Origin of the sequence: Actinomadura soli (assembly GCF_005889715.1) — a bacterium.
GTDB lineage: Bacteria > Actinomycetota > Actinomycetes > Streptosporangiales > Streptosporangiaceae > Spirillospora > Spirillospora soli.
The window spans coordinates 1-46,995 of record NZ_VCKW01000035.1 but is presented as its reverse complement, the minus strand read 5'-3'; the positions used below and the strand labels follow the sequence as shown (position 1 = coordinate 46,995).

Genomic DNA, 46,995 nt, shown 5'->3' with positions numbered 1-46,995 from the left:
CCCGCACGGTGACCGCGCCCCGGGCCCGGCCGGCGCCCCCCGGAACGGCGCCGAACTCCGGAACGGCGCCGAATCCCGGACCGGCCGGGGCGGCGACTACCGCTTCCTGCTGCCGCTGCACGGCGAGGTGCTCCTGCTCCGGGACGGCTCCGAAGCGCGGCTGCGGCCGGGGACGGGCGGGCTCATCTCGCTGACCGCGCCCGTCCGGCTCGTCCCGCACCGGCCCGCCCGCGCCCTCGTCCTGACGATCCCCGCCCACGAGGTGGACCGGCGGCTGCGCCGCGCCGCCTCGCCCGCCGTGCCGCTCGCCGCAGACCTCGACCTGTCGGCCGGGCTCGGCCGCGTCGTCGCCGACATGGTCAGGGCCGTCGGGGAGGAGCGCGAGACCCTCACCGCGCGGGAGTTCGACGCCGCCTGCGACCGGATCACCGAGCTGCTGTGCATCGTCGTCGCCGACCTCGCCGGCGCGGAGCGCGACCGGCCGCCCGCGCCCGGCCATCTCGCCGAGGTGGAGGAGGTCGTGCGCCGGCACGTCCGCGAGCACGCCACCGACCCGGGCCTGACCGGCGCCGCGATGGCGAAGGTCCTCGGCTGGTCGCTGCGCCAGATCCAGCTCGCGCTGCAGCGCGCCGGGACCACGCCGCGCGAGCTGATCCGCGAGGAGCGGCTCCGGCTCGTCCGGGACCGGCTGCGCGACCCGCTCGACCGGCACACGATCACCGATCTGGCGCACGCGACCGGGTTCTCCTCGGCGAGCGCGCTCAGCCACGCCTTCCGGCAGCGGTTCGGTGTCAGTCCCCGTGAGCTGCGGGAACTGGAGCGCAGGCGGGCGGCGCGGGGCCACTAGATTCGGTTGGCACGCATTTACATTCTGCCGGGACCGATCCCGGGGTTACCATTCGTCGAGATCATGGCAACGGGGCGATGACGGTCAGGAGCACGTTCGTGGACCTCGGGCCCCACCATCTCAGAATGATCGAGGCGATCGCCGCCACCGGCAGCATCAGCAAGGCCGCGGCCCGGCTCGGACTCACCCAGCCGGCGGTCAGCACGATGCTCCGCCGCGTCGAGAGCCATCTGGGCGTGCAGCTGTTCGTCCGGTCGCCGGAGGGCGTCACGCCGACCCCGGTCGGGGCGGAGGTCGCCACCCGCGCCCGCGCGGCCCTGGCCAGCATCGACGACCTGAACGCCGCCCTCGCGCACCGGATCCGCGACCCGTCCGCGATGCCGCTGCTGCGCGTCGGGGTGCAGGCGTGCCCTGCGCTGACCCGGCTGAGCGACCATCTCGGCGCGCTGTCGCCGGTGTCGCGGCTGCAGCTGCGCGTCGACCAGGGCGGGGGGCGCATTCCCGCGCTCCTCGCCTCCGGGGCCCTCGACGTCGGCCTGTTCCAGGAGCCGGTCGACCACGTCCCGCGGCCTCGCGACGCGCGCGACGAGCTCGAACGGCTCGTCATCGTGGACCGCGAGCCCATTCTCGTCGGGGTGTCGTCGTCGAGCCCGCTCGCCGCCCACGACACCGTCGACCTGGCGGACCTCGCCGACCAGGACTGGCTCGACGACCCGCTGGACGACGGCCCGTGGCCCGCCTATGTCCGCGGGGTGTGCGCCGGCGCCGGGTTCCAACCGCGCGTGCGGTTCTGGTCGAGCGACTGGCAGATATCAGCCTCCCTCATCCGGTCGGGACGCGCCATCGGCCTGTACCAGCCGTCCGCGGGCGTGCGCGACGGGATCGTGTTCCGGCGTATCACCGGCGACCCGATCGTGCAGCGCGTCGTGCTGGTATGGCGTCCCGAGGCCGAGAAGGCGGCGGAACGCCTGCGCGTCGTGTTCAGTGACATTTACCTGGACCTTGTCCGGGCTCAACCCGTTTTTCGCGACTGGTGGGACGAGCATCCCGAGGCGCACCCCGGGCTCCCGGTGACCGCGGGACCGGTCGGAGCGGGACCGGTCGCCGCGGGCCGGGAAGCGGGTTCCGGAAAGGGGGGCGGTTCCCGGAACCCGCATGCGGGCGGCTAGTAGCTGCCGAGGCGGCGGCGGCGCAGCGCGACGGCGACGCCGGCGGCCGCGACGACCGTGCCGCCGGCGCCGAGCGCCATCAGCGCGGGCGCCGGGCCCCTGTCCGGCGCCCGGTCACTGACGCCGGTGGTGGGCGAGTAGCCGCCCAGCTTCCCGGACCGCTGGTACTCGGAACCCGGGAGCTTGTCGCCGTACCGGGTGTTGACGAGCCGCTGGTACGACCCGACCGTCACGCCCTCGCCGACGGACGTCTTCGCCGCGTCGTTGAGGCCGGTCACGCGGCCGTTCTTCAGTCGGTACCAGGCGCGGATCTGCGGCTCGGTGAACACCGTGCCGCCGTCGGCCATCGCCGGGTAGGCGGCCTCGTCGCTGCCCGAGATGACGTTCGAGGCGACCCAGCCCGTGCCGGACTTCGTCAGCCACACGGTCGCCTGCTGCCCGGACGCCGACTTCGCGCCGACCGCCATGTAGACGAACGTCGCGACGGGAACGTTCGGCGTGCCCTTCACGAACGCCGGGTTCAGCGAGTAGACGCGCTGGACGTCGCCCTGCAGCTGCGGCGCCTTTGCCGCTGCCGCCGCCTTGGAGACGCCCTGGCTCGTCGTCTGGCCCTTCTGGTGCTGGTCGAGGTTGACGAAGAACGTTCCGAGCCACTGCTTCGTGGCGGGGGCCGCCGCGACCTTGGCGGCCGCTGCCTCGTCGGACGACGGCGGTCCCGCGGCCATCGCCGCGTTGCCGCCCAGCAGAACCGAGCCGCCGATCAGAGTGGCAGCCGTGACCTTTGCAGGAGTGCGCATGTCAGGCTCCAACCTTGGACAGGGCCTCGCCCCAGCGGAACTGGCCGTTGCTCTGGTAGCTGCTGTGGCTCATCTGCCCGTACCTGGGGCTGGACGGCCACGGGTCGCCGTAGGAGAGCGTCTGGCCGTTGTAGCCGTAGATCACCTGGGCGTGGCCGCCACCGGCGGTCCAGTAGATGCCGGTCTCGATCGGACGCTTCGCGTCGATCTCGGTGACCACGGCCTGGTACGACATCGGTCCGGTGACCTGGCCGGGGGAGAGCCCCAGCTTCTGGAAGGCCGTCTGGTCCCACTGCAGGTAACCGGGCTGGTTCGGGCACTGGGTGCCCGACTGCCGGTTCCGTGCGAGGTTGCAGAACTCGTTCTGGCTGACGTTGCCCTTTCCGTGGAACTTGGCGATCGTCAGGCCGCTGGCGGCCCAGCACCACTGGTTCTGCTCCTGGACCAACTGCGTGATCTGCAGTTCTCCAGCCGAGGCGACACTGCCCGACATCGCGAGCGTGGCTGCTGCCACGCCCGCGGCGCCGACCGCGAATCGCCTGCGCGCCCGGGCGGGACGGGTACGCGTTGTCATTGGCTTCCGCCTTTTCTCCCGGCAATGCCGTGCACCTCTCACGCGAGCGAGTGCGCCGTCATCCCCTGGCTGGAGCGGTGCACTGCCGCTGCGGGGATGCTGCGCATCGAGCGGTCCCTACCGGTGCCGGGGGAACTCCGGGCTGGGAACCCCGCGTGAGAGGCAAAGGGAACGCAGTAAAAGTCTCATTCGTGACCGAATCCGGGTAATGCCAACAGGTCATAACGAGCCTCTATAACCCGGCGAAGCAGGACTTTCTGGGGCATACGGCACGGACGGGAGCGTTCCGGAGGCGTCCACTCGTAACGTGGACGCATCGCTCGATCCCGGCTACTCCCTTGCGAGAGGGAGGGTGACGGTGATGTGGAGACCGCCGGATTTGCGGGACGTGGCGGTGACCGTGCCGTTGTGGGCCCGGACGATCGACTGGACGATCGACAGCCCGAGGCCCGCGCCCTTGGCGGTGACGACGCGGTCGTTGTCGAGGCGGCGGAACGGCTCGAACAGGGCCGGGATCTCGTAGGGCGGGACGACGGGCCCGGAGTTCGACACCTCCAGGACGGCGTGGCCGTCGAGCGTCCGGCACGCCACCTTGACCCAGCCGGACTCGGTGTTGTGGCGCAGGCCGTTCTCCAGGAGGTTCTGCACCACGCGTTCGAGGAGCAGGGCGTCGCCGGTCGTCACGGCCTCGGCGGCGTCCGCCTCGACGGTGACGCCGGCGTCCTTGGCCTCCGCGGCGGTCTGGGCCGTCACATGCCCCACGATGTCCGCGAGGTCGACGGGCGCGCGGGTGGTGATCTCGTTCTCGGAGCGGGCGAGCAGGAGCAGGCCGCTGATGAGGCGCTCGTGCCGCGAGTTGATCTGCAGGAGCGTCTCGCCGAGCTGCCGGACGTCCGGGGACGCCGACTCGCGGTGCATCGCGACCTCGACCAGCGCGCGGCCCAGCGTGAGGGGGGTGCGCAGCTCGTGGGACGCGTTCGCGACGAACCGGCGCTGCCCGTCGAAGGACCGGTCGAGCCGTTCGACCATCGTGTCGAAGGTGTCGGCCAGCTCCTTGACCTCGTCGCGCGGGCCTTCGAGGGCGATGCGCTCGTGCAGGACGCGGTCGGCGGCGGGCGAGCCGGCGATGCGGCGGGCGGTCTCGGTGACGCGGTGGAGCGGGGCGAGGACCCGTCCGGCGAGGAGCCAGCCGAAGGCTGCGGCGGCCCCGCCGACGACGCCGAGCGCGATCGAGCCCTGCGTGATCAGCGAGGTGACGGCCGCGTCGTGCAGCTCTTCGCGCTGCTTCCTCGCCTGCCGGTCCGCCTCGCTCATGAGCGCCGCGTCCTCGCTCAGGCTGCGCTGGCCCTGCGGCGGCGTCCGCGCGGGCGTCGGGGCGGCGGGGTCGCCCGGCGAGGGCTGGTTCAGGCGGGCGGTGACGATCTTCGTGCCCGACCGGGACAGGTCCTGGTCGAACAGCGCGTAGGTGACGCCGAGGAGCACCACCCCGGCGACGAGGAACAGGCCGCCGTAGGTGAGGGTCAGGCGGGCGCGCAGCGACAGCCTCATGGGATCCGGTACCCCGCTCCCTTGACGGTCTCGACGACGGGCGGGTCGGCGAGCTTGCGGCGCAGCTTGAGGACGGTGAGCCGCACGGCGCCGGTGAACGGGTCGGCGTGCTCGTCCCACGCCTTCTCCAGGAGCCGCTCGGCGGAGACGACGGCGCCGTCCGCGAGGAGCAGCTCGGTGAGGACGGCGAACTCCTTCTTCGCGAGCGGGACGTAGCGTCCGTCCCGGAACACCTCGCGGCGCGCCGGGTCGAGGGTGATGCCCGCGCGGTGCAGGGTCGGCGGCGCGGCGGGACGGCACCGGCGGGCCAGGGCGTGGACGCGAGCGGCCAGCTCGGGGAACGCGAACGGCTTGGTCAGGTAGTCGTCCGCGCCGAGCCCGAGGCCGTCGACCCGGTCGGTGATCTCCGCGGCGGCGGTCAGCATCAGGACCCGGGCCGTGGTCTCGCCGCTCACGATCTCGCGGCAGACGTCGTCGCCGTGCACGAGCGGGAGGTCGCGGTCGAGAACGACCACGTCGTAGTCGTTGACGGCGACGCGCTCCAGGGCCGACGACCCGTCGTAGGCGAGGTCGACGGCGTGCGCGTCGTCGCGCAGCCATTCGGCGATCGCGTCGGCGAGGAGCCGCTCGTCCTCCACCACCAGCACCCGCATATTGCTCCTTCCCCCGCACCTCTTCCGCTCGCGATGGTGCCCTACCGGCTGTTTCGTTTCTGTTAGTGATCGCGGCGGGACGAGCCGGCCGGACCGGGGAAACGGAGGGGAAACGCGCGGGCGGGTTGCATCGCTCATCGTCGGCCGGAGACCGCTCTGGCCGCAGAGACGAGGAGAACGTCCATGCGACTGCGGATACTTGCGGCACTGCCGCTCGCGCTGACCCTGGCGCTCACCGGGTGCGGCGGCGACGACGGCGACTCGGGCGGGGTGGCGTCGGCGGGCGGCGCGAAGCAGAGCGGCGCGGCCGGGGGCGGCGGCGCGAAGCCGGACCTGGACGCGATGGGCGTGAAGTTCGCCCAGTGCATGCGCGAGAACGGCGTCCAGATGGACGACCCCAAGCCCGGCCAGGGCATCCAGCTCAGGATCAAGGACGTGCCGAAGGAGACCGTGGACAAGGCGATGGAGGCGTGCCGGCAGTACAACCCGCAGGCCAACGCCACCGGGGCGCCGGACCCGCAGCAGCAGGAGCGGGGCCGCAAGTTCGCCGAGTGCATGCGGCGGAACGGCGTCGAGAAGTTCCCGGACCCGAAGCCCGGCCAGCGCGGCATCATGATCGACAAGAAGACGGTCGGGGACGACCCGGACCTGGAGCCGGCGCAGCAGAAGTGCCAGGACATCCTCCAGGGCGGGCGGAAGTGACGGGCGGCGTCGCCGTGGAGCCCGCGCCGCCGAAGGAGGAACGGGAGCGCCGGGTGCGCCGTCGCCGGCCCCGGGCGAGGATCGCGCTCGGCACGGCGGTGCTGGTCGCGGCGGGCGGCGTCGGCGCCGTCGCGGCGTTCGGCGACGGCGGGGGCTCGGGCGGCGGGACGGCGACCGGCCTGCCGCCCGCCACCGCGAAGGTGGCGAAGCAGACGCTCAAGGACGCCCAGACCGAGGACGGGCGGCTCGGCTACGGCCCCGCGCACACGGTGACGAGCCAGGCGAAGGGCACGCTGACCAAGCTCCCCGAGAGCGGCGACGAGATCACCCGGGGCCACGAGCTGTACGAGGTGGACGGCGCCCCGGTCGTGCTGATGTACGGGTCGAAGCCGTCGTACCGGCCGCTGCGGCCCGGCACGGAGGGCCCCGACGTCAAGCGGTTCGAGGCGAACCTCAGCGCGCTCGGCTACGACGGCTTCACCGTGGACGACGAGTACACCGAGGACACCGCGGGCGCTGTCCGGGAATGGCAGGACGACATCGGCGTCGCGGAGACCGGGATCGTGGAGCTCGGACGGGTCGCCTTCGCGGACGGGGCAGTGCGGGTCGACACCGTCCAGGCCAACGCGGGCGAGCCGTCCGCACCGGGCAAGAAGGTCCTCGACTACACCGGCACCGCGAAGGCCGTGACCGTCGAGCTCGACACCGCCGACCAGCGGATGGCGAAGGAGGGCGCCGCCGTCGAGGTGACCCTGCCGGAGAACCAGCGCGTCACCGCGAAGATCGACGAGGTCACGACGGTGATCGAGCCGGGCGAGCAGGGCGAGGACCCGGCGACGAAGGTGGAGGTCACGATCTGGCTGGGCTCCGCCAAGGCGAAGAAGGCCGCCGCCGGGTACGCGCTCGCGTCCGTCGACGTCACGTTCACCGCCGGGGAGCGCGAGGGCGTGCTGACCGTGCCGGTGGCCGCGCTGGTCGCGCTGCGGGAGGGCGGGTTCGGCGTCGAGGTCGTCAGGGGCGGCGCGTCGTCGTACGTGCCGGTCGAGACGGGCCTGTTCGCCGACGGGAAGGTCGAGGTCTCCGGGCCGGGCATCGCCGAGGGCGTCCTCGTGGGGGTGCCGAAATGATCTCTCTGCGGGACGTGACGAAGGAGTACGCGGGCGGCGTCCGCGCGCTGGCCGGGGTGTCGCTGCACATCGGCGCGGGCGAGCTGGTCGCGATCGTCGGGCCGTCCGGGTCGGGGAAGTCGACGATGCTGAACGTGCTCGGCACGCTGGACCGGCCGACGTCGGGCACCGTCCACATCGACGGGCACGACGTCGGACGGCTGCCGGACGCGAAGCTCTCGGCGCTGAGGGCGACCCGCATCGGGTTCGTCTTCCAGCACTTCCACCTGGCCGCCGGGACGTTCGCGCTCGACAACGTCGCGGACGGCCTGCTCTACACCGGGCTCCGCCCGGCGGTGCGGCGCCGGAAGGCCGCGGCGGCGCTGGAGCGGGTCGGCCTCGGCCACCGGCTGGACCACGAGCCGCACGAGCTGTCCGGCGGCGAGCGGCAGCGCGTCGCGATCGCGCGGGCCGTGGCGGGCGAGCCGGCGCTGCTCCTCGCGGACGAGCCGACCGGCGCGCTCGACTCGGCGTCCGGCGAAGGGGTGATGGCGCTGCTCCGCGAGCTGCACGCCGCCGGGACGACCGTCGTGGTCATCACCCATGACCGGGAGATCGCGGCGAGCCTGCCGCGCCAGGTCCGGATGCGCGACGGCCTGGTGGTGGACGACACGGTCGTGGACGACACCGCGCTCACCGGGGCGGCGCTGTGACCGCCCCGGCGACCGCCCCCGCGCGCACCGCGTCGCTGCGACCGGCGCGGATGTGGCCGGGCGACGTCGTCAGGGTCGGCGCGGTCGGGCTGCGGACCCGTCCGATGCGGGCGTTCCTGTCCGCGCTCGGCATCGCGATCGGGATCGCGGCGATGGTCGCGGTCGTCGGCGTGTCCTCGTCGTCGCGCGCCGACCTCGACCGGGCCCTCGCCGCGCTCGGCACGAACCTGCTGACCGTCTCGCCCGGCAGCACCCTGACCGGCGAGAAGGCGCAGCTCCCGCTCGAATCGGAGGCGATGGTCGGGCGGATCGCGCCGATCCGGGACGTGTCGGCCATCGGCCTGCTGGACGACGCGAAGGTCTACCGCACCGGCGAGATGCCCGAGACCGAGACCAAGGGGATCGCCGCCTACGCGGCCCGCACCGACCTGCGCGAGGCGATCGGGGCGGAGCTCCGCAGCGGCGCCTGGCTGAACGCCGCGACCGGCAGCTTCCCGGCGACCGTCCTCGGGTCGGCCGCCGCGGACCGGCTCGGGATCGGCCACGCGGGACCCGACGTGCAGGTCCTCATCGGCGGCCGCTGGTTCACCGTCATCGGCATCCTCGACCGGGCGCCGCTCGCCCCCGAGCTGGACACCGCCGCGCTGGTCGGCTGGCCCGCGGCGCAGGCCGGGCTCGGCTTCGACGGGCACCCGACGACGATCTACACCCGGTCGCAGGACGCGAGCGTCGAGGACGTCCGCGACGTGCTCGGCGCGACCGCGAACCCGGAGGCGCCGAACGAGGTGGAGGTGTCCCGCCCGTCGGACGCCCTCGCCGCGCGGAAGGCGGCGGGGGAGGCGTTCACCGGGCTGCTGCTCGGGCTCGGCGCGGTGGCGCTGCTCGTCGGCGGCGTCGGGGTGGCCAACACCATGGTCATCTCGGTGCTGGAGCGCCGCTCGGAGATCGGGCTGCGCCGCTCGCTCGGCGCGACCCGCGGCCAGGTCCGCACCCAGTTCCTCGCCGAGTCGCTGCTGCTGTCCGCGCTGGGCGGGGTGGGCGGCGCGGTCATCGGGGCGCTGGTGACGAGCATCTACGCGCTCTACCAGGGCTGGCCGGTCGTCATCCCGGCGTGGGCCGTGGCGGGAGGCGTGGCCGCCACGCTGGTCATCGGCGCGATGGCGGGGCTCTACCCGGCGGTCCGGGCGTCCCGCCTCAGCCCCACCGAGGCGCTCGCCACGACGTAGCCGCATGGGCCCGGCGCGCATGGACGCCGCTGGACGGGTGAGAGTCCGTTCCATGGAGGAAGGGAACGGCGAGCCCGTCACGACCGTGGTCACGTGGGACGTCAGGCCCGGACGGGAACGCGACTTCGAGGAATGGGCGGAGGGACTTCACCGGGCCGCGACCCGCTACCCCGGGCATCGGGGCGCGACATGGCTGCGCGCCGAAGGGTCGCGGCACCGGTACTACACCGTGGTCAACTTCGCCGATCAGGAGCGGCTCGACGGGTGGATGGCGTCCGAGGAGCGCGCGGAGTTTATCGACCGGGTCCACGGGATCGCCACCGAGCACTACCGGGACACCACGGGCCTGGAAACGTGGTTCAGCCTGCCCGGCGAGTCGGTTCCGGCGCCGTCCAAGCTGAAGATGATCGCCGTCACGTTCGTCGCCGTGTACCCGCTGAGCCTCCTGCTGCAGGCGTTCGTCACGCCGCTCGCGACGTCGTGGCCGCTGCCGCTGAAGGCGCTGACATTCCCCGTCATCGTGATCCCGCTGCTCACCGTGGTCGTCATGCCGATGCTCAGCAGGCTGTTCCGGCGCTGGCTGTACCCGGTCGGGCGGGCCCACCGTCCGGCGAAGCCCGGCCGCTGACCGGGAGGCGTTCAGCTGAGCAGGTCGCGCAGCTCGCCGACGGCCTCCCGGAGCCGCTCGGCGAACGCGAACATCGCGTCCGCCACCGGGCGCGGGGTGCTGAGGTAGACGTTGAAGCGGTCCGGGAGCAGGGCGTAGGCGATGCCGATGCACTGCTCGCTCGTCGACCCGAAGCCGAAGTACCGGATGTTGGCGGACGCCGCCGAGCTGGTGCTCAGATAGTCGTTCCGCATGACGAGCCAGCCGGGCGAGTCGAACAGCGGCAGCGGCTCCACGCCCCCGAGTTCGGCGCCGCGCCGCTCGTGGATCAGCTGCAGCTCCCACAGGTGCTGCTCGGGGGCCTGCCCGGCCTGGCACTCCTTCGCGCGCCTGACATGGGCGTCGGCGGCGGCGCGGAACGCGTCGCGGCGGATCGTGCGGCCGGCGCCGGGGTCGTCCATGATCTCGGCGAAGTGCAGCACCTCGGGCGTGACGACGCGCATCGCCTCGGTGCGCCCGTTGCGGTACTGGCGGGTCGCGATCGACTCGTAGGTGGCGCCGGCGAAGCCCTTCGCGCGCTTGTGGGCGAGCTGGTAGGCCATCTGGACGAACGCGTCCGGCGACATCTTCAGCCGCTTGATCTCATCCGAGCCGAAGCCGTCGAACGAGACGGTCGTCGTGGCGGTCGCGGCGCCGTACGCGGCGAACGAGGACGCGGCGTCCTGGATGTCGCGCCGCAGCTCCTCGTCCAGGACGAACTCGATGGGCTCGATGAGGGGGAGCCCCTGCGACTTGGCGCCCGACCGCTGGGAGAGCACGGCGGGCGCCGTGCCGAGCAGCGCGTCGACGAAGCTCAGGATCGTGGTGCCGTCCAGGCCGCAGTGCTCGACGTTGACGCCGGCCGTCCCGTCCGCGAAGACGATGAACGACACCGCCTTGTCGAACCAGCGGTTGCCGCTGTCGCCGTGCAGGAGGTGGTCGCAGGCGTCGAGGGTGTTCTTGGGCGTGAAATCCTCCAGGCAGACGCAGAACAGCGCCGTCTCGATGTCGTCGAGCGCCTCCGCGTTGCGGGGGTCGGCGGCGAGGAGCGCCGCGCGGCTCTCCGCCCACTCGGCGCGGGCCTTGGTGGTGAGGTGCCCGGCGGACGGCTCGGGCGCGGTCTCCGCCTTCATGATCGTGCCGAGGCCGGCGGTCAGCTCGTCCAGCGCGTGGGGGCGCCCGCCGGGGCCGAGCACGTCCATCCGGATCACGTTGCCGCGGTAGAACACCACGATGTGGCGGGCATGCGACGGCCCCGGCCACTCGTCGGTGTACGGGGAGCGGACGGTGTCCTGCCGGGCACCCGGGATGCGCGTCGCGGAGAACAGGAACTTGTTCTGCACCATCGACAGCGGGCGCCCGCGCTGCACGGCGGGCGGGACGCGCTCGTCGTCCAGCCGCAGCTTGTAGTCCAGCGCGCCGGCGATGAGCCCGGCGGCGCGCTCCACCTGGCCCTCGTCCGACTCCCTGAACAGGAAGAAGAAGTTCGCGTTCAGCGCGATCCGGTCGCGGCGGCCGAGGTAGCGGTACGGCCAGAACGTGTCGAGCCAGCTGTGCACGCCCTCGGACGCGTCATAGCGCTCCAGCGCCGCCTGGAGCTTGCGGCCCGGCCCGTCCGGGCGGGCGAAGTCGGCCAGCGCCGCCTCGGTCCGCGCCCGCTCGTCCGCGGTCAGCAGCGGCGCGCACCACTCCATGAACCGCCGGCACGTCGCGTCGAGCGTGGGCAGCGGCACGCGCGGCAGATCGGCCTCGTTGCCGAAGGTGCGGGACGAGAGTTCTTCGCTGGCGCTCAATTCATTCCTCGTTGTCGTTCAATGGTCGGCCGGGCGTGAGACGTAGAGCTGGGCGTAGAACCAGCCGCCGGTCTCCAGGCCCGACGGGTCGACGCCGACGTCCGACAGGCGGTCCAGGACGAGCGACTGCTCCTGCGGCGTCGCGAACCGCCGCTGCCTGAACAGCCCGCCGCGCCGGACGGTCTCGTACCCGGCGGCGGCGAGGGTCTCGGCGACCGCGTCGAACGGGAACATCCGCAGCACGAAGTGCGCCATCCACGGGCGCCGCCGCCCGTGCGCGCCGGCGACCCGGGAAATGGTGCGCTCGGTGACGTAGCCGAGGCAGCCGGTGGAGATGACCAGGTCCGTCCCGGCGAGTTGCGCGCGCTGTTCGTCGGTCGGGTCGCCGTTCTCCAGATCGGCGTGGACGGTGCCGTCCAGGAAACCGGCTTCGAGCGCGTAGGAAAGGGCCTCCTCCGAGGCGTCCAGGCCGAGGAACCGCACACGGCTTTCACTTTCAACGAAACGGACCAACTCCCGATCGCGGGCCAGCAGCGTTCCGCGCGTGTGCCGATGGGCGTCGCGGCCGCTGTAGCGAGCGTACAGGTCGCCCATGGTGATGCCGTATTTAACCAGGGCCGCATTGATGCCATAGGAGCAGCCGATATCCAGAACGGTCGGGACCGGGACCTGATGCGCCTCCCGGTATTCGGCGATGAGCCCGCGGAAGTGCGGTTTGGCCAGTTCCGGGATGTTGTAGTCGAGGTCGCGGAGCGTGGAGAAGTAGGCGCGGGGATCGGGCCGCGTGTAGATGTGGCCGAGCGAGATCTTCCCGGTCGTGTCGACGCGCACGGAGGGCCTCCGAGTCGGTTGGGTCGAGCCAGGCTGGTCGGGTCGGTGGGGACGGCCCCGGGCTAGTCGAGGAGCCGGTCGACCCGGACGGCGCGTCCCTCCGCCGCCAGATGCTCGGGCAGCACGCGGCCGAACAGCTGCCGCGTGCGGGCGACGCTGCCGACGACCCCGGGCCGCTCGCTGTAGGCGAAGATCGCCGTGTGCCGCGCCGTGCTCCCCTCGACGGTGCTCACCCGGTGCAATGCGTATCGTCCCTGGAAAAGCTGCAGGTCGCCGGGCCGGAGCGTGAGCCGCTGGACGAGGTCGCCGCCCCGCCCGGTCAGCACCCGGCGGACGTCGCCGAAGTTCTCCGACTCCGCGGACCGGATGTCCGGGCAGTACTCGAAGACGCCGCCGTCCTCGGCCTCCTGCGTCAGCAGGCTGACCGTGAACTCGTTGGTGTCGAAATGCCAGGGATGCTCCATCCCCGGGTTGACGACGTTGAGGCACAGCCCCGACAGCGGGTCGGCGAGCTCGTGCACGCGCGGCAGCCCGAAGCACGCCGCCACGAACCGCTGGAAGAGCCCGCTCGAATACAGCAGGTGGACGATGAAGTCCGCCGGGATGCGGTCGCGGGCGACGAAGGCGTTGCCCCGCTCGACCGTGATACGGCCCGGGTGATCGTCCGGCAATGGCGTGCGGACGTCGATGTTGTAGGCGTTGACGGTTTCGACGTCATAATGCGCGTACGGTGCGATCGCCGCGCATTCCGTGCGCAGCGCGTCCCGCAATGAGGCGCGAATGAAGTCGGGCAGCACGCAGCATCCCGATTTCGCCAGCTCCTCCCGGGCCTGCGAAACGACGGCGTTCCAGCCGCCGCGCCCGGGCGCCGTCAGCGGATAGCGCCCCGTGTCGCTCACCCGGCCGAGAGCCTCCGCTGCGCCCATGAGGATCCTTCCGCGTAGGCGAACCTCAGACGGGTTTTAACACAATACCCTCCGGCAATTCACGGCAGTGCTTTCCGCAATGTTCGGCAGAAGGCGATAAGCCGGGCCCGTGACCTGTGCCTTCGGACGCCGCCCGACCTGCGCGTCCGCCGCCGCCCCTGTGTCCCATCTCACCCGGCCACGGCGAACGCCGGACGGTCAGGGGTGGCGGCGGACCGGACGATCCGCGAACCTTTCCTCACGCAGCGACGTCAGCGTCCTGTGAACCATGAGCGAGAAAGTGCGGGGAGCGCGGGATGGACTGGCGGCTGGCGGATTTCACCGAGGATCGCGAACTGGGACGCGGCGCGCAGGGACGGGTCGTCCTCGCCCACCACACCCAGTCGGGGACACCGGTCGCGATCAAGTACCTCGCCCAGGGCGATCCGGGGGCCGTCGCGGCGCTGCGGTCCGAGGCGCAGATGCTCGGCCGGCTCACGAGCCCGTACGTGGCGCGCCTCTACCGGTTCACCGAGAGCGAGCACGGCGCCGCGATCGTGATGGAGGCGATCAACGGCGCGTCGCTGAAGGAGGTGCTGCGCGAGCACGGGCGGCTCGCGCCGGAGGCGGCGCTGCTCGTGCTGAAGGGCTCGCTCCTCGGGCTCGCCGCCGCGCACGCCGTCGGCGTCGTCCACCGCGACTACAAGCCGGCGAACGTCGTGGTGCGGCCCGACGGGCTCAGCAAGCTGGTCGACTTCGGCGTCGCCGTCCTGGCCGGGCAGGGCTCGTTCGCCGGGACGCCCGTGTACATGGCGCCGGAGCAGTGGCGCGGTGAGGCGTCCTCGCCCTCCACCGACGTGTACGCGGCGACCTGCGTGTTCTTCGAGTGCGTGACGGGACGGCGCCCGTTCGCCGCCGCCGAGCGGGCGGTGCTGATGAACCAGCACCTCACCGGGCCGGTCGACGTGTCGGACGTGCCGGAGCCGCTGCGCCCGCTCGTCCTGCAGGGCATGGCGAAGGACCCGGGGGAGCGGCCGCTGGGCGCGGCGTCGTTCGTGACCATGCTGGAGTCCGCGGCGGCCGCCGCGTACGGGGGCGACTGGGAGCAGCGGGGCGTCCGCGCGCTGGCGGCGGCCGCGGCCGCGCTGGCCGCGCTGTTCCCGCTCGCGGCGCTCACGGTCCCGGGGGCGGGGGCCGCCACCGCCACCACGGCGGGCGCGGCCGGGACGGCGGGCGCGAGCGGCACCGCCGGGACGGGCGGCACCGTGGGGGCGTCGGTGAGCAAGGGCTTCCTCGCCACGACCGCGGGCAAGGGCGCGATGGCCGCCGCCGGCGCCGCGGTCGTCGCCACGACGGCGGGCGGCGTCTACGTCGCGCGGGACAGCACCGAGCCGGCGCCCGCCCCCGTCGCGGTCGTGGCCATGGCCGCCGACACCCGGACGATCACCGGCGGCACGACGCCGATCGAGATCCGGAACGCGCGGTACCCGACCGTCAGCGGCCTGCGCGACCCGGCCCTGGAACGCCGGATCAACGCCGAGCTGCGCGGCCCGATCGACCGCCTCATCGCGCTGGCGCGGGAAAGCTCGACCCAGGTCAACTGCCAGGGGAAACCGGTGAAGCTGGGGGTGGAGACCAGGCTCGGGCTCCGCGGCCCGCGGCTGGTGTCCGTCCGCTACTTCCAGCTCACCGACTGGTGCCAGCAGGCGGACGGGTCGCCCGGCGGCGAGGTCGTCACCGTCGACCTGCGCACGGGCCGCAGGCTCACCAACACCGACGTGTTCCGTCCGGCCGCGCTGACGGACGCGGGCGTGACCCGGATCCGCTCCCTCGTCGCGCAGCACCCGGTCGCCCACGAACGCGATTGGGACGACTGCAGCTCCGACGGGCGGTTCAAGCGCTCGGACTTCCTCCCCGGCGAGGCGCGCATCCCGGGGACGAAGGAGACTCCGCCGAACCTGAGCGCCTTCTTCACGCCCGCCGAGTTCCAGCTCTCCTTCCTCGCCGGCGGCAGCGACGGCTGCGGAAACCTGAACTTCGGGGCCGCGTACGCGACCGTCCGCGAGCTGCTGAAGCCCGAGATCGCGGCGATGCTGCCCGCCGCGCCGTCCCCGTCCCGCACCTGACCTGCCGGTTCGTGACATGGGCGCGGCCACAGCGGGTACTCCAGCGCGAATGGACCCGGGCAGGGAGCGGATGACGCGGGACGGCGACCGATGCTGAGAGAGCTCGTGGCGGCCAGCCACATGATGTCGATGGAGCAGCTGCCGGGCGCGGTGGCCCGGCACGCCGCGGACGCCGGCCTGCACGACGCGCTGATCTACATGGCGGACCTGCAGCAGACGGTGCTGCGCCTGCTGACCGGCAAGGGCGACGACGCCGGGCAGGACCCGGGGCCCGAACCCGCCGAGCTGAAGATCGACGGGACCATCGCGGGCCGGGCGTTCCAGACCGTGGAGCCGGTGACCGGGCAGGTGTTCGACGACGGGACCTGCCACTACTGGCTGCCGATCCTCGACGGGACCGAGCGGATCGGGGTGCTCAGGACCACCATCCGCCAGGACGACGACCGGGCCAAGGACGACGCCGAGTACCTGGCCGGCCTGGTCGCGCTGATGATCGTCAGCAAGGGGCCCTACAGCGACTCGCTCTCCCGGCTGGTGCGCACCAGGGAGATGACGGTGTCGGCGGAGATGCAGTGGCGGCTCCTCCCCCCGATGACCTTCGCCAACGACCAGGTCGTCATCGGGGCCGCGCTGGAACCGGCGTACAAGCTCGGCGGCGACACCTTCGACTACGCGCTCGCCGGAAACACCGTGCACCTCGCGATCTTCGACGCGATGGGGCACGACACCACCGCCGGGCTGACCTCCAGCCTCGCGATCGCCGCCTGCCGCAACAGCCGGCTCCACGGCGCGAACCTCGTCGAGACGGGGCGGGCGATCGAGGAGGTGCTGCTCGACCAGGACGGCGACGGGCGGTTCGTCACCGCCCTGCTGATGGAGCTGGAGCTCCGGTCCGGCGTCGTGTCGTGGGTCTCGCACGGCCACCCCGCACCGGTGGTCATCCGCGCGGGGCGCTGGGTGACCACGCTGGAATGCCGGCCGGGCGCGCCGCTCGGCACCGGCCTCGGCGTGGACCCGGAGCTGTGCAGCGAGCAGCTCCAGCCCGGCGACCGCGTCCTGCTCTACACCGACGGCATCGTGGAGGCCCGCGATCCCGACAAGCGGGAGTTCGGGCTGGAGCGGTTCACCGACTTCATCATCAAGCGTGAGGCCGACGGTCTGCCCGTCCCCGAGACGCTGCGGCGCCTGGTCCGCAGCATCCTCGAACACCACGCCGGGCGCCTGGCCGACGACGCCACCGTCCTGCTCCTGGAATGGCACGGCCCGGAGGAGACGAAGGACCCGATGGCCCCGATGCGGCAGACCTGACGCCGAACGCCGGGCACCCCCGCGATGGGGATGCCCGGCGCTCCTTCGGGCGTGATCAGGTGCCTGTCATCGGCCCGGGGGCGGGGCCCCGCACGTACCGGACGGCCCACCGCACCAGCCCGCGGCCCACCCCGTAAAGGATCAGCGCGACGCCGGCCAGCGGCAGCACGAGCAGGACGATCTGCAGGCCGGAGGTGACGAGTTCGAGCGGCCCGGCGCCGTCCATGGCCTTGGACGCGAGCCGCCGTATCATCCACCAGTCCTTGGCGACCAGGGTGGGGACCTGGCTGATGATGAGGCCGATCTGGAAGATGAGCACCGGCACCACGGTCAGCACCCAGACCGTGACGAAAATCTGCGGCCAGCGCTTGAGGTCGCTCAGCCGCGCGTCGGCGGGGCGGCGCAGCAGCGTCCGGCGCAGGATCGGGCCGATGTACTTGAACAGGTCGGGGATGCCGATCAGGTCCGACATGATGTAGTACCCGTCGAACCGCAGCGTCGGCAGGAGCTGCTGGAACATCTCCAGGTTGACGTACAGGGCGGCGACGAGCAGCGGCTCGAACCCCGTCTGGTGGTAGGCCAGCGCCAGCCCGACGATGAAGATGGCGTTGAAGTAGACGCCGGCGAGGTCGGCGCGGAGCCGCCCGCCGCGGCCGAGCCGGTACGACTCGGTGATGTCGGTGTAGAACGCCGGCCAGACGAGGTAGATGCCGCAGCCCATGACGCCGGGCCGGACGCCGCCGTACCGGCAGGCGGAGGCGTGCCCGACCTCGTGGAACGCGACCGACGCGACCCCGAGGCCCATCACCAGCAGGATGGTGACCGGGTTGAGGATCGTGGCCGAGAGCGCGCCCGCCAGCGACCCGGTGGTGAACATCCAGATCTCGCCGGCCAGGAACGCGGTGAGCATCAGCGCCACCACCACGGGCCGGAACAACCAGGCGAACACGCCGCCGACGAACCAGGTGAAAGACTCGGGGAACACCGCGACCCGCCACCGCAATGCGAGGAACGGGTCGGACTTGACGAGCGTGGGCTGCGTGCCGTCGCTGTAGGTGGTGACGCCGAGCGGGGCGAGCTTGCGGTCGGCCAGGTAGACGATCTGCTCGGCGGTGAGCCGCGCGCCCGCCTCCTCGCTGACCGCGCCGGCCACCCGGTCGAGTGCCTCCGCGACGTCGGTGTCCGCGAGGTCGCGGTGCTCGCGCAGCGCCTTGACGACGATGTACAGCAGCGGCGGCAGCCGGACGAGCTGGCCGTTCGGCAGCCGTACGAGCTGGGACGGCTCCTTGTAGCCGGAGTTCTTGAACTCGCCGAGGAGTTCCGCGCCGTCGACGAGCCTGGGCAGGGCGAGGGCCGCGGGCGCGCCGTCCACGGACGGTGTGGTGGGGCTGCCCATCAGTGCTGCTGGACGACGGTGCCGGGGACGCAGCTCAGGGAGGAGTACGCCGGCTGCGCGAACAGGCCGGTGCCGAGAAGCCCGGTGGTGCCGGGGGAGTAGGTCGCCTGGCAGGCGTACACGACCGTGGTGCTGTCGCCGCCTCCGCTGAGCGGCGCGGCGGTGGACAGCGGGAGCCGTCCGGGGAGGACCTCGGGGACGAGCCGGTCGAGGTCCGCGTAGCTGAATGCGTGAGGGTTCGTGTCGCTCATCGGTTCGCTTTCGCCTTGTGCGGAAAGAGGGGGAAGGGCTGGCGGGAGAACGCCAGCCCTTCCCAAGCGGGCCGAGGCCCGCCGTCATGCCGTGCCAGATCAGTGGCTCGACGCGACCACCGAGCTGCTGGCGCAGGTGAACGAGGAGGTCGGGTTGTTGGAGCTGAGCCCCAGCGCGCCGATGAGCCCGCCCTGCGGGTTGTTGTTGATGGCCTGGCAGTTCGGGACGACAGCGGTGGTGCCGCCGTCGTGGCCGCCGTGGCCGCCCCCGTGGTTGAGGTTGAAGTTCTCGTTCTCGTTGTCGCCGTGGCCACCGACGAGGAGGGTGGACAGCACGGCGCGCTCCGGCAGGACCTCGCCGGTCAGCTTGTCCAGCTCGCTGTAGCTGAAGGACTTCATGTGGTTCCTTTTCTCCCTTGTCACGCCCGGTTCTCAAGGTGGATACCGGATGTCCCTTTCCTCGCCTCAGGTCGAAACGAGGTAGCTCTACGTATAGCAGATGTCACTCACCGTGGCCAAGTAAGGGGGGCGAGGCTCGCCGCGTTGATCCCGTCCGGCGCCATGCCGGGCGCACGGCGGGCCGGAAGCCCCCGTTCCGCGCTGAGAAATGGCCGACAACAGCGTCAGCGTCGGCGTGCCCGCGCGCCGGCCGATGGAGGACATTCTCGAAGAAGTAGAGGATCACGCCGACGACCCCGTCGACCTCCTTGGCCATTGATCTTTCCAAGCCCGGCCATTTCTCATCCGGAGGTGACCCGGGCCTGACCGTGTCTTGACGATTCGGCCCGTCCCGGCGGGTAGGCGAACCGGCATGGAATTCGGATACACGCTGCTCTGCGAGCAGACACCGCCCAGGCAACTCGTCGCCGACCTCGTCGAGGCGGAGGAGGCGGGATTCGGCTACTCGGTCATCTCCGACCACTATTTCCCGTGGCTGGAGGACCAGGGCCACTCGGCCTACGCCTGGTCGGTGCTCGGCGCCCTCGCCCAGGCCACCCACCGCATCCCGCTGATGACGTTCGTGACCTGCCCGATCATGCGCTACCACCCGGCGGTGGTGGCCCAGAAGGCGGCCACGATGGGCGTCCTGTCGGACGGCCGGTTCACGCTCGGCCTCGGCTCGGGCGAGAACCTGAACGAGCACGTCGTCGGGCGCGGCTGGCCCTCGGTGGACGTCCGGCACGAGATGTTCGAGGAGGCCGTCGAGATCATCAGGGCGCTGTTCGGGGGCGACTACGTCAACTACCGGGGCCGGCACTTCACCGTCGACTCGGCGAAGCTGTACGACCTGCCGGACCGTCCCGTCCCGATCGGTATGGCCGCCTACGGCCCCCGCGCCGGCCGCCTCGCGGCCCGCCACGCCGACGCCCTCATCTCCGACCAGCCGGTCGGAGACGTCGTGGACCTGTTCCACAAGCAGGGCGGCGCGGGCAAGCCCGTCTACGGCCAGATCCCGGTCGCCTACGGCGACGACTACGACGAATGCGTGACGCGCGCCCACCGCATCTGGAGGTTCTCGGCCCCCGCCTGGAAGGTGATGGCCGAGCTGCCGGGCCCGGTGAACTTCGAGGCCGCTTCTCAGACCGTCCGTCCCGAGGACGTCGCCAAGTCGGTCCCGTGCGGCAACAACGTGGACGACTACGTCCAGGCCGTCCGCCAGTGGGCCGACGCGGGCTTCACCCACATCTCCTTCTGCCAGTCCGGCCCCGACCACCAGAAGGACTTCCGCACCTGGGCCGAGGCCGACCTCCTCCCCACCCTCCGCGAACTCTTCCCCTAGAGCAGGAGGCGGCAAAAGATTCTTGAGGAAGCCTTAGCGCCCCACGTAGATCAGCGGAACGGGGCGGCAGGAACCTGCGGTCGACCGCCAGTGCTCGGCGGTCTATTCGGGCATTGGCCACCATCGAAGGGTGTGCGGCATGTGAGGGTCCCGCCACGTCAGTTTGAAGGAATCACAGGGTGCGGCGTCGGTGTCCCACCAGGCCGCGATGATGATGTGCTTCGGAGTGCGGCCGAGATCGTAGCGAGTGTCGACCTGGTGTCCGTTCGCGGCCGTCAGGGCGCCCCTTCCGACCTGGCGGCCGTCGATGGTGATCCGCCACTGCAACTCCCTGGTCTCGCATCCCGCGGGCACGGTGGCCTTGAGGACACCGCGGAGCCGGGTGGCCAGAGTCACGGCCGGCTGGAAGTCGGTCTTCACCGGTTCCGTTGCCGTCCAGGCGAAGCCGCCGGCGGACTCTCCCGGCGCCTTGGGGCTGGTGACCGGGCTGGGGCCACTCAGTGCCTGGGCGGTCAGGAGGGTCTTGCCCGTGGCCTGGGCGAATACGGCCAGTCCCCAGAAAAGCCCGATCACTGCCGCGAAGGCGGCGCCAAAATATGTCCACGCTCTGCGGCCGGACATCGGGGCGTGCGGTGGATCGGGTGCGGTCCGGTCCGGGTCCGTCGTCGCCGATCTGGTGAGAGGACGGTTCACCGCGCCGGAGAAGGCGGCCAGGGGTTTGACGGCCAATTCGGTGAGGCGAGGGACCAGGACGTCGACGAGTTCGGCGCCCGCGGTAGTGGGCTCTTCCGCCACCGGCTCGGGCGGCGCGGCGTTTCCGGGGAGCGTCCCGGTCCCCATGGCGGGGGAGCCGGACGGAGCCCGACCGGTCTCGCCGAGGTCCTCCGCCCTGCCGGAGCCGGCGCCGACGTGGTCGGGAGACCGTGCGGCGTGGCGGTGAGCGGCGTTCGCCAGGAAGGCGATGTCATCACCGGAGTCAATGTTCATCGTCGTGGGTTCGGGACGCGCACGGGACCGGAGTTCGCGAGTCAGGTGGACGGAGACCGTCTTCATGTTCAGAACGGGGCCCGCGCCGGGCACGCCGTCATTGATGATCTTCAGGAGTGCGCCGGTGAACGCGGTGTAGGTCTCGTCACGGGGTGAGAACGCCAGTGCGGATTCGGATGTGGCGGTGAGGACGAAGCTTCCGGCGATGTCGGCCAGAGGCCCCAGATCGTCCGCGGCGCTCTGCGCGGTGGCCAGGCCGGAGTAGCAGCAGTCCAGAATGACCACTTTCCGCAGGGCGACGGCCCTGTGGCTGAGTATCAGGCGCCGGACGTCGTCGTAGACCAGGCCATGGTGGAACAGTTCTTTGCTGACATTGGGCAGCGCCAGGTGCAATTGACGACTGCGGCCCCCGAGCTCATCGACGAGGCCGTGACCGGCGTAGTAGAAGATCAGCGTGTCGGTCGCCTCGGCTGCGGCGGCGTGCAAAGTGTCCAGGACGACGCGCGGATCGTCAGTATCCAGGAGCTGGATGCAGTTCTCGGGCGGCAGCCCCCGCGGCCCTTGCGTGAGCGTGGAGGCGAGTGCTTCCAGGTTGCGGGCCACGGCCGGGAGATCAGGGAGGTGGCGGTAACTGCCCGTCCCGACCAGCACGACCCGGGAATGCTCTGGGTCGGAGAGCCGCCGCGATGGCGGGGTCATGGTTGAGAGCCGCCGGCGGTGTCCTCGTCGGGAGGCGTCCCGGGGGTCAGGCGTTCGATGATCTCTTCGGCTGATATCTCGCTGCCGGGCTCGATCGACACCACGATGCCGTCGCGTTCGATGCGGACCGTCCCCCGGCCGCTGTCGGCAGGGCCGTTCCTACGGTGGGCCAGAATCGCGACAACGAGACTGCTCAGCGCGATGACGTTCCCCGCGATCGCGTTGATCGCCTCCAGAGCGCCGCCCTGCTCGCCCGGTGCGGGCGCCGCCGTGGTGGTGGAGATCCGGTTCCGCCGCGTCAGGACGCGATCTCTGGCGATCCATCGGTACAGAGCGGCAAGTTCCCGGTCGCCGGTCGCCCCTTCGACGCTGATTCGTAGCTTCACGGCCCCGAGTGCCTCCGTCCGCCAGGCGTGCCCTTGTCCACCATTGAACTGCCACCGGTCGCACTGCGCTGGGGCTGAAAGCAAAGGTGCCACTTGTGGCCTGCTGGAGCCACGGCCCGAACATGGAAGAGCCCCCGGCCTGGTTCTTGGACGGCCGAGGGCTCGCGGGGGAGTGCTTTGGGGGACGTCAGCCCAGGTCGTGGGCGCTGTTCTTGACCTCGCGAGTGAACGCCGACCAGGCCGCGACACTGAAGGTCAACTTCGGCCCGTCCGCATCTTTGGAGTCCCGAACCCCGACCACGGGGGAGAGGTTTGCGACTTCAACGCAGTCACCGCCGCTGTGGCCGCTGTAGGTGCTCTTGCGCCACAGACCTGCCACCTCGACGCAGTCACCGCCGTTGTGATCGCTGTGGCTGCCCTTGCGCCAGTGGACGCTGAGCATATCCTTCATAGGCCCTCCATAACGGTCCTAATCATGGCCCTCGACTCCTGGATGGGGAGTGCGTGGCCTCGGAGCAGATCCCAGCGTACGACTTTGTCTTTGACTCGGGCAGGCTTCTCGATCAGGAGTCCTTCACCAGCCGACTCGGTGTAGGCGAGATCTGGCATGTCCTCGAAGCCCAGGATGGTGAAGCTTCCCTCAAGCCCAGCGTGATAGCCGGTGTGGTTTGGCACTACCTGAACCATCGTGTTGAAGCATTCAGACGCGGTAAGCAGGTAATTGAGTTGCTCGCGCATGATGTCAGGGCCTCCCACCGTGCGCCGGAGTGCCGTCTCGTCGATGACGATCCAGGTGTGCGGCGCCTTGTCGCGGGCGAGGACACCCTGCCGCTCCATGCGCTGTGCCGTCAGCTCTTGGCTGTTGGCGCCGTCGGTGGTGGTGAGGATGGAGCGCGTGTAGTCCTCGGTCTGGAAGAGACCGTTGATAAGTAGCGCGCAATAGATGCGGTAGGACGTCGCCTTCTTCTCGTACTCCAGGTACTCCGGGAAGCCGGGCGGGAGGATGAACTGGACCTCGACCTCGTTGGCGAGCTTCCACAAGCGGTGGTAGTGGCCGTCTGTCTTGAAGTACGTGTCGAGGTCGAGCGCGCTCTGCTGGGAGACCTTTCGACCACTCTCCATGGTGCTGACCCATTGCGGCGTGCATCCGAGCGCGTCCGCCAGTTCCTTGCCCGTAAGCCCGGCGTCGTCGCGCATGCGGCGGAGTTCGTTTCCGAAGAAGATGCGTGCTCGGTTTTCGCCCATTTGGAGCCTCCGGAGGGTTAACCACGGGGGGTGGTTGACGGGATCTTGGCTCGGATTGACCGGCGGTGTGGAACGGTCACTACCGCACTTTAACCCGGACCGCGAGTGTGATTGCAAGCTTTTCGGCGCAACGACACAAACGAGGTCCCCTAGGTGCACAAGAGGCTGATATCGAACAATTCCACGAGAGTGGGGGGAATGCCCCTCATGTCCGAATGGAGTCGTAAGCGGATCGCCCTCGCCGAGTCCGCGAGGAGGCGGCCGTGAGCACCCCGGAGCAGGAGCGGGAGGAGCAGAGTCCGGCCGTCGAGTCGTACGTCCGGCTGAAGATGCTGGGGATGCACCTCAAGGCCCACGGGTTCACGATCCATCAGGTGGCGGGAGGCTTGGTCGTCCGCAACACGACCTCCACCGCGCGGAGCTGCTGCGGCGCCCGAGGAGTCGCCGCCGACACGATCACGTGCCGCCCCCACGAGGAGGACGGCGGACGCTACTGGTACTTCACGTCCTGGCAGCAGCCCATCGCCGAGACGGAGCGCATCACCGATGCCCTGGTGATGATCAAGGGCTACCTGGGAGCCCCCGCATGAACTCCACCGCAAGCGGGGCCTGGCAGCCGGACACAGCCGCCTACCTGGCCGAGCTGAGGGCCGAATTCCCCACCTTCGGCATCATCGCTGACCCTGGCCGCCCCCTCTGGATGGCGGTCAAGGGCAACGAGATATTCATCAGGGCCAGCGACGGCATCGTCCTCCGCCAGCGTCTCCTGGAGATCGCCAACCGATGACCTGCTGCGGAGGGGCGTTGCGGGGAGTCACTGGTCGGGTCGCCTTTATTGCATTCGATGTCAATGGTTGCGGCTGCGGCGGCGGGAACAGTAGCTTCTTCGGCGTGCGGGAGTGGCGCGTCCTGCGCTCGGTCACTGGGTGTCGCGGCGGGCTGGGGAGCGCATGAGGAAGCGTACGGACAGGAAGATCGCCATCGCCGGGACCGCGGCGGCGGCCGTGCTGCTGCCCGCCGTCATGGTCGGTCTCGCGCAGGCGGGCGTGGGTGTGCCGAAGGAACGGTCGGAGGCCCGGGGCGGCGCCGAGCCGGTCCCGTCCTTGGGCCCCCGACGAAGCCCGGCGTGGCGTCGCCGTCGCCGAAGCTGCCCGAGGTTCCCCCGGGGACGAAGCCGTTCAGGACGGGCAACGGCTCGCCCGGCCCCGACGATCCCGACACCATCCCCGGTGGTCGCGGCACGGCGCCGCGGCCGCCGAGTGAAGGGTCAGGGACGTACGCCAAGGCGCCCGACGGCGCCGCCGTCACCAGTGTGAAGACGGTCGGCGCGCGGCAGTTCGACGTCACGATCGCGTCCCCGGCGCTCGGCGCCAGGGTGAAGACGCGGGTGCTGGTCCCGAAGGGGTGGAGGGCCAGGACGAGCAGGTCGTGGCCCGTCGTGTACGCCTACCACGGCGGCAACAACGACTACGGTCCTGGACGCGCGACTCCGACATCGAGAAGACCGCGGCCTCGTACGACGCGATGGTCGTCATGCCCGAAGGCGGCTTCCGCGGCTCGTACACGAACTGGTGGAACGACGGCAAGGGCGGTATCCCGGCATGGGAGACCTTCCACATCGACGAGGTCATCCCGCTGATGGAACGCAATTTCCACGCCGGGTCGGCGCGGGCCGCGATCGGGCTGTCGTCCGGCGGGCAGGGCGCCGTCGTCTATGCCGGACGCCATCCCGGGCTGTTCAGGTACGCCGCGTCCTACAGCGGGTCCCTCAACATCACCGCCCCCGGCATGCCGGCCATCCTGACGTCCATGAACCGGGAGGCGGGGACCGCGATCTGGGGTGATCCGATCACCGCGCGGGCGAACTGGCGGGCGCACGACGCGACCGTGATGGTGTCGGAGCTGAAGGGCACCGGCGTGTACGTCTCGTCCGGCGGCGGGCGGCCCGGCCCCTACGACGACCCGGACACCGTGCCCTGGCACGCGGGCCGCATCGGTGAGCAGCTCGCCGGGGTGATGACGGCCAACTTCGTCGATGCGGCCAGGAACGCGGGCGTCCCCGTGACCGCGAACCTCTACGGGCCCGGTATGCACAACTGGAAGTACTGGCGACGGGAGCTGGACCGGAGCTGGCCCGCCATCACCGCCGCCATCGGCGCCCGCAGGTCCTGACCCGCCGAATGGCCGAATTGCGAGCGCCGACCCCCCGCGCCCTGTGACGATGGGGGGCATGACGGGTAGTGATGGTGCGGCTCTCGCCGGTGACCTGCCCCCTTCGCTGTCGGCGGCGTCGTCGTCGGCGTGGCTCGGCGAGGTGCGGGCGCAGCGGACCCATCCGCTCGTGCTCTGGTACGGGCCCACCTACGGGGTGATGGAGCGCGTCGCCGGCGGCTGGATGATGTCCGGCATGGAGCGGATGACACCGCAGGACGCCCGCGACTCCCTCGCCTGGTGGTTCCGGAACATGGCCCGGGCCGCCGCCACCTCCGGCGCCGACCGCGACGGGTACCGGGACGGGGCTGCGCTCCTCGAACGCGGCCGTCCCGACGAGGTGACCGTCGCCGGGCGCGTGTTCCGCGTCGTGCGCGCCGACCGGTTCTGCCGCTTCGGCGTGGACGGCCCCGAGCCGCCGCGCCCCACCGACCCCGACGACCTGCCCGAGCCGCGCACCCGCCGCGACGCCCGCCGGTTCGACCACGGGCTGCTGCCGCCCGCACGGACGCCCGGGTCGCCGGAGCTGCTCGGGGAACGGTGGGAGAAGGTCCCCGAGGGGCCGGCCGTCCCGCTGGAGGTGACCCGCGACGCGCGCCGCGCGCTCGCCGCCCATCCCCGCGTCGTCCGCCTCGCCGCCCGGTTCGCCGCCGCCGAGAGGGAGAACGGGACGTGGCCGCCGCACGGCCCGTTCCTGCACAGCCCCGCCTCCGTCCGCGACCACCTGGCCGCCTACTTCGACACGATCGTGCCGATGATGCTGCCGTCGTCGCCGGACGTCCTCGCCGAGTACCGGGACGCCGCCGAGCGGCTCCGCGACGGTACGCGCCGCGCCGAGATCACCGTCCTCGGACGCCGGTTCCGCGTCATCCGCTTCGAGTACGTCGTCCGCGTCGGGCCGGACGGGCCCGAGCGCCCGCGCCCGTCCGACTACGACCCCGAAGAGCCCTTCACCCCCGACCCCGAGGAAGCGCGCGGCCTGGGGATCGCCGACGAGGAATAGGCACGCGGCGGCGGGGAGCGCGGCGCCCCGGTAGCGTGGCGGCGGTGAAGGGATTCGCGCGGCGGGAGTTCCAGCTCGTGCTGCTCCGCCGGATGGCCGACTACCAGCCCGGCCTCGTCGAGGACGCGATGCGCGCGCTGGACGCGTCCCGCACCGAGATGCGGGAGGTCAACGCCCGCTGGCAGCGCATCCTCCGGTCCCGGACGTTCCCGCGCGGGCAGCGCCGGTACGAGACCGTCCTCGGCCCGCCCGGCGCCGTCGAGCAGCGCCGGATCGGCGATGTGACCTGCGAGATCGCATGGTGGACCGGGCTGTCGCTGTGGCCCGGCCTGCGCTTTGAGATCATGCTGGCCCCGGACGGCTCGGTCGCGCACGAATGGCTCGCCCGCGACGACGGCGTCCCGGTGCCGCGCCTCGGCACCGTCGACGACCTCGTCCCCTGGGCCTGCGTCGTCGGCGACGTCGCCGCGCGCTTCGGGACCGTCGCCCACCAGGACGGTGAGGCCCCGAGCCGCTGGCACGCCACGCTCACGACGCCGGACGGCACGTTCGCCGCCCACTTCGTCTGGGGCCTGCTCCAAGCGGTCGACAGCGTTTGAACATTGGGATCGTCTTGGCGGTTCGCGGCAAAGGAGATTGCACGCCCATTCTTACCGTGGAGGAATGCCCGAGGTCACCCAGCACGCCCCCGGAACCGCGGCATGGGCGCAGCTGACCAGCCCGGACGTCGGGGCGTCCAAGGAGTTCTACCGCGGCGTCTTCGGTTGGCACTCCTACACGCTGGCCCTGGGTGCGTGGGGCGACAACGAGGTCCTCACGCTCGATGGCGCACAGGGCCCCGAGGTCGCAAGGGTGAACTCGCTCGCCGACGACGCGGAGCCCGCGTCCTGGACGTGCTACTTCCGCGTCGACGACCTTGAGGCCAAGCTCGACGCCGTCCGCGCCGCGGGCGGCGCCGTGAGCGTCGAGCCCGCCGACGTCGCCGACCTCGGCCGCATGGCGCTGTGCTCCGACCCGCAGGGCGCCGACTTCGCCCTCTGGCTGCCCTACAACCTCGAAGGCGCCGGCGTCATCGACGAACCCGGCGCGATGTGCTGGGTCGAGCTGGCCAGCACCGACGTCGAGGACGCGCGCCGCTTCTACGGCAAGGTGTTCGGCTGGACGCCCGTCGACCGCTCCTACTACGCGCCGTCCTACACCAACTGGAAGCTCGGGGACTGGTCCGTGGCCGGCATGCTGCCCATCGAGGAATGGTGGCCGGCCGGGTTCCCGCCGCACTGGATCCCCTACTTCTGGGTCACGGACTGCGACGCCACCGCCCGCCGCGCCGCCGAGCTGGGCGCCCGCGTCCACGTCCCGCCGACCGACATCCGGCCCGGCCGGTTCTCCGTCATGACCGACCCCGCCGGCGCCCGGCTGGCCGTCATCACCCCGGACGTCGCCGGGCGGGCCGCCGCGCCCGCCCGTGCGTGATCACGCGGCGGGGGCCCCGGTGCGCCTCGCGCCCACGGGCCAGATGATGTGCACGGCCATGTCGCGCCTGCGGGCGTACTCGACGATGTCGGCGGTGCCGCCGCGTCCGCCCGCGGGGGCGCCGTCCCAGACGGCGATGAGGCGGTCGACGCGCGCCAGCATCGCCAGCCCGGCCTCCAGGTAGGGGCCCGGGCCGGGCCTGGAGTGCCGCAGCGGCAGCACCACGCAGGCGCGGGCCTTCAGCTCCTCGAAACCGCGCCGCGCCCGGGCGCCGAGCGCGGCGGCGTAGCCGGTGGCGGGGACGATGACCTCCAGGTGCCCGCCGAGCTCCAGGACGGCGCGGGCGAAGATCTGGTCGGCGCCGTCGGCGAGGCACGACACGCCCACGATGTCCTGCGTGTCCCGTGTGCCGTGGGCCTCCAGCAGCGCGCGGATGGCCGCGTCCACATGGGCGGTGGTCGGCTCGTCGAGGTCGCGGTGTCCCGTGATGGCGATCCGCATGGGCTCCCCTGCCTTTCTGTCGAGCGCCGGCCGTACCGCCGTCGTCCGCGCCGGTCTACACATGGGACGCCCACCAGAGGGTGTGTTCCCGCGAGATGGCCTCCTCGACCTCGTCCACGAAATGCGCCCAGTCGGGTTCCGATTCCGGCCATTCGATCCGCGAGGCGATCTCGGCGAGTTCCTGCGCCGCGATGCCGTACGCGGTGGCGAGCTGCTGGTGCTGCCGGGTCTGCACCCAGGCGAGACCGCCCGCCGCGAGCGCGCCCACGATGCCCGGCAGGTCGAGCGAGAGGATGCCCACCGCTTCGAGGACGGCCGCGACCAGGCCGCACGCCTCCAGCGACGCCAGCAGCAGCGACCAGCGCGCGACGCTGCGGCCGTGCTGCATCGAGCGGCGCGCGTACCAGCGGTACTGGTCCTCGATCCGGCCGACCCGGTAGGCCGCCCGGCGCACGTCGAGCGGGCGGCTCCGGAGCTCCCGCATCTCGTCGGTCACCTGGAGGCCGCCGCCGTCGGCGTCGACGACCAGGGCGTGCAGGTTGCCGCGGATCACCGCGAAGCGGGCCAGGAGCAGCGACTCGGCGGCGCGCTCGTCCACGTCCTCCGCGCCGAACGGCTGCCCCGCCACGGCGTACCGCCACGCGAGCGTCTTGGCGGACTCGGCCGCCGCCCGCGACTCGTACCACTGCCGGTCGGGACGCTCGGTCAGCAGGTACACCTCGACGACCAGGCCCACGCAGAGCCCGGTGGCCGCCAGCACCGCCGCCGCGTCGATCCGGCCCACCTGGATGGTGAGCGTGCCGAGGACGGCGGCGGTCAGCAGCGCGGCGAGCCGGAGCGCGGTCGCGGTGAGCAGCCGGTGCTGCCCAGCGGACGCGCTCGTGTCAGCCGCCCGAAAAAGAGCTGGATAGTGTGATTCGGCGAGTGCCTCCACACTTTGAGTGGAATGTCAGCCGGTGTCCGCGTCAAGGGTCTGTGCACAAATCCACACAGGTCACTCGAGGTTGTCCGGCTCCGGTCATCGGATCGCTGAACCGGGGGCGCTAAGTCCTCATCGGAACAGGAACTTTCAACGAAGTACAAGAGGGCTCAGCCTGATAACGGCACGGCCTAAATTGGAGACACGATGGAGAGGGTTGTGGGACCCTGGCGGATACGGCGAGTTTATGGTCTGCACAAAAGTTCGATGGTGCGGTATCCAAGGCCCGCCGGAACGCCGGCCCGCACGATAGTTGTTCTTGCGGACGGGCATAATGTCGCCACGCACTGTAACCGAGCCCGGATGGACGATCATGAATATTGTTGAGGAAGCGGGCGCGCCGGAGCTCGCCGACCTGCGGGAGATGACTCCCGAGGAGCTGGCTTTCGAGGCGGATGCCGCCCGCATCGTCGCACGGTTGACCCGAACCGATGAGAAGCGCGGAGACGGTTCGGATGCCGTCCGGGTCGCCGCGTTCAACTCCTTCATCTGACATCTCATTACAGCAGTCATGCCTCCGTCAACACTGTTCCGCCAATTCGTGCTCAAGGTCCACGGCAGATGTGACCTGGCTTGTGACCACTGCTACGTATTCGAGCACGCCGACCAGGGTTGGCGGAGGCGTCCGGCCGAGATGGCCGTGGCCACCATGGAGCGCGTGGCGGAGCGCGTCGCCGACCACGCGCGCGCCCACGGGCTGACGCGCGTGAGCCTGGTCCTGCACGGCGGCGAGCCGCTGCTGGCCGGGCCCCGCCACCTCGCCGCCCTGATCGCGGCCATGCGGGGGCCGCTGCGCGGCGTCTGCGACGTCGACCTGCGCGTCCACAGCAACGGCGTCCTGCTCGACAAGCGGTTCTGCGACCTGTTCCGCGAGGAGGGCGTCAAGATCGGCATCTCGCTGGACGGCGACCGCACCGCGAACGACAGGCACCGCCTGTACCGCGACGGGCGCAGCAGCTATGACAAGGTCGTCCGGGCGATCGACCTCCTCCGCGCCGACTACCCCGACCTGTACTCCGGCCTGCTGTGCACCATCGACATCGCCAACGACCCGATCGCCGTCTATGAGGCGCTCGTCGCGCACGAGCCGCCCGCGATCGACTTCCTCTGGCCCCACCACACCTGGGACCGCCCGCCGCCCCGGACGTCCCCCACCGCGTACGCCGACTGGCTGAAGGCCATCGCCGACCGGTGGCTGGACGACGGCCGCCCCGTCCCGGTGCGGATCTTCGACTCGATCATCAGCGCGTCCCAGGGCGGGCCGAGCTTCACCGAGTCGCTGGGCCTGGAGGGCAGCGACGTCCTGGTCGTCGAGACCGACGGCGGCTACGAGCAGGCCGACTCGCTGAAGACGGCGTTCGACGGCGCCCCGGACACCGGCATGGACGTCTTCCGGAACTCCGTCGACGACGTCGCCCGGAACGCGGGCATCGAGGCGCGGCAGGGCGGGCTCGCCGCCCTGTGCGAGACCTGCCGGGAGTGCCCGGTCGTCGCCACCTGCGGCGGCGGGCTGTTCGCCCACCGTTACCGCGGCGACGGTTCCGGCTTCACCAATCCCAGCGTCTACTGCGCCGACCTGCTGCCGCTGATCGGCCACGTCCACGACCGCATCGCCCGCCATCCGCACGTCCTGCCGCCCGCCGTCGTGCGCGCCGTCGCGACGGGGCACGGCGACCGCGCCTCGATCGCGCGGCTCGGCGCCGCGCAGGCGATCGGCCGCCGCGCCGTGATCGCCGCCGTCGGCGCCGCCACCGGTTCGTCGGATGGTGGTGGGCGGGGGGAGGACGGTCCGTCGCAGGGCTGGGACGCGGTGAAGCGCATCGGAGCCGCGAGCCCCGACGCCTACGACTGGGCGCTGTCGCATCCCTATGTAAGGGCCTGGGCGGTGGAGCGCCTCCGCGCCCTGGACCGGCCCGGCACGCCGGACGAGGACGGCGACGACGGGCTCCTCGCGACCGTCGCGTGCCTGGCCGCCGCGCGGGCCGTGGAGAACGTGACGCTGACCGTCCCGGTGCGGGACGGCGCGGTCTACTTCCCGGGCGTCGGCCGCTACCCGGTGCCGGGCCGCGGGGAGACCACCGTCCGTGTCGAGGCGGGGAGCCTCACGGTCGACGGCGCCGGGCCGGTCGAGCCCGTCCGCCACCTGACCGCGGGCTGCTTCACCGTCGCGCTCGACGACCTCGACCCGTTCCGCGACTGCCACGACCATCCCGCCGCGCCGCGGCTCGACGCCGACCGGTTCGCCCGGTGGCAGTCGTTCTTCCAGGAGGCGTGGACGCTGCTGGAGAAGGAGTACGCGGAGTACGCGCCCGCGATCGCGGAGGCGCTGACGACGATCGTCCCGCTCGACCCGCCCGCGTCCGGCGCGAGTGTCAGCTCCGCCGCGCGGGACGCCTACGGATCGGTCGGGATCGCGCTGCCCGAGAGCCCCGCCATGCTGTGCCTGCTGATCCTGCACGAGTTCCAGCATGTGAAGCTCGGCGCCGTCCTCGACTTCGCCGACCTGTACGACAAGTCCGACGACCGGCTGTACCACGCGCCGTGGCGCCGCGACCCGCGTCCCCTGGAGGGGCTGCTGCAGGGCACGTACGCGCACGTCGCCGTCGCCGACTTCTGGCTCCGCCGGACGCGCTCCAGCGACCCGGCCGTGGCCGCGGAGGCAGCCCGCCACTTCGGCGACTGGTACCCCAAAACGGTCACCGCCGCACGCACGCTCCAGGAGTCGGGCGCCCTGACCGGTCTCGGCGAGCAGTTCGTCGCGACCATGCGCCGGACGCTGGAGTCGTGGGACCTGCCCGCCGCCCGCTGAATCGGTAAAACTCCACATTTGACGGGCTGTAATCTCCAGAGCCCTGCCGCTATACATTGATGGGATCCCGGAGGGGAGCGGCATGGCGGGGAGAATTCAGGCGGAGGAGAGACGCCCGTACTTCTTCTTAAGTTATGCCAGGTCACGCTACCGCCCGGAAGACTCCGACCGCTGGGTGGCGAAGTTCTTCAACGATCTCTGCCATGACATCGGCCAGGCTACGGGCGCGCTGAATCCCGGCTTTATGGACAGGCAGATTCCGGTCGGCAGCGAGTGGCCCGATCAGCTCGCCGACGCGCTCGCGAACTGCCGCGTCTTCGTCGCGCTGTTCTCCCCGCCCTACTTCACCAGCGAGTACTGCGGCAAGGAATGGGCGGCGTTCCTGAAGCGGTACCACGCGCACACCGCCGGGCTCGACCGCCCGCCCGCGATCATTCCGGCGTGGTGGACGAAGATGGACATCAGCGAGATCCCCGAACCCCTCCACACCATGCAGAACGTGCCACCGGAATTCCCGTCCGCGTACGCGCTGGAGGGCCTCTACGGGATCATGAAACTGGGCCGTTTCCGCGAGCAGTACAAGGAGACGGTGCTGCGGCTGGCCACGGTCGTGAAGGAGCGGGCGGCCGAGTGCGCGCTGCCGTCCGGCGCCGTCCCGTCCCTGTCGACGGTGCGGAGCCCGTTCTCCGACGCGGCGCCGGGGTCCAAGCGCCCCGCCGTGCGGCTCACCCTGGCCGCGCAGGCGATCGACGACCTGCCGCCCGACCGGGACACCTACTACTACGGCCGGACGCCCCGCGAATGGACGCCGTTCCGCGGCGAGGGCCACACGCTGCCGATCGGCTCGTTCGCCGAGCAGGTGCTCAGCGAGCTCGGCCACCAGTCGATCGTGGAGACGGCCGACGAGCCCCCGCAGGAGCCGGCGGACGCGCCCGGAGTGCTGGTCGTCGACCCGTGGGCCGCCCGCGACCGTGACCTCGGCAAGCGGCTCCGGCAGATCGACCAGGACCCCGTCCACGTCCTGGCCCCGTTCAACTCCGACGACCGGCAGACCACGGAAGCCGCCGCCGACCTCGGCGAAGACCTCACCGAGGCGCTGCCGAACGGGTCGGCGCTGAAGGGCTCGGCCATGCGGGTCACGTCGCCCGCCGCGTTCCGCGACGCGCTCCCCAAGGCGGTCAACGAGGCGCTCACCCGGTACCTGAAGACGACCAACGTGCATCCGCCGCAGACTCCGCCGTCCATGTCCCGGCCCACCCTCAGGGACCCGGAGTCCTGAGGCGAGGAGAACCCTTCATGACGAACCCAGCGAACATGACGAACGCAGCGACGACGCCGGATGCGGCGATCACGCCGGACGGAGCCGGCAAGCCGAACGGCGGGACCATCGTCACCTTCTACTCCTACAAGGGCGGCACCGGCCGGACGACCGCGCTCGCCAACGTCGCCTGGATCATGGCCGCCGCCGGGCTGAAGGTGCTCGTCATCGACTGGGACCTCGAATCCCCGGGGCTGCACAAGTTCTTCCACCCGTTCCTCGACCAGAACATCCTGACCTCGACGCCCGGGGTCATCGACATGCTCGACGAGTACTCCTGGGCGACGACGAACAAGCACGCGGACGACGAGCGCGACTGGCACCGCGACTACGCGAAGGTGCTGCGGCACGCGGTGACGCTGGAGTGGGAGTTCCCCGGCGAGGGGACGCTCGACTTCATCTCCGCGGGGCGGCAGAACAGGAACTACTCGTCCCTCACCCGGGCCCTGGACTTCGACCACTTCTACGGCCGGCTCGGCGGCGGGCAGTTCTTCGACGCGCTCCGCGAGGACATGCGGCGGCACTACGACTACGTCCTGATCGACAGCCGCACCGGCTACAGCGACATCGCCGACATCTGCACGCTGCACTTCCCGGACGTCCTCGTCGACTGCTTCACCCTCAGCTACCAGAGCATCGACGGCGCCGCCGACATCGCCCACAACATCGACAAGCGCGACCATGTGCGGCCCATCCGCATCCTCCCGGTCCCGATGCGGATCGACTTCGGCGAGAACGCGAAGGTCGAGGCGGGGCGGGCGTACGCGCGGGCGCGCTTCGACCGCTTCCCGCGCGGCATGACCCGGCAGGAGGCCAACGGATACTGGCTGTCGATCGAGATCCCCTACCGGCCGTACTACGCGTTCGAGGAGACGCTCGCGACGTTCGGCGACGCGCCCGGCTCGCCGAACTCGATGCTCGCCGCGTTCGAGCGGCTCACCAAGGTGATCACCGAGGGGCGGGTGGGCGAGTACCGGCCCGCCGAGGAGGAGCTGCGCCTCGCCACCCTCGACCGGTTCACCCGGCGGGGCCCGACCGAGGTCTCCGGCGTGCTCATCAGCTACGTCTCCGCCGACCGCCCGTGGGTCGACTGGATGGCGCTGGTCCTCGGGCGCGCCGGGTTCCGCGTCGACACCCGCAGCGTGGACGCGGCGACGGGCGACGTCCCCGGCGACGAGCCCGGCGAGCACACGATCGTGCTGCTCTCGCCCGACTCGGTGAGCTCGCCGAACGCGCTGCGGGCCTGGGAGTCGCTGGTGAGCCGCACCGCGGCGCCGCAGCGCAGGCTGACGGCCGTCCGGGTGCAGGACGCCGCGCTGCGGACGGTGGTCACCGACCAGCTGCCCCTCGACCTCACCGGGCTCGGGGAGCGCGACGGCGCGGAGGCCCTCGTCCGGGCGCTCGGCCGCCCGGGGTACACCTTCGACCACCCGGCCGAGCACTCGCGGGTGGGGCCGAGGTTCCCCGGCTCCGCCCGGACCGCGCCGGAGATCTGGAACGCCGACCGCCGCAACGCCGTGTTCACCGGACGCGGGCGGCTGCTGGAGGTGCTCCGCGACCAGCTCCTCGGGACGACGCAGCGGGTCGTCATGCCGCAGGCCCTGCACGGCCTCGGCGGAGTGGGAAAGACCCAGGTGGCGCTGGAGTACGCCCACCGGTTCAAGGCCGACTACGACCTCGTGTGGTGGATCAGCGCCCAGTCGGCCGACTCGATCCGGGTGGCGCTGGCGAACCTGGCCGAGCAGCCGCAGCTCAGGCTGCGCGTCGGGGAGAACATCGCCGACGCCGCCGGCGCCGCGCTGGAGGCGCTGCGGCGCGGCGAGCCCACCTCCCGCTGGCTGCTGATCTTCGACAACGCGGAGAACCCGGAAGAGCTGAAGCCGTACCTGCCGGGCGGGGACGGGCACGTCCTCATCACCTCCCGCGACCCGGCGTGGACGGAGCTCGCCAACCCGGTCGCCGTGGACGTGTTCACCGAGGAGGAGGCCGCCGAGCACCTGGTCCGCCGCGTCCAGGACATCTCCGAGGAGAGCGCCCGCAAGATCGGCACGGCGCTCGGCTACCTGCCGCTCGCGATCGAGCAGGCGGCGGCGTGGCTCGCGTCCACGTTCATGCCGGCGAGCGAGTACCTGGAGGCGCTGGAGAACGAGACGGCGTCCACGCTGGAGCGCAGCGCGGAGAGCTTCCCGCAGTCGGTCGCGATGACGTGGAGCGTCACGTTCCGGCAGCTGCGGGAGGCGTCCCCGGCCGCGGCGCGGCTTCTGGAGCTGCTCGCGTTCTTCTCCTCCGAGCCCATTTCGCTCGACCTCGTCTACAGCGACGTGACCGCCGGGATCCTCGCCGCCTACGACGAGACCGTCCGCGACACGCTGGTGATCGGCAAGCACGTCCGGGAGATCAGCCGGTTCGCGCTGGCGAAGGTCGACCAGGGCAACAAGTCGATCCGGGTGCACCCGCTCGTCCAGGCCGTCATCCGGCACGGGCTCGACCCCGACCTGACGGACACGACCTGCCACGACGTGCACAAGATCCTGCTGGGCGCGCGGCCGAGCCACGGCGACACCGACGACCCGGGCAACTGGCCGAACCTGGAGGAGATCCTCCCGCATGTGAAGCCGTCCAGGGCGGCGAGCTGCGACGACGAGGACGTCCGGCAGATGCTCACCGACCTCGTCCGGTACCAGTGGAAGCGCGGCGTGTTCGACAGCGCGATGGCGGCCGGGCAGGAGCTGGTCGCCGAGTGGAGCGGCAAGCTCGGCGAGGACCACTGGCAGTGGCTGTTCCTGCGGTCGCAGATCGCGAACGTGCTGCGCTCGCAGGGCAACTTCCAGGAGGCGTACGACCTCGACCAGGACGTCCTTGACCGGCAGCGCAACTCCCCGACGCTCGGACCGACCCACCCGCACACGCTGATCACCGCGGGCAACCTGGCGGCCGACATGCGCGCGATGGGCGACTACCGCGGCGCGCTCGCGCTGGACCTGCAGACCTACGAGCAGGCGGGCACGCCGTGGGGGGACGACCACCCGCGCACGCTGATGATCGCGCACAACCTGGCGATCGACTACCGGCTGACCGGCGACTGGGAGAGCGCCTACCGCTACGACACCGAGACGCTCCGGATGCGCCGCGCCCAGCTCGGCGACGACCACCCCTACACGCTGTTCTCCGAGGCGAACGTGGCGCGCGACCTGCGCGAGGCGGGGCGCTACGACGAGTCCGTCGTCCAGCTCCGCGACGTGTACCGGCGGTACGTGGACGTCCTCGGCGACCAGATCCTGGACACGCTGCGGACGGGCAAGAGCCTCGCGGTGTCGCTGCGCCGCGCCGGGCTGCGCGAGGAGGCGCTCGCGCTGGCGGAGGACACCTACGCCCGCTACCAGCGGCATTTCCCGGAGTCGCCGGACACGCTGCCCGCCGACCTGGAGGTCGCGGCGTGCATGGGCGAGCTCGGCGACGTGGTCGGCGCCCGCGACCGGACGCGCGCCGTGCTGGCCCGGCACCGCGCGCAGATGGGCGACGAGCACCCGTACACCGTGATGATCGAGAACAACCTCGGCTGCTACCTGCGCTACACCGGCGACCTCGACACGGCCGTCGCGCTCACCGCCAAGACGTCCTCGCTGCTCGTGCGGCTGCTCGGCCCCGGCCATCCGCTGGTGCTGCTCGCGGCCGTCAACCACGCGAACTGCCTCGGCGGCGCGGGGCGCCTGGAGGACGCCGAGGCGCGCGAGCGGGACGCGCTCGCCGGCCTGGTCAGGGTGTACGGCGAGGAGCATCCGGACACGTGCTTCGGCCGCGGCAACCTGTCGGTCACGCTGGAGGCCATGGGCCGGGTGTCGGAGTCGCGGGAGCTGCGGGAGCGGGCCGTCGCCGGGCTGCTGAGGCTCGGCGAGCAGCGCCCGCATCCGCTGATCGCGGCCGTCCGGGACGGCCTGCGCGTCGACCGCGACTTCGAGCTGCACCCGGTCTGAGCCCGGGCTACACCGGCTCTGAGAGAGGTGTGGCCGGGCGGGCCAGCCACGACAGGACGTCCGGCAGCACGTTGAACGCCGCGAAGTGCGCCGAGCCCGGCTGGACGACGACCGTCGAGGACGGGATCCGGTCGGCCAGCCAGCGGGAGTGCCCGGCGGGGGAGAAGGTGTCGTTCGCGCCGTGCCACAGCATCGTCGGGACGACGATGTCGCCGAGCTCGAACCCCCACGGCGCGCAGAACGCGAGCAGGTCGTCGATCCAGCCGTCGGCGGACGTCCGGAACGCCTCCTGGAACGTCTCCAGCAGCAGCCTCCGCATCCCGGACTCCAGGACGACGCGGCGGTCCGACTGGGTCAGCTCGGCGTAGAGGTTCGCGACGTGCTGCGCCGGGTTCGCCCGGATGCGGTCGGCGATGGACCGCAGCCGGTCCGCGATGAGCGGGCCCTGCCCCCGCACGGCCATGTACTCCCGGGTGTTGGACGCCGCCATCCCCTCGAACCAGTCCAGGCCCTCCGCCTCGGCGGGCGCGAGGCCGACCAGCGCCGCGACGCGGACGGCGCGGCCGGGCAGCAGCGCCGCGCACGCGAGCGCGTGCGGGCCGCCGCCGGACCGGCCGAGCACGGCGAACCGCTCCAGGCCGAGGACGTCTGCGAGCAGCCGCACGTCGTCGGCGATGTCGGCGACGACGCGTCCGCTCCTGCGGCCGGAGAGCCCGTAGCCGGGACGGTCGAAGCTGATGAGCCGGATCCCGCGCTGGTAAAGGACCATGGGGCGCGGGATGGGGCCGAGCCTGCTGCCGGGCGTGCCGTGCAGAAGGAAGACGGGAGAACCGGTCGGGACCCCCCATTCCTCCACGGCGAGCTCTCGTCCGTCCGCCGTGAATACGACCCTCGTCAAGACAGTCCTCCGTTCTCCGGATCCCCGGAGTGCACCGGCGCGTAACCGTCCCCTGTCCCCGCTTCTAACTGAACAGCTCGGCACGCGTCAACCCGGCGTGTCACACCCACTGTGCGCAGAATTGTTGACAATTTGGGTGACAAGGATGAGGGTGTGGGGACATGAGCGACGACACCCCGTCCAGCCCCCTGCTCGTGATCAGCGCCCACGCGGGCGACTTCGTGTGGCGCGCCGCGGGCGCCATCGCCCTGGCCGCCTCGCGCGGCGACCGCGCGAAGGTCGTGTGCCTCAGCTACGGCGAGCGCGGCGAGTCCGCGCGGGCGTGGCGCGAGGGCAGGGGCCTCGACGAGATCAAGGCGCTGCGGCGCGGCGAGGCGGAGGCCGCGGCGGCCGAGCTCGGCGCGGAGATCGAGTTCCTGGACGCCGGCGACTACCCGCTGCGGGAGACGCCGGAGCTGGTGGACCGGCTCGTCCGGGTGTACCGGGAGTTCGAGCCGGCGGTCGTCCTGACGCATACGCTCGCCGACCCGTACAACGGCGACCATCCGGCGGCTGCGCGGATGGCGCTGCAGGCGCGGGTGCTGGCGCAGGCGATCGGCTACGACGCGCCCGGCGACCCGCTCGGCGCGCCCCCGGTGTTCTTCTTCGAGCCGCACCAGCCGGAGCAGTGCGACTTCAAACCGGACGTCCTGCTCGACATCACCCCGGTGTTCGAGCGCAAGCGGAAGGCGATGGAGCGCCTGCCCGCGCAGGTCCACATGTGGGAGTACTACACCGAGCTGGCGAAGCGGCGGGGCGTGCAGCTCAAGCGGAACGCGGGCCCGAACCTCGGGCTCCCGCACGACACCCGGGCCGAGGCGTACGTCCGGCTGTACCCGCAGACGACGGCGGTGCTGGCGTGAGGACGGTCGTCGTCACCAACCCGCCCCGCGCCGACGCCGCCCTCGCGGACGCGCTCGCCGGGTACGGGGTCGCGACCGTCCACGAGGCCATGGGCCGGACGGGCTATCTCGGCCCGTCGATCCGTCCGGTGCATCTGGGGTCCCGGATCGGCGGCTCGGCGGTCACGGTGCTGTCCTGGCCGGGCGACAACCTGATGATCCATGTCGCGGTCGAGCAGTGCCGTCCCGGGGACGTGCTGGTCGTGGCGACGACGTCGCCGTCCACGGACGGGATGTTCGGCGAGCTGTTCGCGACCGCGCTCCAGCACCGGGGCGTGCGCGGGCTCGTCATCGACGCCGGGGTGCGGGACGTCGCCGAACTGCACGCGATGGGCTTCCCGGTGTGGTCGGCGGCCGTGAGCGCGCAGGGGACGGTGAAGGCCACGCCCGGCTCGGTGAACGTCCCGGTGACGATCGGCGGGCAGGTCATAAGGCCGGGCGACACGATCCTCGCCGACGACGACGGGGTGCTGCGCGTGCGGCGCGAGGACGCCGCGAGCGCGGTCGCCGCCGCTCGGGCCCGCGCCGAGAAGGAGGAGGCCACGCGGGAGGCGTTCCGGCGCGGCGAGCTGGGCCTCGACCGCTACGGGCTCCGCGCGCGGCTGCCCGGGCTGGGCATCGACTACGTCGAATACGAGGACTCATGAGCGGCGGCGTGCGCTGCATGATCATGCGCGGCGGGACGTCCAAGGGCGCCTACTTCCTGGCGGACGACCTGCCGCCGTCCGCCGCCGACCGCGACGACCTGCTGCTGCGCGTCATGGGCACGCCCGACCCCCGCCAGATCGACGGGATCGGCGGCGCGCACCCGCTGACCAGCAAGGTCGCCGTCGTGTCCCGCTCGGACGCCCCGGACGCCGACGTCGACTACCTGTTCCTCCAGCTCGGCGTGGAGGAGCCGACCGTCACCGACCGGCAGAACTGCGGGAACATCCTCGCGGGCATCGGGCCGTTCGCCGTCGAACGCGGGCTGGTCACGGCGGGCGGGGAGCGCACGAGCGTCCGCATCCGCATGGTCAACTCGGGCGGCATCGCCACCGCCACCTTCCCGACTCCCGGCGGGACGGCCGGCTACGACGGCGACACCGCGATCTCCGGCGTCCCCGGCACCGCCGCCCCGATCCTGCTGGACTTCGCCGGGACGGCCGGGTCGTCCTGCGGGGCGCTGCTGCCCACCGGCCGTCCCCGCGACGTGATCGACGGCATCGAGGTGACCTGCGTCGACAACGGGATGCCGGTGGTCGTGGCCGCCGCGTCGTCCCTCGGCGTCACCGGCCACGAGAGCCCGGACGAGCTGGCCCGCCTGCGCGACCGCGTCCAGTCGCTGCGGCTCCGGGCCGGTGAGCTGATGGGCCTCGGCGACGTCGCGGACGCCTCCGTGCCGAAGACGACCCTCGTCGCCCCGCCCCGCGACGGCGGCATGATCTGCACGCGGACGTTCATCCCGCTGCGCGTGCACGCCTCGATCGGCGTGCTCGGCGCCGTCACCGTCGCGACCGCGCTGCTCATCGACGGCGCGGTCGGCCGCGACCTCGCCGCGTTCCCGCCGCCGGGCGACCCCATGAGCATCGAGCACCCCACCGGCCGCCTGGACGTGGCGGTCGACCTCGACGGCACGTCCGTCCGGCGGGCGGGTGTCGTCCGCACGGCGCGCAAGCTCGCCGACGGCACAGTCTTCCCCCGGAGCCGCACATGACCATCAAGCATGAGATCGCGCACGTCGCGCACGTCGAGCTGCTGACGCCCGAGCCGGAGAAGAGCCTGTGGTTCTTCACCCGCGTCATGGGCCTCACCGAGAACGGCTCCGAGGGCGACTCGGTGTACCTGCGCACCTGGGACGACTACGAGCACCACACGCTCAAGCTCACCGCGCACGGCACGTCCGGCATCCGGCGGACGGGGCTGCGCGCGTCCTCACAGGAGGCGCTCGACCGGCGCGTCAAGGCCATCGAGGACGCGGGCCTCGGCGTCGGCTGGCGCGACGGCGACCCAGGACTCGGCCCCACCTACGTGTTCCGCGACCCGGACGGCCACGAGCTGGAGATCTACTGGGAGTCGGAGTGGTACCAGGCGCCGCCCGAGCTTGCGCCGTCGCTGAAGAACCAGGCGCAGGCGTACCCGGCGCTCGGCGTGTGCGTCCGCCGCCTCGACCACGTCAACTTCCTGGCCGCCGACGTCGAGCCGTCGACCGACTTCCTGCGGGACGTCCTCGGCGGCCACCCCACCGAGCAGATCCGCCTGGACGACGGCGCCATCGCCGGACGCTGGGTCACCTTCACCAACAAGTCGTACGACCTCGTCTACACCCGCGACTGGACGCGCAGCCACGGCCGCCTGCACCACATCGCGTTCGCCACCGACACCCGCGAGGACATCCTCCGCGCCGCCGACATCTTCCTCGACAAGGGCGTCTTCATCGAGACCGGCCCGCACAAGCACGCCATCCAGCAGACGTTCTTCCTCTACGTCTACGAGCCGGGCGGGAACCGCGTCGAGCTGTGCAACCCGTGCGCCCGCCTCATCCTGGCCCCCGACTGGAAGACCATCACCTGGACCGAGGCCGAACGAGCCAAGGGCCAGGCGTGGGGCCTGAAGACCATCGAGTCCTTCCACACCCACGGGACCCCGCCCGTCGACTCCTGAGCAGGACCCCTCCTTCCCGCGGAAAACCCTTGGCGCCCGCCGGTTCTCCGCGGCTACGGTGCGCTTGCCGCAAAGGGACGATCTTGTCCGGCGGCGGTCGTCATCCGAGAGAAACGGAGGATTCCCGATGACAACCACATTCCTTGCACTCTCCAAGGTCCGCAACATCGGGATCATGGCGCACATCGACGCCGGGAAGACGACGACCGCCGAGCGCATCCTGTTCTTCACCGGCGTGTCCCGCCGCATCGGCGAGGTGCACGACGGCGCCGCCGCGCTGGACTTCCTGAAACAGGAGCGCGACCGCGGCATCACGATCACGTCCGCCGCCACGACCTGCCACTGGACGGCCGACGGCGCCGAGCACACGATCAACCTGATCGACACGCCGGGGCACGTCGACTTCACCATCGAGGTCGAGCGGTGCCTGCGCGTCCTCGACGGCGCCGTGACGGTGTTCGACGGCGTCGCGGGCGTCGAGCCGCAGTCGGAGACGGTGTGGCGGCAGGCCGACCGGTACGGCGTGCCGCGGATCTGCTTCGTCAACAAGCTCGACCGGGCCGGTGCCGACTTCCACCGCTGCGTGGAGATGATCCGCGAGCGGCTGGGGGCCGTCCCGCTGGTCACGCAGCTTCCGATCGGGTCCGAGGACGCGTTCGAGGGCGTCGCCGACCTGGTGTCCGGCCAGGCGCACGTCTGGCGGGACGACCGGTACGTCGTCGTTGACGTCCCGTCACGCATGGCCGAGGACGTCCGGCGATGGCGGGCCGCGCTCGCCGAGACGGTCGCCGAGCACGACGAGGAGTTCATGGAGCTGTACCTCAGCGGCGCCGAGCCGTCGCGGGAGCAGTTGCAGGCGGCGATCCGGCGGCTCACGGTCGCGTCCGCGGTGACGCCGGTGCTCTGCGGCAGCGCGTTCAAGAACAAGGGCGTCCAGCCCCTCCTGGACGCGGTCGTCCGCTACCTGCCGTCACCGCTGGACGTGGCGGCGGACGCCACGGCCGCGCCGGACGACGGCGCCCCGCTCGCCGCGCTCGCCTTCAAGATCATGAGCGACCGGTATCTGGGGCGGCTCACGTTCGTCCGGATCTACTCGGGACGGCTCGTGTCCGGCGCCCCGGTGCTGAACAGCGTCAAGGCCCGCAAGGAGCGCATCGGCAAGATCTACCGCGTCCACGCCGGTGACCGCGAGGAGATCGCGTCGGCGGGCGCGGGCGACATCGTCGCGGTCATGGGCCTGAAGCGGACCACGACCGGCGAGACGCTGTGCGACGACGCGCACCCCGTGATCCTGGAGTCGATGGACTTCCCGGACCCGGTGATCGAGGTCGCGGTCGAGCCGAGGTCGAAGGGCGACGTGGACAAGCTGGGCGACGCCATCCGGCGGCTGTCGGAGGAGGACCCCTCCTTCACGGTGCGCGACGACGGCGGCCAGACCGTCATCGGCGGCATGGGCGAGCTCCATCTGGAGGTCCTCATCGACCGGATGAAGGAGGAGTTCCACGTCGAGGCCAACGTCGGACGGCCGCGCGTCGCCTACCGCGAGACCGTCCGGCACCGGGTGGACAAGGTCGGCCACCTGCACCGCAAGCAGTCGGGAGGAAAGGGCCAGTACGCGAAGGTGCAGATCGCCCTCGAACCGATCGCGGACGGGTACGAGTTCGTCAACCGGGTCACCGGCGGGCGGATCCCGAAGGAGTTCATCCCGTCCGTGGACGCGGGCTGCCAGGACGCGATGCAGGCCGGCGTCCTCGCGGGGCACGAGCTGACGGGCGTGCGGGTCACCCTCCTGGACGGCGACTTCCACCCCATCGACTCGTCCGAGCTCGCCTTCCGGATCGCCGGTTCGATGGCGTTCAAGGAGGCCGTCCGCCGCGCGTCCCCGGTGCTGCTCGAACCGGTGATGGCCGTCGAGGTCACCATCCCCGAGGAGCATCTCGGCGCGGTCATCGGCGACCTGAACGCCCGGCGCGGCCGGGTCGAGGGCGGCGGTGAGCGCGGCGGCGCCCGGCTCGTCCACGCCCTGGTGCCGCTGTCGGAGATGTTCGGCTATGTCGGCGATCTCCGCGGCATGACGTCGGGCCGCGGCGTCTTCACGATGCGGTTCGACTCCTACGCCGAGGTCCCGCCCTCGGTCGCCCAGAAGATCATCGCCGCCGGTTGAGCCAGGTCAGGGGGCCGCACCCCGCATGCGGCCCCCGTCCGCCCGTATCGCCTCGGCCGGCGCACAAAACCGCGGGCCGTTATTTGTGCGGCGCACGGCCGGACGCGGCGGCGCCGCCGGCGCTAGTCTCGGCCGGGTCGGGGCATCCGGTCCCGCCGATCCGCGAGGGGGTCCGCAGGTGTTCGAGTCCGTGCTCGTGGCGAACCGCGGGGAGATCGCCGGCCGGATCGTGCACACCGCCCGCGCCATGGGCGTGAAGGCCATCGCCGTGCACTCCGACGCCGATTCCGACCTCCCGTTCGTCGCGGAGGCGGACGAGGCCGTCCTCATCGGCCCCGCCGACCCCGTGCGCAGCTACCTCAACGTCCCGGCGATCCTGGAGGCCGCGCACCGGACGAACGCGCGGGCCGTCCACCCCGGCCACGGGTTCCTCGCCGAGGACGCCGCGTTCGCCCGTGCCGTCGCCGCGCGCGGCCTCGTCTGGATCGGCCCGCCGCCGCTCGCCGCCGCCCGGATGAGCGACAAGATCAACGCCCGGAACCTGATGAAGGAGGCGGGCGTCCCCGTCGCTCCCGGCGTCTGGGAGCCCGTCCCCGACTCCGATACCGCCGTCGAGGAGGCGGAGCGCATCGGCTACCCGGTCATGGTGAAGCCCGCCGCCGGCGGTGGCGGCATCGGCCTGGCCGCCGCCCGCGACGAGGCGGAGCTGCGCGCGGCGTACGCGACGGCCCGCGCCCACGCCGAACGGCTCTTCGGGCACGGCGACGTCCTCCTCGAACGGTACGTGGAGGGCGCCCGGCACGTCGACGTGCAGATCCTCGGCCTCGCGGACGGGACCGTCCTCGCGCTCGGCGAGCGGGACTGCTCCGTCCAGCGCCGCCACCAGAAGATCGCCGCGGAGACCCCGTCGCCCGGCGTCACCCCGGAGCTGCGCGAGCGGATGCTCGCCGCCGCCGTGCGCGCGGGCGAGGCGGTCGGCTACCGGGGCGCCGGCACCGTCGAATGCCTCGTCGACCCCGCCGCGGGGGAGTTCTACTTCCTGGAGATGAGCGCCAGCCTCCCGGCCGAGCACCCGATCACCGAGCTGGTCACCGGCATCGACCTGGTCGAGCAGCAGTTCCGCGTCGCCGCCGGCGAGCCCGTCTCGTTCACGGACGCGACCCCGCACGGCCACGCCATCGAGTTCCGCGTCCTCGCCGAAGACCCCCGGCGGTTCCGCCCCGGGACCGGCGAGATCACCGTGTGGGAGGAGCCCGTCGGCGACGGCATCCGCATCGACGCCGGATACGCCGAGGGCACCACCGTCACGCCGCACTACGACCCGCTGCTCGCCACGCTGTGCGTCCACGGCGACGACCGCGCCCACGCGCTCCGCCGCGCCCGCGCCGCCGTCGACGCGTTCCACATCGAGGGGCCGCGCACCAACCTCGCGTTCCTGAGCGAACTGCTCGACCGTCCCGAACTCGCGGACGGAACCTACGACACGGGGCTCGTCGGGCGCATGCGCGACGTCCGTTGAAAGGACCGGCCGTGGAGACCTACTGCGACCGCTGCGGCGACCCCGCCGCCGAAGGCGACCACGCCGCCTGCCGCGCCGCCCGCGAGATGGAGCCGCCCCGCTACTGCCCCCGCTGCCGCCGCCGGATGATCGTCCAGGTCACGCCCCTCGGCTGGACGGCCCGCTGCTCCCAACACGGCGCCCTCCACGACGAACCCGCGCCCTAGGCGCCCGTCTCACCGCCCGTAGTGATACCGGCAGGCGGCGATGCGGATCTCACTCTCGGCCACCCTGTAGACGAGCCGGTGCTCATCTGTGATGCGACGAGACCAGTAGCCGTGGAATCCGTGCTTCAGCGGTTCCGGTTTGCCGATGCCGTCGTTTCCGTTGCGCTGGATGTCCTTGATCAGGACATTGATGCGTCGGAGGACTCGACGATCTTCGGCCTGCCACCAGACGTAGTCGTCCCAGGCGCTCTCATCCCACACGAGCTTCATTCGGCGAGCGAGTGTTCGCTTCCGCCGCCGTGCTCCAGCCGGTCGATGGAGGCCAGCAGGCGGCGGGCGTTCTCCGGGCTCCTGAGCAGGTAGGCGGTCTCCTTCAGCGACTCGTAGTCATCGAGCGCCACGATGACCACCGGCTCGTGACCGGCGCGGGTGATGATCACCTCCTCGCGGTCGTCGACCACCGCGTTGAGTGTCTCGGCGTAGTGCGCGCGAGACTCGGAGTACGTCATCGTCTTCATGCCACTCACCTCCCTGGTACGTACAAGAAATTGTACGTCCAGGGTGGCGGGGCGGCAAACCATCAGGTACGTCATCAACGTCGGCCGGCGGTGCCGCCGGTGGGAGGGGCGGGTCAGGCGATGTCGTCGCAGGTGGATTCGGCGGGGAGG

General features: G+C 71.7%; 46 protein-coding genes. 27 read left to right on the top strand and 19 right to left on the bottom strand.

What is annotated here, in order from left to right; all coding sequences use genetic code 11:
* Together ETD83_RS09620 and ETD83_RS09615 are read left to right on the top strand one after the other, a co-directional pair.
* Positions 1-847, top strand: an 847-nt coding sequence (locus tag ETD83_RS09620) for a helix-turn-helix domain-containing protein (protein ID WP_329602728.1), incomplete at its 5' end; no start/stop codon positions are given.
* A 98-nt stretch (positions 848-945) separates the two neighbouring features.
* Positions 946-2,016 (top strand): LysR family transcriptional regulator, encoded by a 1,071-nt coding sequence (locus tag ETD83_RS09615; RefSeq protein WP_171064107.1) that lies wholly within the window; start codon positions 946-948, stop codon positions 2,014-2,016.
* On the opposite strand, the gene ETD83_RS09610 is transcribed toward ETD83_RS09615, so the two are convergent.
* The 4 genes from ETD83_RS09610 to ETD83_RS09595 form a co-directional block, all read right to left on the bottom strand.
* Positions 2,013-2,813 (bottom strand): hypothetical protein, encoded by an 801-nt coding sequence (locus ETD83_RS09610; protein WP_138644717.1) that lies wholly within the window; start codon positions 2,811-2,813, stop codon positions 2,013-2,015. The two genes, ETD83_RS09615 and ETD83_RS09610, sit on opposite strands and share 4 nt — an antisense overlap.
* Before the next feature lies 1 nt (position 2,814).
* Positions 2,815-3,387 (bottom strand): papain-like cysteine protease family protein, encoded by a 573-nt coding sequence (locus ETD83_RS09605; RefSeq protein ID WP_138644716.1) that lies wholly within the window; start codon positions 3,385-3,387, stop codon positions 2,815-2,817.
* Positions 3,388-3,717: 330 nt separating this feature from the next.
* Complete coding sequence (locus ETD83_RS09600) at positions 3,718-4,935, bottom strand: sensor histidine kinase (protein WP_138644715.1); 1,218 nt, start codon at positions 4,933-4,935, stop codon at positions 3,718-3,720.
* Positions 4,932-5,588, bottom strand: a complete 657-nt coding sequence (locus ETD83_RS09595; protein ID WP_138644714.1) for a response regulator transcription factor — start codon at positions 5,586-5,588, stop codon at positions 4,932-4,934. Before ETD83_RS09595 ends, ETD83_RS09600 begins: the two co-directional genes overlap by 4 nt.
* 183 nt (positions 5,589-5,771) lie before the next feature.
* On the opposite strand from ETD83_RS09595, the gene ETD83_RS09590 reads away from it, so the two are divergent.
* Genes ETD83_RS09590 through ETD83_RS09570 form a run of 5 tightly spaced genes read left to right on the top strand, consistent with a single transcriptional unit; the run spans position 5,772 to position 9,963 of the window.
* The gene (locus ETD83_RS09590; RefSeq protein WP_138644713.1) at positions 5,772-6,290 is read left to right on the top strand and encodes a hypothetical protein; all 519 of its coding nucleotides are present in this window, start codon (positions 5,772-5,774) and stop codon (positions 6,288-6,290) included.
* Entirely contained in the window at positions 6,287-7,417 is a 1,131-nt protein-coding gene (locus ETD83_RS09585; RefSeq protein WP_138644712.1) for a peptidoglycan-binding domain-containing protein, read from the top strand. Before ETD83_RS09590 ends, ETD83_RS09585 begins: the two co-directional genes overlap by 4 nt.
* On the top strand, positions 7,414-8,109 hold the full coding sequence (locus tag ETD83_RS09580) for an ABC transporter ATP-binding protein (protein ID WP_138644711.1): 696 nt from the start codon (positions 7,414-7,416) through the stop codon (positions 8,107-8,109). The genes ETD83_RS09585 and ETD83_RS09580 overlap by 4 nt, the downstream gene beginning before the upstream one ends.
* A 50-nt stretch (positions 8,110-8,159) precedes the next feature.
* Positions 8,160-9,335, top strand: coding sequence for an ABC transporter permease (locus tag ETD83_RS09575; RefSeq protein WP_138644720.1), 1,176 nt, complete (start codon positions 8,160-8,162; stop codon positions 9,333-9,335).
* Between the two features lie 52 nt (positions 9,336-9,387).
* Positions 9,388-9,963, top strand: coding sequence for an antibiotic biosynthesis monooxygenase (locus ETD83_RS09570; RefSeq protein ID WP_138644710.1), 576 nt, complete (start codon positions 9,388-9,390; stop codon positions 9,961-9,963).
* An 11-nt stretch (positions 9,964-9,974) separates the two neighbouring features.
* Here ETD83_RS09570 and ETD83_RS09565 read toward each other — a convergent pair whose 3' ends face one another.
* From ETD83_RS09565 to ETD83_RS09555, 3 genes are all read right to left on the bottom strand, one after another.
* Positions 9,975-11,774 (bottom strand): choline/carnitine O-acyltransferase, encoded by a 1,800-nt coding sequence (locus tag ETD83_RS09565; RefSeq protein WP_138644709.1) that lies wholly within the window; start codon positions 11,772-11,774, stop codon positions 9,975-9,977.
* 18 nt (positions 11,775-11,792) lie between these two features.
* A complete protein-coding gene (locus ETD83_RS09560) occupies positions 11,793-12,605 on the bottom strand; it encodes a class I SAM-dependent methyltransferase (protein ID WP_138644708.1) in 813 nt (270 codons plus the stop codon).
* Between the two features lie 62 nt (positions 12,606-12,667).
* Positions 12,668-13,531: a HalD/BesD family halogenase gene (locus ETD83_RS09555; protein WP_138644707.1), complete on the bottom strand. Its 864-nt coding sequence runs from the start codon at positions 13,529-13,531 to the stop codon at positions 12,668-12,670.
* A 296-nt stretch (positions 13,532-13,827) separates the two neighbouring features.
* Between ETD83_RS09555 and ETD83_RS43595 the strand changes: the two genes are divergently transcribed.
* The gene (locus ETD83_RS43595) at positions 13,828-15,636 is read left to right on the top strand and encodes a serine/threonine-protein kinase (RefSeq protein WP_205717574.1); all 1,809 of its coding nucleotides are present in this window, start codon (positions 13,828-13,830) and stop codon (positions 15,634-15,636) included.
* A gap of 90 nt (positions 15,637-15,726) precedes the next feature.
* Positions 15,727-16,944 carry a PP2C family protein-serine/threonine phosphatase gene (locus ETD83_RS09545; RefSeq protein ID WP_138644706.1) on the top strand — a complete coding sequence of 406 codons (1,218 nt, stop codon included), beginning with the start codon at positions 15,727-15,729 and terminating at the stop codon, positions 16,942-16,944.
* Positions 16,945-16,999: 55 nt separating this feature from the next.
* Here ETD83_RS09545 and ETD83_RS09540 read toward each other — a convergent pair whose 3' ends face one another.
* The 3 genes from ETD83_RS09540 to ETD83_RS09530 form a co-directional block, all read right to left on the bottom strand.
* Positions 17,000-18,340, bottom strand: a complete 1,341-nt coding sequence (locus tag ETD83_RS09540; RefSeq protein WP_138644705.1) for a zinc metalloprotease — start codon at positions 18,338-18,340, stop codon at positions 17,000-17,002.
* Positions 18,340-18,591, bottom strand: a complete 252-nt coding sequence (locus ETD83_RS09535) for a hypothetical protein (protein ID WP_138644704.1) — start codon at positions 18,589-18,591, stop codon at positions 18,340-18,342. Before ETD83_RS09535 ends, ETD83_RS09540 begins: the two co-directional genes overlap by 1 nt.
* Positions 18,592-18,690: 99 nt before the next feature.
* Complete coding sequence (locus ETD83_RS09530) at positions 18,691-18,990, bottom strand: hypothetical protein (protein ID WP_138644703.1); 300 nt, start codon at positions 18,988-18,990, stop codon at positions 18,691-18,693.
* A 412-nt stretch (positions 18,991-19,402) separates the two neighbouring features.
* On the opposite strand from ETD83_RS09530, the gene ETD83_RS09525 reads away from it, so the two are divergent.
* Positions 19,403-20,371, top strand: coding sequence for a TIGR03557 family F420-dependent LLM class oxidoreductase (locus ETD83_RS09525; protein WP_138644702.1), 969 nt, complete (start codon positions 19,403-19,405; stop codon positions 20,369-20,371).
* A gap of 102 nt (positions 20,372-20,473) precedes the next feature.
* Here the strand turns inward: ETD83_RS09525 and ETD83_RS45285 are convergent, their stop codons facing one another.
* The 4 genes from ETD83_RS45285 to ETD83_RS09505 all read right to left on the bottom strand — a co-directional run bounded on the left by ETD83_RS45285 (position 20,474) and on the right by ETD83_RS09505 (position 23,688).
* Positions 20,474-22,057 carry a caspase family protein gene (locus ETD83_RS45285; protein ID WP_138644701.1) on the bottom strand — a complete coding sequence of 528 codons (1,584 nt, stop codon included), beginning with the start codon at positions 22,055-22,057 and terminating at the stop codon, positions 20,474-20,476.
* Positions 22,054-22,443, bottom strand: coding sequence for an effector-associated constant component EACC1 (locus tag ETD83_RS09515; protein ID WP_138644700.1), 390 nt, complete (start codon positions 22,441-22,443; stop codon positions 22,054-22,056). Before ETD83_RS09515 ends, ETD83_RS45285 begins: the two co-directional genes overlap by 4 nt.
* A gap of 187 nt (positions 22,444-22,630) precedes the next feature.
* A complete protein-coding gene (locus ETD83_RS09510) occupies positions 22,631-22,894 on the bottom strand; it encodes a DUF397 domain-containing protein (RefSeq protein WP_138644699.1) in 264 nt (87 codons plus the stop codon).
* On the bottom strand, positions 22,891-23,688 hold the full coding sequence (locus ETD83_RS09505) for a helix-turn-helix domain-containing protein (protein ID WP_138644698.1): 798 nt from the start codon (positions 23,686-23,688) through the stop codon (positions 22,891-22,893). Before ETD83_RS09505 ends, ETD83_RS09510 begins: the two co-directional genes overlap by 4 nt.
* Positions 23,689-23,951: 263 nt before the next feature.
* On the opposite strand from ETD83_RS09505, the gene ETD83_RS09500 reads away from it, so the two are divergent.
* From ETD83_RS09500 to ETD83_RS09475, 6 genes are all read left to right on the top strand, one after another.
* Entirely contained in the window at positions 23,952-24,278 is a 327-nt protein-coding gene (locus ETD83_RS09500) for a hypothetical protein (protein ID WP_138644697.1), read from the top strand.
* Positions 24,275-24,475: a hypothetical protein gene (locus ETD83_RS09495; RefSeq protein WP_138644696.1), complete on the top strand. Its 201-nt coding sequence runs from the start codon at positions 24,275-24,277 to the stop codon at positions 24,473-24,475. The genes ETD83_RS09500 and ETD83_RS09495 overlap by 4 nt, the downstream gene beginning before the upstream one ends.
* 641 nt (positions 24,476-25,116) lie before the next feature.
* Positions 25,117-25,860, top strand: a complete 744-nt coding sequence (locus ETD83_RS09490; protein ID WP_138644695.1) for an alpha/beta hydrolase — start codon at positions 25,117-25,119, stop codon at positions 25,858-25,860.
* Between the two features lie 58 nt (positions 25,861-25,918).
* Positions 25,919-26,902: a DUF5954 family protein gene (locus ETD83_RS09485; RefSeq protein ID WP_138644694.1), complete on the top strand. Its 984-nt coding sequence runs from the start codon at positions 25,919-25,921 to the stop codon at positions 26,900-26,902.
* A gap of 44 nt (positions 26,903-26,946) precedes the next feature.
* Positions 26,947-27,501, top strand: coding sequence for a hypothetical protein (locus tag ETD83_RS09480; RefSeq protein WP_230420782.1), 555 nt, complete (start codon positions 26,947-26,949; stop codon positions 27,499-27,501).
* Between the two features lie 64 nt (positions 27,502-27,565).
* On the top strand, positions 27,566-28,375 hold the full coding sequence (locus ETD83_RS09475) for a VOC family protein (protein ID WP_138644693.1): 810 nt from the start codon (positions 27,566-27,568) through the stop codon (positions 28,373-28,375).
* On the opposite strand, the gene ETD83_RS09470 is transcribed toward ETD83_RS09475, so the two are convergent.
* Positions 28,376-28,876 (bottom strand): hypothetical protein, encoded by a 501-nt coding sequence (locus ETD83_RS09470; protein ID WP_138644692.1) that lies wholly within the window; start codon positions 28,874-28,876, stop codon positions 28,376-28,378.
* Between the two features lie 55 nt (positions 28,877-28,931).
* Positions 28,932-29,810 (bottom strand): DUF4231 domain-containing protein, encoded by an 879-nt coding sequence (locus ETD83_RS09465; protein ID WP_138644691.1) that lies wholly within the window; start codon positions 29,808-29,810, stop codon positions 28,932-28,934.
* 319 nt (positions 29,811-30,129) lie between these two features.
* On the opposite strand from ETD83_RS09465, the gene ETD83_RS09460 reads away from it, so the two are divergent.
* From ETD83_RS09460 to fxsT, 4 genes are all read left to right on the top strand, one after another.
* Complete coding sequence (locus ETD83_RS09460; RefSeq protein ID WP_138644690.1) at positions 30,130-30,348, top strand: hypothetical protein; 219 nt, start codon at positions 30,130-30,132, stop codon at positions 30,346-30,348.
* Positions 30,349-30,366: 18 nt separating this feature from the next.
* Positions 30,367-32,664, top strand: a complete 2,298-nt coding sequence (locus ETD83_RS09455) for an FxsB family cyclophane-forming radical SAM/SPASM peptide maturase (RefSeq protein WP_138644689.1) — start codon at positions 30,367-30,369, stop codon at positions 32,662-32,664.
* A gap of 82 nt (positions 32,665-32,746) precedes the next feature.
* Complete coding sequence (locus tag ETD83_RS09450; RefSeq protein WP_138644688.1) at positions 32,747-33,943, top strand: TIR-like protein FxsC; 1,197 nt, start codon at positions 32,747-32,749, stop codon at positions 33,941-33,943.
* 17 nt (positions 33,944-33,960) lie between these two features.
* A complete protein-coding gene (gene fxsT / locus ETD83_RS09445) occupies positions 33,961-37,956 on the top strand; it encodes an FxSxx-COOH system tetratricopeptide repeat protein (protein ID WP_138644687.1) in 3,996 nt (1,331 codons plus the stop codon).
* A 7-nt stretch (positions 37,957-37,963) separates the two neighbouring features.
* On the opposite strand, the gene ETD83_RS09440 is transcribed toward fxsT, so the two are convergent.
* A complete protein-coding gene (locus ETD83_RS09440; RefSeq protein ID WP_138644686.1) occupies positions 37,964-38,854 on the bottom strand; it encodes an alpha/beta fold hydrolase in 891 nt (296 codons plus the stop codon).
* A gap of 161 nt (positions 38,855-39,015) precedes the next feature.
* Here ETD83_RS09440 and ETD83_RS09435 point away from each other — a divergent pair, with 161 nt between their 5' ends.
* The 7 genes from ETD83_RS09435 (at position 39,016) to bsaP (ending at position 46,327) form a co-directional block, all read left to right on the top strand.
* Positions 39,016-39,756, top strand: coding sequence for a PIG-L deacetylase family protein (locus ETD83_RS09435; protein WP_138644685.1), 741 nt, complete (start codon positions 39,016-39,018; stop codon positions 39,754-39,756).
* Positions 39,753-40,442, top strand: coding sequence for a 4-carboxy-4-hydroxy-2-oxoadipate aldolase/oxaloacetate decarboxylase (locus ETD83_RS09430; protein ID WP_138644684.1), 690 nt, complete (start codon positions 39,753-39,755; stop codon positions 40,440-40,442). The genes ETD83_RS09435 and ETD83_RS09430 overlap by 4 nt, the downstream gene beginning before the upstream one ends.
* Entirely contained in the window at positions 40,439-41,491 is a 1,053-nt protein-coding gene (locus ETD83_RS09425; RefSeq protein ID WP_138644683.1) for a 4-oxalomesaconate tautomerase, read from the top strand. The genes ETD83_RS09430 and ETD83_RS09425 overlap by 4 nt, the downstream gene beginning before the upstream one ends.
* The gene (locus ETD83_RS09420; protein ID WP_138644682.1) at positions 41,488-42,438 is read left to right on the top strand and encodes a catechol 2,3-dioxygenase; all 951 of its coding nucleotides are present in this window, start codon (positions 41,488-41,490) and stop codon (positions 42,436-42,438) included. Before ETD83_RS09425 ends, ETD83_RS09420 begins: the two co-directional genes overlap by 4 nt.
* 127 nt (positions 42,439-42,565) lie before the next feature.
* The gene (gene fusA / locus ETD83_RS09415; protein ID WP_138644681.1) at positions 42,566-44,602 is read left to right on the top strand and encodes an elongation factor G; all 2,037 of its coding nucleotides are present in this window, start codon (positions 42,566-42,568) and stop codon (positions 44,600-44,602) included.
* A 178-nt stretch (positions 44,603-44,780) separates the two neighbouring features.
* Positions 44,781-46,121, top strand: coding sequence for an acetyl-CoA carboxylase biotin carboxylase subunit (locus ETD83_RS09410; protein WP_138644680.1), 1,341 nt, complete (start codon positions 44,781-44,783; stop codon positions 46,119-46,121).
* A gap of 11 nt (positions 46,122-46,132) precedes the next feature.
* Positions 46,133-46,327 carry a biotin synthase auxiliary protein BsaP gene (gene bsaP, locus ETD83_RS09405; RefSeq protein WP_138644679.1) on the top strand — a complete coding sequence of 65 codons (195 nt, stop codon included), beginning with the start codon at positions 46,133-46,135 and terminating at the stop codon, positions 46,325-46,327.
* A gap of 9 nt (positions 46,328-46,336) precedes the next feature.
* On the opposite strand, the gene ETD83_RS09400 is transcribed toward bsaP, so the two are convergent.
* Both ETD83_RS09400 and ETD83_RS09395 read right to left on the bottom strand, forming a co-directional pair.
* On the bottom strand, positions 46,337-46,597 hold the full coding sequence (locus ETD83_RS09400; protein WP_138644678.1) for a Txe/YoeB family addiction module toxin: 261 nt from the start codon (positions 46,595-46,597) through the stop codon (positions 46,337-46,339).
* On the bottom strand, positions 46,594-46,845 hold the full coding sequence (locus ETD83_RS09395) for a type II toxin-antitoxin system Phd/YefM family antitoxin (protein WP_138644677.1): 252 nt from the start codon (positions 46,843-46,845) through the stop codon (positions 46,594-46,596). Before ETD83_RS09395 ends, ETD83_RS09400 begins: the two co-directional genes overlap by 4 nt.
* Positions 46,846-46,995: the final 150 nt, after the last annotated feature.

Excerpts from the sequence above, each read along its gene's own strand:
- ETD83_RS09450 (WP_138644688.1), top strand. The coding sequence starts at position 32,747 with ATGGCGGGGAGAATTCAGGCGGAGGAGAGACGCCCGTACTTCTTCTTA.
- ETD83_RS09510 (WP_138644699.1), bottom strand. The coding sequence starts at position 22,894 with ATGAAGGATATGCTCAGCGTCCACTGGCGCAAGGGCAGCCACAGCGAT.
- ETD83_RS09425 (WP_138644683.1), top strand. The coding sequence starts at position 40,439 with ATGAGCGGCGGCGTGCGCTGCATGATCATGCGCGGCGGGACGTCCAAG.
- fxsT (WP_138644687.1), top strand. The coding sequence starts at position 33,961 with ATGACGAACCCAGCGAACATGACGAACGCAGCGACGACGCCGGATGCG.
- ETD83_RS09475 (WP_138644693.1), top strand. The coding sequence starts at position 27,566 with ATGCCCGAGGTCACCCAGCACGCCCCCGGAACCGCGGCATGGGCGCAG.
- ETD83_RS09435 (WP_138644685.1), top strand. The coding sequence starts at position 39,016 with ATGAGCGACGACACCCCGTCCAGCCCCCTGCTCGTGATCAGCGCCCAC.
- ETD83_RS09420 (WP_138644682.1), top strand. The coding sequence starts at position 41,488 with ATGACCATCAAGCATGAGATCGCGCACGTCGCGCACGTCGAGCTGCTG.
- ETD83_RS09540 (WP_138644705.1), bottom strand. The coding sequence starts at position 18,340 with ATGGGCAGCCCCACCACACCGTCCGTGGACGGCGCGCCCGCGGCCCTC.
- ETD83_RS09485 (WP_138644694.1), top strand. The coding sequence starts at position 25,919 with ATGACGGGTAGTGATGGTGCGGCTCTCGCCGGTGACCTGCCCCCTTCG.
- ETD83_RS09495 (WP_138644696.1), top strand. The coding sequence starts at position 24,275 with ATGAACTCCACCGCAAGCGGGGCCTGGCAGCCGGACACAGCCGCCTAC.
- ETD83_RS09580 (WP_138644711.1), top strand. The coding sequence starts at position 7,414 with ATGATCTCTCTGCGGGACGTGACGAAGGAGTACGCGGGCGGCGTCCGC.
- fusA (WP_138644681.1), top strand. The coding sequence starts at position 42,566 with ATGACAACCACATTCCTTGCACTCTCCAAGGTCCGCAACATCGGGATC.
- ETD83_RS09525 (WP_138644702.1), top strand. The coding sequence starts at position 19,403 with ATGGAATTCGGATACACGCTGCTCTGCGAGCAGACACCGCCCAGGCAA.
- ETD83_RS09555 (WP_138644707.1), bottom strand. The coding sequence starts at position 13,531 with ATGGGCGCAGCGGAGGCTCTCGGCCGGGTGAGCGACACGGGGCGCTAT.
- ETD83_RS09505 (WP_138644698.1), bottom strand. The coding sequence starts at position 23,688 with ATGGGCGAAAACCGAGCACGCATCTTCTTCGGAAACGAACTCCGCCGC.
- ETD83_RS09575 (WP_138644720.1), top strand. The coding sequence starts at position 8,160 with ATGTGGCCGGGCGACGTCGTCAGGGTCGGCGCGGTCGGGCTGCGGACC.
- ETD83_RS43595 (WP_205717574.1), top strand. The coding sequence starts at position 13,828 with ATGGACTGGCGGCTGGCGGATTTCACCGAGGATCGCGAACTGGGACGC.
- ETD83_RS09395 (WP_138644677.1), bottom strand. The coding sequence starts at position 46,845 with ATGAAGACGATGACGTACTCCGAGTCTCGCGCGCACTACGCCGAGACA.
- ETD83_RS45285 (WP_138644701.1), bottom strand. The coding sequence starts at position 22,057 with ATGACCCCGCCATCGCGGCGGCTCTCCGACCCAGAGCATTCCCGGGTC.
- ETD83_RS09470 (WP_138644692.1), bottom strand. The coding sequence starts at position 28,876 with ATGCGGATCGCCATCACGGGACACCGCGACCTCGACGAGCCGACCACC.
- ETD83_RS09605 (WP_138644716.1), bottom strand. The coding sequence starts at position 3,387 with ATGACAACGCGTACCCGTCCCGCCCGGGCGCGCAGGCGATTCGCGGTC.
- ETD83_RS09595 (WP_138644714.1), bottom strand. The coding sequence starts at position 5,588 with ATGCGGGTGCTGGTGGTGGAGGACGAGCGGCTCCTCGCCGACGCGATC.
- ETD83_RS09530 (WP_138644703.1), bottom strand. The coding sequence starts at position 18,990 with ATGAAGTCCTTCAGCTACAGCGAGCTGGACAAGCTGACCGGCGAGGTC.
- ETD83_RS09590 (WP_138644713.1), top strand. The coding sequence starts at position 5,772 with ATGCGACTGCGGATACTTGCGGCACTGCCGCTCGCGCTGACCCTGGCG.
- ETD83_RS09600 (WP_138644715.1), bottom strand. The coding sequence starts at position 4,935 with ATGAGGCTGTCGCTGCGCGCCCGCCTGACCCTCACCTACGGCGGCCTG.
- ETD83_RS09610 (WP_138644717.1), bottom strand. The coding sequence starts at position 2,813 with ATGCGCACTCCTGCAAAGGTCACGGCTGCCACTCTGATCGGCGGCTCG.
- ETD83_RS09400 (WP_138644678.1), bottom strand. The coding sequence starts at position 46,597 with ATGAAGCTCGTGTGGGATGAGAGCGCCTGGGACGACTACGTCTGGTGG.
- ETD83_RS09455 (WP_138644689.1), top strand. The coding sequence starts at position 30,367 with ATGCCTCCGTCAACACTGTTCCGCCAATTCGTGCTCAAGGTCCACGGC.
- ETD83_RS09570 (WP_138644710.1), top strand. The coding sequence starts at position 9,388 with ATGGAGGAAGGGAACGGCGAGCCCGTCACGACCGTGGTCACGTGGGAC.
- ETD83_RS09545 (WP_138644706.1), top strand. The coding sequence starts at position 15,727 with ATGCTGAGAGAGCTCGTGGCGGCCAGCCACATGATGTCGATGGAGCAG.
- ETD83_RS09460 (WP_138644690.1), top strand. The coding sequence starts at position 30,130 with ATGTCGCCACGCACTGTAACCGAGCCCGGATGGACGATCATGAATATT.
- ETD83_RS09535 (WP_138644704.1), bottom strand. The coding sequence starts at position 18,591 with ATGAGCGACACGAACCCTCACGCATTCAGCTACGCGGACCTCGACCGG.